This is a genomic window from Streptomyces sp. NPDC041122 (genome assembly GCF_055592445.1).
Genome location: NZ_JBVIYQ010000005.1, coordinates 506,684 through 563,551, shown reverse-complemented (window position 1 = coordinate 563,551; position 56,868 = coordinate 506,684). Strand labels below are relative to the sequence as shown.

Annotated in this window: 47 protein-coding genes and 1 pseudogene (2 of these 48 only partly in view); 26 read left to right on the top strand and 22 right to left on the bottom strand. The window is 71.6% G+C overall.

Annotated elements, in window-relative coordinates:
- Window positions 1-1,767 carry the 3' portion of a preprotein translocase subunit SecA gene (secA, locus tag ACZ6B8_RS21345; RefSeq protein ID WP_471078568.1) on the top strand. Its footprint begins 1,068 nt before the window's first position, so the window shows 1,767 of its 2,835 coding nt (coding positions 1,069-2,835); its start codon lies beyond the left edge, outside the window; the stop codon is at window positions 1,765-1,767.
- Between the two features lie 154 nt (window positions 1,768-1,921).
- Here secA and ACZ6B8_RS21340 read toward each other — a convergent pair whose 3' ends face one another.
- A complete protein-coding gene (locus ACZ6B8_RS21340) occupies window positions 1,922-2,431 on the bottom strand; it encodes an Rv3235 family protein (protein ID WP_471608190.1) in 510 nt (169 codons plus the stop codon).
- A 340-nt stretch (window positions 2,432-2,771) separates the two neighbouring features.
- Between ACZ6B8_RS21340 and ACZ6B8_RS21335 the strand changes: the two genes are divergently transcribed.
- From ACZ6B8_RS21335 to ACZ6B8_RS21325, 3 genes are all read left to right on the top strand, one after another.
- Window positions 2,772-3,278, top strand: a complete 507-nt coding sequence (locus ACZ6B8_RS21335; protein ID WP_471078574.1) for a DUF6912 family protein — start codon at window positions 2,772-2,774, stop codon at window positions 3,276-3,278.
- A 266-nt stretch (window positions 3,279-3,544) separates the two neighbouring features.
- Window positions 3,545-4,210 (top strand): HAD family hydrolase, encoded by a 666-nt coding sequence (locus ACZ6B8_RS21330; protein ID WP_471608170.1) that lies wholly within the window; start codon window positions 3,545-3,547, stop codon window positions 4,208-4,210.
- Window positions 4,211-4,291: 81 nt separating this feature from the next.
- Window positions 4,292-6,601 (top strand): ATP-binding protein, encoded by a 2,310-nt coding sequence (locus ACZ6B8_RS21325; RefSeq protein WP_471608169.1) that lies wholly within the window; start codon window positions 4,292-4,294, stop codon window positions 6,599-6,601.
- Between the two features lie 867 nt (window positions 6,602-7,468).
- Here ACZ6B8_RS21325 and ACZ6B8_RS21320 read toward each other — a convergent pair.
- Complete coding sequence (locus tag ACZ6B8_RS21320; protein WP_471078580.1) at window positions 7,469-8,035, bottom strand: DJ-1/PfpI family protein; 567 nt, start codon at window positions 8,033-8,035, stop codon at window positions 7,469-7,471.
- A gap of 462 nt (window positions 8,036-8,497) precedes the next feature.
- Here ACZ6B8_RS21320 and ACZ6B8_RS21315 point away from each other — a divergent pair, with 462 nt between their 5' ends.
- The 6 genes and pseudogenes from ACZ6B8_RS21315 (at window position 8,498) to ACZ6B8_RS21290 (ending at window position 18,157) form a co-directional block, all read left to right on the top strand.
- Window positions 8,498-13,432: an NAD-glutamate dehydrogenase gene (locus tag ACZ6B8_RS21315; protein WP_471078583.1), complete on the top strand. Its 4,935-nt coding sequence runs from the start codon at window positions 8,498-8,500 to the stop codon at window positions 13,430-13,432.
- 216 nt (window positions 13,433-13,648) lie between these two features.
- Window positions 13,649-14,725, top strand: a pseudogene (gene manB, locus ACZ6B8_RS21310) (mannose-1-phosphate guanylyltransferase); the annotation flags it as partial.
- 191 nt (window positions 14,726-14,916) lie between these two features.
- Entirely contained in the window at window positions 14,917-15,648 is a 732-nt protein-coding gene (locus tag ACZ6B8_RS21305) for a polyprenol monophosphomannose synthase (protein ID WP_471079874.1), read from the top strand.
- Window positions 15,645-16,163, top strand: coding sequence for a GtrA family protein (locus ACZ6B8_RS21300; RefSeq protein WP_471078589.1), 519 nt, complete (start codon window positions 15,645-15,647; stop codon window positions 16,161-16,163). Before ACZ6B8_RS21305 ends, ACZ6B8_RS21300 begins: the two co-directional genes overlap by 4 nt.
- Window positions 16,147-17,646 carry a hypothetical protein gene (locus ACZ6B8_RS21295; protein WP_471608168.1) on the top strand — a complete coding sequence of 500 codons (1,500 nt, stop codon included), beginning with the start codon at window positions 16,147-16,149 and terminating at the stop codon, window positions 17,644-17,646. The genes ACZ6B8_RS21300 and ACZ6B8_RS21295 overlap by 17 nt, the downstream gene beginning before the upstream one ends.
- 214 nt (window positions 17,647-17,860) lie before the next feature.
- Window positions 17,861-18,157: a hypothetical protein gene (locus ACZ6B8_RS21290; RefSeq protein WP_471078595.1), complete on the top strand. Its 297-nt coding sequence runs from the start codon at window positions 17,861-17,863 to the stop codon at window positions 18,155-18,157.
- Between the two features lie 124 nt (window positions 18,158-18,281).
- Here ACZ6B8_RS21290 and ACZ6B8_RS21285 read toward each other — a convergent pair whose 3' ends face one another.
- Together ACZ6B8_RS21285 and ACZ6B8_RS21280 are read right to left on the bottom strand one after the other, a co-directional pair.
- Window positions 18,282-19,058: a GntR family transcriptional regulator gene (locus ACZ6B8_RS21285; protein WP_471608167.1), complete on the bottom strand. Its 777-nt coding sequence runs from the start codon at window positions 19,056-19,058 to the stop codon at window positions 18,282-18,284.
- The gene (locus tag ACZ6B8_RS21280; protein ID WP_471608166.1) at window positions 19,055-19,597 is read right to left on the bottom strand and encodes a GntR family transcriptional regulator; all 543 of its coding nucleotides are present in this window, start codon (window positions 19,595-19,597) and stop codon (window positions 19,055-19,057) included. The genes ACZ6B8_RS21285 and ACZ6B8_RS21280 overlap by 4 nt, the downstream gene beginning before the upstream one ends.
- 155 nt (window positions 19,598-19,752) lie before the next feature.
- On the opposite strand from ACZ6B8_RS21280, the gene ACZ6B8_RS21275 reads away from it, so the two are divergent.
- Window positions 19,753-20,157: an ATP-binding protein gene (locus ACZ6B8_RS21275; RefSeq protein ID WP_471608165.1), complete on the top strand. Its 405-nt coding sequence runs from the start codon at window positions 19,753-19,755 to the stop codon at window positions 20,155-20,157.
- Between the two features lie 137 nt (window positions 20,158-20,294).
- Here the strand turns inward: ACZ6B8_RS21275 and ACZ6B8_RS21270 are convergent, their stop codons facing one another.
- The 5 genes from ACZ6B8_RS21270 to ACZ6B8_RS21250 form a co-directional block, all read right to left on the bottom strand.
- Window positions 20,295-22,001, bottom strand: coding sequence for a glycosyltransferase family 2 protein (locus ACZ6B8_RS21270; RefSeq protein ID WP_471608164.1), 1,707 nt, complete (start codon window positions 21,999-22,001; stop codon window positions 20,295-20,297).
- Window positions 21,998-24,277 (bottom strand): CDP-glycerol glycerophosphotransferase family protein, encoded by a 2,280-nt coding sequence (locus ACZ6B8_RS21265; protein ID WP_471608163.1) that lies wholly within the window; start codon window positions 24,275-24,277, stop codon window positions 21,998-22,000. The genes ACZ6B8_RS21270 and ACZ6B8_RS21265 overlap by 4 nt, the downstream gene beginning before the upstream one ends.
- Window positions 24,274-27,969: a bifunctional glycosyltransferase/CDP-glycerol:glycerophosphate glycerophosphotransferase gene (locus ACZ6B8_RS21260; RefSeq protein ID WP_471608162.1), complete on the bottom strand. Its 3,696-nt coding sequence runs from the start codon at window positions 27,967-27,969 to the stop codon at window positions 24,274-24,276. The genes ACZ6B8_RS21265 and ACZ6B8_RS21260 overlap by 4 nt, the downstream gene beginning before the upstream one ends.
- Window positions 27,970-28,084: 115 nt before the next feature.
- Window positions 28,085-28,909, bottom strand: a complete 825-nt coding sequence (locus ACZ6B8_RS21255; RefSeq protein ID WP_471608189.1) for an ABC transporter ATP-binding protein — start codon at window positions 28,907-28,909, stop codon at window positions 28,085-28,087.
- Between the two features lie 10 nt (window positions 28,910-28,919).
- The gene (locus tag ACZ6B8_RS21250) at window positions 28,920-29,861 is read right to left on the bottom strand and encodes an ABC transporter permease (RefSeq protein WP_471608161.1); all 942 of its coding nucleotides are present in this window, start codon (window positions 29,859-29,861) and stop codon (window positions 28,920-28,922) included.
- 160 nt (window positions 29,862-30,021) lie between these two features.
- Here ACZ6B8_RS21250 and ACZ6B8_RS21245 point away from each other — a divergent pair, with 160 nt between their 5' ends.
- Window positions 30,022-30,642, top strand: coding sequence for a TetR/AcrR family transcriptional regulator (locus ACZ6B8_RS21245; RefSeq protein WP_471078617.1), 621 nt, complete (start codon window positions 30,022-30,024; stop codon window positions 30,640-30,642).
- A 1,501-nt stretch (window positions 30,643-32,143) separates the two neighbouring features.
- Here ACZ6B8_RS21245 and ACZ6B8_RS21240 read toward each other — a convergent pair.
- Window positions 32,144-32,500, bottom strand: a complete 357-nt coding sequence (locus tag ACZ6B8_RS21240) for an LAETG motif-containing sortase-dependent surface protein (RefSeq protein WP_471608160.1) — start codon at window positions 32,498-32,500, stop codon at window positions 32,144-32,146.
- A 110-nt stretch (window positions 32,501-32,610) separates the two neighbouring features.
- Here ACZ6B8_RS21240 and ACZ6B8_RS21235 point away from each other — a divergent pair, with 110 nt between their 5' ends.
- The 4 genes from ACZ6B8_RS21235 to ACZ6B8_RS21220 all read left to right on the top strand — a co-directional run bounded on the left by ACZ6B8_RS21235 (window position 32,611) and on the right by ACZ6B8_RS21220 (window position 38,622).
- Window positions 32,611-32,958, top strand: coding sequence for a hypothetical protein (locus tag ACZ6B8_RS21235; protein ID WP_471078623.1), 348 nt, complete (start codon window positions 32,611-32,613; stop codon window positions 32,956-32,958).
- A 235-nt stretch (window positions 32,959-33,193) separates the two neighbouring features.
- Entirely contained in the window at window positions 33,194-34,459 is a 1,266-nt protein-coding gene (locus ACZ6B8_RS21230) for a L,D-transpeptidase (protein ID WP_471078626.1), read from the top strand.
- A gap of 235 nt (window positions 34,460-34,694) precedes the next feature.
- Window positions 34,695-38,042, top strand: coding sequence for a S8 family peptidase (locus ACZ6B8_RS21225; protein ID WP_471608159.1), 3,348 nt, complete (start codon window positions 34,695-34,697; stop codon window positions 38,040-38,042).
- Window positions 38,043-38,169: 127 nt separating this feature from the next.
- Complete coding sequence (locus ACZ6B8_RS21220; protein ID WP_471078632.1) at window positions 38,170-38,622, top strand: ASCH domain-containing protein; 453 nt, start codon at window positions 38,170-38,172, stop codon at window positions 38,620-38,622.
- On the opposite strand, the gene ACZ6B8_RS21215 is transcribed toward ACZ6B8_RS21220, so the two are convergent.
- The gene (locus tag ACZ6B8_RS21215) at window positions 38,604-38,990 is read right to left on the bottom strand and encodes a VOC family protein (protein ID WP_471078635.1); all 387 of its coding nucleotides are present in this window, start codon (window positions 38,988-38,990) and stop codon (window positions 38,604-38,606) included. The genes ACZ6B8_RS21220 and ACZ6B8_RS21215 overlap by 19 nt on opposite strands.
- A 194-nt stretch (window positions 38,991-39,184) precedes the next feature.
- On the bottom strand, window positions 39,185-40,237 hold the full coding sequence (locus ACZ6B8_RS21210; protein WP_471078638.1) for an NAD(P)-dependent alcohol dehydrogenase: 1,053 nt from the start codon (window positions 40,235-40,237) through the stop codon (window positions 39,185-39,187).
- A 139-nt stretch (window positions 40,238-40,376) separates the two neighbouring features.
- On the opposite strand from ACZ6B8_RS21210, the gene ACZ6B8_RS21205 reads away from it, so the two are divergent.
- Both ACZ6B8_RS21205 and ACZ6B8_RS21200 read left to right on the top strand, forming a co-directional pair.
- The gene (locus ACZ6B8_RS21205; RefSeq protein ID WP_471078641.1) at window positions 40,377-41,276 is read left to right on the top strand and encodes a helix-turn-helix domain-containing protein; all 900 of its coding nucleotides are present in this window, start codon (window positions 40,377-40,379) and stop codon (window positions 41,274-41,276) included.
- A gap of 86 nt (window positions 41,277-41,362) precedes the next feature.
- Window positions 41,363-41,773: a helix-turn-helix domain-containing protein gene (locus tag ACZ6B8_RS21200; protein ID WP_471608158.1), complete on the top strand. Its 411-nt coding sequence runs from the start codon at window positions 41,363-41,365 to the stop codon at window positions 41,771-41,773.
- Between the two features lie 8 nt (window positions 41,774-41,781).
- On the opposite strand, the gene ACZ6B8_RS21195 is transcribed toward ACZ6B8_RS21200, so the two are convergent.
- The 3 genes from ACZ6B8_RS21195 to ACZ6B8_RS21185 form a co-directional block, all read right to left on the bottom strand.
- Window positions 41,782-42,390: a ClpP family protease gene (locus ACZ6B8_RS21195; RefSeq protein ID WP_471079880.1), complete on the bottom strand. Its 609-nt coding sequence runs from the start codon at window positions 42,388-42,390 to the stop codon at window positions 41,782-41,784.
- 28 nt (window positions 42,391-42,418) lie between these two features.
- On the bottom strand, window positions 42,419-43,078 hold the full coding sequence (locus tag ACZ6B8_RS21190) for an ATP-dependent Clp protease proteolytic subunit (RefSeq protein WP_471608157.1): 660 nt from the start codon (window positions 43,076-43,078) through the stop codon (window positions 42,419-42,421).
- Between the two features lie 134 nt (window positions 43,079-43,212).
- Window positions 43,213-43,962 (bottom strand): ANTAR domain-containing protein, encoded by a 750-nt coding sequence (locus ACZ6B8_RS21185; RefSeq protein WP_471078652.1) that lies wholly within the window; start codon window positions 43,960-43,962, stop codon window positions 43,213-43,215.
- A gap of 357 nt (window positions 43,963-44,319) precedes the next feature.
- On the opposite strand from ACZ6B8_RS21185, the gene ACZ6B8_RS21180 reads away from it, so the two are divergent.
- From ACZ6B8_RS21180 to ACZ6B8_RS21170, 3 genes are read left to right on the top strand one after another with little or no spacing between them, the layout of a single operon-like run.
- On the top strand, window positions 44,320-45,054 hold the full coding sequence (locus tag ACZ6B8_RS21180) for a GAF and ANTAR domain-containing protein (RefSeq protein ID WP_471078655.1): 735 nt from the start codon (window positions 44,320-44,322) through the stop codon (window positions 45,052-45,054).
- A 5-nt stretch (window positions 45,055-45,059) separates the two neighbouring features.
- Window positions 45,060-45,788: an ANTAR domain-containing protein gene (locus ACZ6B8_RS21175; protein ID WP_471078658.1), complete on the top strand. Its 729-nt coding sequence runs from the start codon at window positions 45,060-45,062 to the stop codon at window positions 45,786-45,788.
- A 44-nt stretch (window positions 45,789-45,832) separates the two neighbouring features.
- Window positions 45,833-46,516 (top strand): ANTAR domain-containing protein, encoded by a 684-nt coding sequence (locus ACZ6B8_RS21170; RefSeq protein ID WP_471608156.1) that lies wholly within the window; start codon window positions 45,833-45,835, stop codon window positions 46,514-46,516.
- Window positions 46,517-47,013: 497 nt separating this feature from the next.
- On the opposite strand, the gene msrA is transcribed toward ACZ6B8_RS21170, so the two are convergent.
- Entirely contained in the window at window positions 47,014-47,724 is a 711-nt protein-coding gene (gene msrA, locus ACZ6B8_RS21165; protein WP_471078664.1) for a peptide-methionine (S)-S-oxide reductase MsrA, read from the bottom strand.
- Between the two features lie 100 nt (window positions 47,725-47,824).
- Window positions 47,825-48,943 (bottom strand): hypothetical protein, encoded by a 1,119-nt coding sequence (locus ACZ6B8_RS21160; RefSeq protein WP_471608155.1) that lies wholly within the window; start codon window positions 48,941-48,943, stop codon window positions 47,825-47,827.
- Between the two features lie 101 nt (window positions 48,944-49,044).
- Here ACZ6B8_RS21160 and ACZ6B8_RS21155 point away from each other — a divergent pair, with 101 nt between their 5' ends.
- Window positions 49,045-50,199, top strand: coding sequence for a cystathionine gamma-synthase (locus ACZ6B8_RS21155; protein WP_471078670.1), 1,155 nt, complete (start codon window positions 49,045-49,047; stop codon window positions 50,197-50,199).
- A 28-nt stretch (window positions 50,200-50,227) separates the two neighbouring features.
- Here the strand turns inward: ACZ6B8_RS21155 and ACZ6B8_RS21150 are convergent, their stop codons facing one another.
- From ACZ6B8_RS21150 to ACZ6B8_RS21140, 3 genes are all read right to left on the bottom strand, one after another.
- Window positions 50,228-50,479 carry a hypothetical protein gene (locus tag ACZ6B8_RS21150; protein ID WP_471608154.1) on the bottom strand — a complete coding sequence of 84 codons (252 nt, stop codon included), beginning with the start codon at window positions 50,477-50,479 and terminating at the stop codon, window positions 50,228-50,230.
- A complete protein-coding gene (locus ACZ6B8_RS21145; protein WP_471608153.1) occupies window positions 50,476-50,958 on the bottom strand; it encodes a sigma factor-like helix-turn-helix DNA-binding protein in 483 nt (160 codons plus the stop codon). The genes ACZ6B8_RS21150 and ACZ6B8_RS21145 overlap by 4 nt, the downstream gene beginning before the upstream one ends.
- A gap of 63 nt (window positions 50,959-51,021) precedes the next feature.
- Complete coding sequence (locus ACZ6B8_RS21140; RefSeq protein ID WP_471608152.1) at window positions 51,022-51,540, bottom strand: MarR family winged helix-turn-helix transcriptional regulator; 519 nt, start codon at window positions 51,538-51,540, stop codon at window positions 51,022-51,024.
- A gap of 157 nt (window positions 51,541-51,697) precedes the next feature.
- On the opposite strand from ACZ6B8_RS21140, the gene ilvA reads away from it, so the two are divergent.
- From ilvA to ACZ6B8_RS21125, 3 genes are all read left to right on the top strand, one after another.
- Complete coding sequence (gene ilvA / locus ACZ6B8_RS21135; RefSeq protein ID WP_471078682.1) at window positions 51,698-52,927, top strand: threonine ammonia-lyase; 1,230 nt, start codon at window positions 51,698-51,700, stop codon at window positions 52,925-52,927.
- A 165-nt stretch (window positions 52,928-53,092) separates the two neighbouring features.
- Window positions 53,093-54,103 carry an ATP-binding cassette domain-containing protein gene (locus tag ACZ6B8_RS21130; protein WP_471078685.1) on the top strand — a complete coding sequence of 337 codons (1,011 nt, stop codon included), beginning with the start codon at window positions 53,093-53,095 and terminating at the stop codon, window positions 54,101-54,103.
- Window positions 54,100-54,957, top strand: a complete 858-nt coding sequence (locus ACZ6B8_RS21125) for an ABC transporter permease (RefSeq protein ID WP_471078688.1) — start codon at window positions 54,100-54,102, stop codon at window positions 54,955-54,957. The genes ACZ6B8_RS21130 and ACZ6B8_RS21125 overlap by 4 nt, the downstream gene beginning before the upstream one ends.
- Window positions 54,958-55,038: 81 nt before the next feature.
- On the opposite strand, the gene greA is transcribed toward ACZ6B8_RS21125, so the two are convergent.
- Window positions 55,039-55,536, bottom strand: a complete 498-nt coding sequence (greA, locus tag ACZ6B8_RS21120) for a transcription elongation factor GreA (protein ID WP_471078700.1) — start codon at window positions 55,534-55,536, stop codon at window positions 55,039-55,041.
- A 166-nt stretch (window positions 55,537-55,702) separates the two neighbouring features.
- The gene (locus ACZ6B8_RS21115) at window positions 55,703-56,134 is read right to left on the bottom strand and encodes a DUF4307 domain-containing protein (protein ID WP_471078703.1); all 432 of its coding nucleotides are present in this window, start codon (window positions 56,132-56,134) and stop codon (window positions 55,703-55,705) included.
- Between the two features lie 135 nt (window positions 56,135-56,269).
- Between ACZ6B8_RS21115 and mca the strand changes: the two genes are divergently transcribed.
- Window positions 56,270-56,868: the 5' portion of a mycothiol conjugate amidase Mca gene (mca, locus tag ACZ6B8_RS21110; protein ID WP_355804189.1), read on the top strand. Its footprint extends 262 nt past the window's final position; the window shows 599 of its 861 coding nt (coding positions 1-599); the start codon lies at window positions 56,270-56,272; its stop codon lies beyond the right edge, outside the window.

Here is a 56,868-nt window from a genome sequence, read left to right as displayed (position 1 = left end):
ATCAAGGACGAGAACCAGACCCTCGCCACCATCACCCTCCAGAACTTCTTCCGCCTCTACAAGCGCGAGGGCTACGACAGCGGCCTCTCCGGCATGACCGGTACGGCGATGACCGAGGCCGCCGAGTTCCACCAGATCTACAAGCTGGGCGTCGTGCCGATCCCGACGAACCGGCCGATGGTCCGCGCCGACCAGTCCGACCTGATCTACCGCACCGAGGTCGCGAAGTTCGCCGCCGTCGTCGACGACATCGCCGAGAAGCACGAGAAGGGGCAGCCGATCCTGGTCGGCACCACCTCCGTGGAGAAGTCGGAGTACCTCTCGCAGCAGCTGTCGAAGCGCGGCGTGCAGCACGAGGTGCTCAACGCCAAGCAGCACGACCGGGAGGCGACCATCGTCGCCCAGGCCGGCCGCAAGGGCGCCGTCACCGTCGCCACGAACATGGCCGGACGAGGCACCGACATCAAGCTCGGCGGCAACCCCGACGACCTCGCCGAGGCGGAGCTGCGCCAGCGCGGCCTCGACCCGGTCGAGCACGTCGAGGAGTGGGCCGCCGCGCTGCCCGCCGCCCTGGAGAAGGCCGAGCGCTCCGTCAAGGCGGAGTTCGAAGAGGTCAAGGAGCTCGGCGGCCTGTACGTGCTGGGCACCGAGCGGCACGAGTCGCGCCGCATCGACAACCAGCTGCGCGGTCGTTCCGGCCGTCAGGGCGACCCCGGCGAGTCGCGGTTCTACCTCTCGCTCGGCGACGACCTGATGCGGCTGTTCAAGGCGCAGATGGTCGAGCGCGTGATGTCCATGGCCAACGTGCCGGACGACGTGCCGATCGAGAACAAGATGGTCACCCGCGCCATCGCCTCCGCGCAGTCCCAGGTGGAGCAGCAGAACTTCGAGACCCGGAAGAACGTCCTCAAGTACGACGAGGTCCTCAACCGGCAGCGCGAGGTCATCTACGGGGAGCGCCGCCGCGTCCTGGAGGGCGAGGACCTGCAGGAGCAGATCACGCACTTCATGGACGACACCATCGACGCGTACATCGCCGCGGAGACCGCCGAGGGCTTCGCCGAGGAGTGGGACCTGGACCGGCTGTGGGGCGCCTTCAAGCAGCTCTACCCCGTCAAGGTCACCGTCGAGGAGCTGGAGGAGGACGCGGGCGACCGCGCGGGTCTCACCGCCGAGTTCATCTCCGAGTCCATCAAGGACGACATCCACGAGCAGTACGAGGCGCGCGAGGCGCAGCTCGGCTCCGACATCATGCGTGAGCTGGAGCGCCGGGTCGTCCTGTCGGTCCTCGACCGCAAGTGGCGCGAGCACCTCTACGAGATGGACTACCTCCAGGAGGGCATCGGCCTGCGTGCCATGGCGCAGAAGGACCCGCTGGTCGAGTACCAGCGCGAGGGCTTCGACATGTTCAACGCCATGATGGACGGCATCAAGGAGGAGTCCGTCGGCTACCTGTTCAACCTGGAGGTCCAGGTCGAGCAGCAGGTCGAGGAGGTCCCGCTGGAGGACGCGGCGCCCTCGCTCACCAAGGACGGCGCGCAGGACGCGGTGCCGGCGGGTGCGCACTCCCGGCCGGAGATCCACGCGAAGGGCCTGGAGGCCCCGCAGCGGCCCGACCGCCTGCACTTCCAGGCGCCGAACGCCGAGGGCGGTGTCGACGAGGGCGACTTCGCCACGGACGGCGAAGGGGTCCGGTCCGAGTCGGACGGGATGACCCGGGCGGAGCGCCGCAAGGCTCAGAAGGGCGGGCGGCGCCGGAAGAAGTGACGCTGTCGCTGTGACGTGACGGTGGCTTGAGGTGCTGTTCGACCGTCTCTTGAGGGGCTGTTGTACGGCGGCTTGAGGGGCTGTTCGACGGTGGCTTGAGGTGTCGTTCCAAGTGAAGGGGCCGGGCTTTTGTCCGGCCCCTTTGGCGTGGGCTCTACGGAGCGCTCGGGTCCGTTTCCACCGCCGTGCAGCGCCATCTGCGGTCCGGGCCCAGGGCCAGGCGGAACGCCAGCGCGCGCAGGCGGGAGCCCGTCGCCACCCGCGCGAAGACCTCGTACGCCTCGGGGTGCGGCTGGTAGTGGCCGATGCGGTGGATCGTGGGGCGGTGGCCGCCCGCGCAGAGGGGGCGGAGCTCGGCGAGGCGGGCCAGATCGTCGAAGGCCGTGTTGGCGATGTGACGGGCCACCCAGTGCAGCGGGCGCTGGCCGCTGAGGACCAGCACGAGGCGTTCGGTGAACAGCTCCGTGGGGTGCGGGGGTGGCTGGGCGGGGATCGTCCGGAGGGCTTGCGGGGAGCGGGGGGAGCCCGTGGTTCCGGGGGACTGGCCCCGGGCGGGAGTGGCCGGGGTGGGGGACGGCGGCGTGGGGCGGCGGGAGTCTCGGCGGTTCGGGGGGCGGCCCGCGGGGGTGCGGGTCGCGGTCGGGCGTGGGCGGGGCCTCGTCATCACCTTGCGCATGGGCGCCTCCGTCTCGTGCGTCTCGTACGTTTCGTACCGGGGAGTAACTTTCGTTGGGGATCTTGTACGGGGGCGGTGGCGGAGGGCGCAAGCGGTGGCGGGGCGGGCCGGGACGGCGTGCGGGTTCACCTATCAGGGGGACGCGGGGTCCCGTCGGCGCGGTGAACGCCGGGGCGTACCGGGTGAAGGGGCGGAGGCGCGTTGACGGTGTCGGGGGTGGTGGGGGGAGCTCGATGGGGGACTCCGGCCGGGGAGTCCCGCACGTATCCTGAAGGTCATCCACGACCACGAGGTCCGCCCGTGCGGACCCGAACGAAAGCGGTCAGCCATGCGCGTCTACGTTCCTCTGACCCTGCCCCGGCTCGCCGAGGCGTACGAGGCGGGGGAGCTGGGGCCCGGCCCGCTGGTCGCCTACGCCGTGACGCCCGCCCTGCGGGAGTGGTACGTCTCCGACGACATCGAGGAGCTCGAGTACGCGGCGCTGAACCGGGCCGCGCTGGCGTCGCTGCGGCTGATCGCGGTGGACCCGGGGGTGGCGCGGCGACGGGTCGTCCTCGCGGCCGACGTGCCGGACGGTGAGGCCGTGGCCGACCCCGACCGCGGGCTCGATCAGGGGGCGCTCGGGGAGGTGCGGCTCTCCGGCGGGTTGCCGCTCGGGAAGGCCGCGGCGGTGCATGTCGACGCGGCGGACGCGGAGGCGGATGTGGCGGCGGCCGCGGGGGCGCTGGGGGCGGCGGATCAGGGGGACGATGATGCGCGGTTCGTGGTGGACGGGGCCGAGGACCATGAGTTGCTGTGGTTCGCCACGCAGGAGATTCCTGGGCTGATCGCCTAGGGGGTTCCTGGCCGCGGGGGTGTGGGCGTGCGTCTGCGCCTGGGGTTCGTCTTGGGGTGCGGGGCCGTGGGGGTATGTGCGTACTCGCTATCCCTGCGGCGCTGCCTCGCGGACAATGTTGCTATTGCTGGCTCGGTGCTCCGTGCGCACATACCCCCACGTCCCCTCCCGTCTCGTACGCGCGTGCTGGCCGGTGGGCCCCTCGCGTCCCGTGCGAGGGCAGCGGTCGGGTGCTCCGGAGCTGGGTGGGGAGGTAGCGTTTTTGTATGAAGATGCTGCGTGGGGCGCATATCGTGTGGGACTGGAACGGGACGCTGCTGCATGACATCCATGCGGTGATCGACGCCACCAACGCGTCCTTCGCGGAGCTCGGGCTCGAACCGATCACGCTGGAGCGGTACCGCGACCTGTACTGCGTGCCCGTGCCCCGGTTCTACGAGCGGCTGATGGGGCGGCTGCCGAGCGATGCCGAGTGGCAGATCATGGACGCCGTCTTCCACAAGCACTACTGGACGCGGGTGGACACCTGCTCGCTGGCCGAAGGGGCCGCCGAGCTGTTGGCGGGGCGGCGGTCCGGCGGTCGTACGCAGTCGTTGTTGTCGCTGGCTCCGCACGAGCACCTGGTGCCGATCGTGCGCAGGCACGGCATCCACGAGTACTTCGTACGGGTCGACGGGCGGACCGACGCCTCCCACGACGGCAAGGCCGAGCGGATGGTGCGCCACCTCGCCGAGCTGGAGGGGGTGGACGTCGACCGGGTCGTGGTGATCGGGGACGCCCTCGACGACGCCGTCGCCGCCGCGCACGTCGGTGCGCGCGCCGTGCTCTACACCGGCGGGTCGCACAGCCGGGCGAGCCTGGAGCTCGCCGGGGTGCCCGTCGTGGACAGTCTCGCCGAGGCCGTCGACGTGGCGGAGCGGCTCGTCGGCTGAGGGTTGCGGGATTCCGTTCACGCTCCGCGTTGTTCTGCGTACGCTGAGGTGTGCGGGTGACCTGACGGGGGCGGTGACGCGATGGGCTTCGGCTTCGGGCAGCGGCGGGGTGGGCAACTGCCCGCCGAACTGACCTCGTTCGTCGGCCGGGTCGACGAACTGGCGCGGATCCGGGGCGCGTTCTCGTACGCGCGGCTCGTGACGCTGGTCGGGCCGGGTGGCGTGGGCAAGAGCCGTACCGCGCTGCGGGCGGCCGCCGGGCTCGGGGAGCGGTTCCCGGACGGGGTGTGGCTGGCCGAGCTGTCCGCCCTGCACGACCCGGAGTTGATCCCCGCCATGCTCGCCGCCGTCCTCGAGCTGCCGGAGCAGTCGGGGATGGCGCCGCTCGACGCGGTCGTCGCGCATCTGCAGGGGCGGCAGCTGCTCATCGTCCTCGACACCTGCGAGCATCTGGTCGACGCCTGCGCGATGCTCTCCGACATCCTGCTGCGCGAGGCCGCGGACGTGTGCGTCCTCGCCACCAGCCGGCAGCCGCTGGACGTGCCGGGTGAGCACTGCTGTTCCGTCGCGCCGCTCGGCGTGGAGGACGCGGTCGAGCTCTTCGCGCAGCGTGCGGCCGGTGTGGTGCCCGGGTTCGCGGTGGGGGAGGCGAACCGGGAGCCGCTGACGGCGCTGGTGCGTCGGCTCGACGGCATTCCGCTCGCCCTCGAACTCGCCGCCGTCCGGCTGCGGGCGGTGTCCGTGGAGGAGCTGGCCGCGCGGCTCGACGACCGGTTCCAGGTGCTCACCGGAGGGCGGCGGACCGCTCTCTCGCGGCATCAGACGCTGCGTACGGCCGTCGACTGGTCGCACGAACTGTGCACCCCCGCCGAGCAGTTGCTGTGGGCCCGGCTGTCGGTGTTCGCCGGGTCGTTCGAGCTGGCCGCCGCCGAACAGGTCTGTGGGGACGCGGAGTTGCCCGTGGGGGAGGTGCTCGGGCAGCTGATCGGGCTCGTCGACAAGTCCGTGGTGCAGCGGCTCGGTGAGACGGGCAACCGCTACCGGCTGCTCGACACGCTCCGCGAGTACGGGGCGGAGCGTGTCGCGGAGGTGGAGGACGACGGGGGCGCCGCGCTGCGGGCACGGCACTTCGCGTACTACCGGGATCTGGGCCGGCGCTTCGAGGAGGGCTTCCTGACCGCCGCGCAGCCCGAGCTGCACCGGGCCGTACGGGCGGAGATCGCGGATGTGCGGGCCGCTCTCGACCACGCGTACGGGGAGGAGGGGCGGGCCCGGGAGGGGCTGCGCCTCGCGGCCCGGCTGTGGCCGCACTGGCGGGCCTCCGGGACGCTCTCCGAGGGCGGCTACTGGATCGAGAAGGGGCTGGAACGGGTTCCGGAGGACTGCACGGCGCGGGCCTGGGGGCTGCTCGCGACCGGTGCGTTCGGGGTGTGGACGGGGGATCTGGGCACGGCCGTCGAGCGGATGGCGCTGGCGCGGGAGTGCGCGGAGCGGGCGGGCGAGGGCGAGGTCGCGCAGTTCGCCGAGGCGTACGCGCACGGGCTCGCCGCGCTCTGCGGCGACGAGGGCGGGCTCGCGCGGCTCGCCGATGTGCGGCGGCGGATGGTCGAGAGCGACAACCTGCTGGGGGTCGTGGTCATGAACAGCGAGGGGGCGCTGCTCCGTGCGGTCATCGGGGACACGGAGGGGGCGCTGGAGCTGTGCGCGCAGGGCATCGAGCTGCTGGAGGGCACGGGGGAGCGGCAGATCTACGGGGCGACGCTGACGACGCAGGGGCTGGTGCGGTGGCTCACGGGGGAGCGGGAGGCGGGGGTCGCCTCGCTGTGCCGGGGGCTGGAGGCGGCGAGTGACGTGGACGAGGTGCTGGTCGCCGCGATGTGCTGTCACGGGCTGGCGTGGGCGGCGGCGGGGGAGGGGCGGGCGGTGCGGGCGGCGTGGCTGTTCGGGTACGCGGAGACCGCGCGGCGGCTCGGCGGGGATCCGATCGGGATGCTCCCGTCGCTTCTGGAGCGGCAGGAGGCGGCGCGGGGGGTGGTACGGGAGGCGCTCGGGGAGCGGCAGTTCGGGCGGTGGCATGCGGTGGGGGCGCGGTTGTCGGGGCGGCAGGTGCTGGAGGCGGTTCGGGGTGGGGCGGATACGCCGGGGCGGGTTGGGGTTGGGGTTGGGGTGGGGGTGGGGTCGGGTTCGGGGTCGGGTGGTGGTGCTGGTGCGGGGGATGTGTTGACTCGGCGGGAGCGGGAGGTGGCTGTGCTGGTTGCGCAGGGGCTGTCCAATCGGGAGATCGCTGAGCGGCTGGTCATCTCGAAGCGGACTGCGGATGCGCATGTGGAGCACATTCTGGCGAAGTTGGGGGTGGGGTCGCGGAGGGAGGTTTCGGGGGTGATTGCTTAGGGGGTGGGTGCGGGGGCGGGTGCGGGTGTGCTTTGGGCTGGGGTCTGCGCCTTGGGCCCGTCTGTGGGTGCGGGGCCGCGGGGGTATGTGCGTACTCGCCATCCCTGCGCCACTGCCTCGCGGACAATGTTGCTAGAGCGGGCTCGGTGCTCCGTGCGCACATACCCCCACGTCCCCTCGCGTCTCGTACGCGCGTGCCGGCCGGTGGGGGCTGCCCCCTTGCTTGCTTGCTCCTGCTTCGGGCGTACGTTGCGCGGCGAGCGCCCTGCCCCCACTCCCGCCGCCCTGCGGCGCGGGGCGAACGTCCGCCGACCGGCTTTGCTCGCGCAGGGCGTCGCAGGGTGAACGCCTGACCCCCGCCATGCGGCGCAGGTAATACGCCCGCCGACCGGCCCTACCCGCGCAGGGCGAACGCCCCTCGCCGCCCTCGTGGGTGGACGACTGCTCGCTCGCCCCTACCCTCGCCGGACGGCGCGGGGCAAACGCCCCGCCCCTGCTCCCGCCCTGCGTCGCGGGGCGAACGGGTGGGTGGGCGGGAGGGATCCGCCGCGGAGCGGCGGCTTGGCTTCTGGGGGGGGGGCTTGGCGGTGCGGGGTGGGATCGGTTCGCCCGGAGGGCAGATACGTGCGGGGTGACCGATGACCGTCCCGCCCGGAGGGCATACCTGCCGGGTGACCGAGGGCCGTCCCACCCCGGGAGGGGGCCCGCCCTCGCCGACAAGGGCAGGCCCGTGGCCGCTGAGGGGCGGCCCGGGCTTGAGTCTGGGGGGGTGTCCGCCTCGCCCGCATCGGTATGCGGGGGCGCCTGCATACCGAAGAGGAGTGCCCCGCATACCGAGATGCGAGGCCACGGCACCGCTCCGTATACCTAGCGCACCGGCGCCTTCGCCCGCAGCACCGTGAGGAACTCCCGCATCCAGCCCGAGTGGTCCGGCCACGCGCGGGCCGAGACCAGCGTGCCGTCCACCACCGCCTCCGCGTCCTGGAACGTCGCCCCGGCTGCCTGCATGTCCATCTCCAGCGCCGGGTACGCCGTCACCCTGCGCCCGCTCAGGCCGCCGATCGCCGCCGTGAGCAGCGGGCCGTGGCAGATCTGCGCCACCGGCTTGTCCGCGTCGAAGAAGGACTTGAGGATCTTGCGGAGCTCCGGGTCGTTGCGCAGGTACTCGGGGGCCCGGCCGCCCGGGATCACCAGCGCCACGTACTGGCCGGGATCCACCTCCGCGAAGGCCAGGTCGGCCGGCCAGGTGTAGCCCGGCTTCTCCGTGTATGTGTCGAAACCCGGCTCGAAGTCGTGCACCACGAACCGGAGCGTCTTGCGGGCGGGGGCGGCCATGTGGACCTCGTACCCCTCCTCGCGCAGCCGCTGGTACGGGTAGAGGACCTCCAGGGACTCCGCCGCGTCCCCGGTCACCAGCAGGATCTTCGCCGCCATGTCGCGCTCCCCTCGGACGGGCACCGCCTCCGTCGGGCCGGCACCCACCCGGCCAACGTGCCCGTGCGGCGGCCCTTTGCCAAGAGGGCGGGCGCACTGTGCAGACTGTCGAAGTTCCACCCGTGGTTTTGTACACATGCGGCTCATGACGGCTTCCCGGTGCGGGGCGATAGCCTTGTCCCGTGATCAGCGCGATATCCCGCGGGGGCATGGACGCCCCCGCCCTGCGCCCGGCGAACACGGACCACCGTGCCCGGGCCCTCGCTGACGCTTCTTCGCGGTGCGGCCGACCGGGCCGGGCGAGCCATCGGTCAGTGGAACCGCTGAAAATGGCGGAAAGCTGTCCGCTCTCCCATCACCGCGGCATAACGTCGAACTCGGCCGGAGACCCCGTGCCGCGGCGTTACGGCACATCACTTCCTTCTACGTCACGCAACGGCGCGCGACAGGAGTCAGAGGACAATGCAGACCAAGCTGGACGAAGCCAAGGCCGAGCTGCTCGCACGGGCTGCCCGGGTAGCTGAGAACAGCCCGGCCGGGGGACACCTCCCGACCGGGACGACGAGCGAGGCCACGCCGGACCAGGACATGGCTCTCGCGTTCCTCCAGCGCTACTACCTGCACACCGCCCCCGAGGACCTGGCCGACCGCGACCCGGTCGACGTCTTCGGAGCCGCCTTCTCCCACTACCGGCTCGCCGAGAACCGCCCCCAGGGGACGGCCAACGTGCGGGTCCACACCCCGACGGTCGAGGAGAACGGCTGGACCTGCAGCCACTCCGTCGTCGAGGTGGTCACCGACGACATGCCCTTCCTCGTCGACTCCGTCACCAACGAGCTGTCCCGGCAAGGCCGCGGCATCCACGTCGTGATCCACCCGCAGGTCGTCGTCCGCCGTGACCTGACCGGCAAGCTCCTGGAGGTGCTGCCCTCCGAGGCCGGCGCCGAGCTGCCGCACGACGCGCTCGTCGAGTCGTGGATCCACGTCGAGATGGACCGCGAGACGGACCGCGCCGACCTGAAGCAGATCACCGCCGATCTGCTGCGGATCCTCTCCGACGTCCGCGAGACCGTCGAGGACTGGGAGAAGATGCGCGACGCCGCGCTGCGCATCGCCGACGAGCTGCCCGCCGAGCCCACCGCCGGCGACCTGCCCGACCAGGAGGTCGAGGAGGCCCGCGAGCTGCTGCGCTGGCTCGCCGACAACCACTTCACCTTCCTGGGCTTCCGCGAGTACGACCTCACGGACGACGACTCGCTCTCCGCCGTCCCCGGCACCGGCCTCGGCATCCTGCGCGCCGACCCCCAGCACGACGGCGACGACCACCACCCGGTGAGCCCGTCCTTCAACCGGCTGCCCGCCGACGCCCGCGCCAAGGCCCGCGAGCACCGCCTCCTCGTCCTGACCAAGGCCAACAGCCGGGCCACCGTCCACCGGCCCAGCTACCTCGACTACGTCGGCGTGAAGAAGTTCGACGCCGAGGGCAACGTCGTCGGTGAGCGGCGCTTCCTCGGGCTCTTCTCGTCCGCCGCGTACACCGAGTCCGTGCGCCGCGTGCCCGTCATCCGCCGCAAGGTCGCCGAGGTGCTCAAGGGCGCCGGCTTCTCCGCCAACAGCCACGACGGGCGCGACCTGCTCCAGATCCTGGAGACCTACCCGCGCGACGAGCTCTTCCAGACCCCGGCGGACGAGCTGCGGTCCATCGTCACCAGCGTCCTGTACCTCCAGGAGCGGCGCCGGCTCCGCCTCTACCTGCGCAAGGACGAGTACGGGCGCTACTACTCGGCGCTCGTCTACCTGCCGCGCGACCGCTACACCACCGGCGTCCGGCTGCGGCTCATCGACATCCTCAAGGAGGAGCTGAACGGCGCCAGCGTCGACTTCACCGCCTGGAACACCGAGTCGATCCTCTCCCGCATCCACTTCGTCGTCCGCGTGCCCAAGGGCGGCGAGGTCCCCGACCTCTCCGACGCCGACGTCGAGCGCATCGAGGGCCGGCTGGTCGACGCCGCCCGCTCCTGGGCCGACGGCTTCGCCGAGGCGCTCACCGCCGAGTGCGGCGAGGAGCGCGCCGCCGAGATGATCCGCCGGTACGGCCACGCCTTCCCCGAGGGCTACAAGGCCGACCACACGCCGCGCGCGGCCGTCGCCGACCTCCAGCACCTGGAGCAGCTCAACCAGGGCGAGCACGACTTCGCGCTCTCCCTGTACGAGCCGGTGGGCGCCGTCCCCGGCGAGCGCCGCTTCAAGATCTACCGCACCGGCGCGCAGGTCTCCCTCTCCGCCGTGCTGCCCGTGCTCCAGCGCCTCGGCGTCGAGGTCACCGACGAGCGTCCGTACGAGCTGCGCTGCGCGGACCGTACGCACGCGTGGATCTACGACTTCGGGCTGCGCCTGCCCAAGTCCCCGAGCGGCAACGGCGACCACCTCGGCGACGACGGCCGCGAGCGCTTCCAGGAGGCCTTCGCCGCCGCCTGGACCGGCGCCGCCGAGGTCGACGGGTTCAACTCCCTGGTGCTGAGCGCCGGCCTCAACTGGCGCCAGGCGATGGTGCTGCGCGCCTACGCCAAGTACATGCGCCAGGCCGGCTCCACGTTCAGCCAGGACTACATGGAGGACACCCTCCGCAACAACGTCCACACGACCCGGCTGCTCGTCTCGCTCTTCGAGGCGCGGATGTCGCCGGGCCGCCAGCGCGCCGGCACCGAGCTGACCGACGGGCTCCTGGAGGAGCTCGACGGCGCGCTCGACCAGGTCGCCTCGCTGGACGAGGACCGCATCCTGCGCTCCTTCCTCACCGTCATCAAGGCGACCCTGCGGACCAACTTCTTCCAGAAGACGGAGAGCGGCAAGCCGCACAACTACGTCTCCATGAAGTTCGACCCGCAGGCCATCCCCGACCTGCCGGCGCCCCGCCCCGCGTACGAGATCTGGGTGTACTCGCCCCGCGTCGAGGGCGTCCACCTGCGCTTCGGCAAGGTCGCGCGCGGCGGTCTGCGCTGGTCCGACCGGCGCGAGGACTTCCGCACCGAGATCCTCGGCCTGGTCAAGGCGCAGATGGTGAAGAACACCGTCATCGTGCCGGTCGGCGCCAAGGGCGGCTTCGTCGCCAAGCAGCTCCCGGACCCCGCCGTGGACCGCGACGCGTGGCTGGCGGAAGGCGTCGCCTGCTACAAGACGTTCATCTCGGCGCTGCTCGACATCACCGACAACCTGGTGGCCGGCGAGGTCGTGCCGCCCGCGGACGTCGTGCGCCACGACGAGGACGACACCTATCTGGTGGTCGCGGCCGACAAGGGCACCGCGACGTTCTCCGACATCGCCAACCAGGTCGCCGAGTCCTACGACTTCTGGCTCGGCGACGCCTTCGCCTCCGGCGGCTCGGCCGGCTACGACCACAAGGGCATGGGCATCACCGCCCGCGGCGCCTGGGAGTCCGTCAAGCGGCACTTCAGGGAGCTCGGCACCGACACCCAGTCCGAGGACTTCACGGTCGTCGGCGTCGGCGACATGAGCGGCGACGTGTTCGGCAACGGCATGCTGCTCAGCGAGCACATCCGCCTCGTCGCCGCCTTCGACCACCGGCACATCTTCATCGACCCGAGGCCGGACGCCGCCACCTCGTACGCCGAGCGCCGCCGCCTCTTCGAGCTGCCGCGCTCCTCCTGGGCCGACTACGACAAGGAGCTGCTCTCCGCGGGCGGCGGCATCTTCCCGCGCAGCGCCAAGGCGATCCAGCTCAACGCGCACATCCGCGACGCCCTCGGCATCGAGGCCAAGGTCGGCAAGATGACCCCGGCCGACCTGATGAAGGCGATCCTGCAGGCGCCGGTCGACCTGCTGTGGAACGGCGGCATCGGTACGTACGTGAAGTCGTCGGCCGAGTCCAACGCGGACGTCGGCGACAAGGCCAACGACGCGATCCGCGTGGACGGCCAGGACCTGCGCGTGAAGGTCGTCGGCGAGGGCGGCAACCTCGGTCTGACCCAGCTGGGCCGCATCGAGTTCGCCCGCGCGGGCGGCCGGATCAACACCGACGCCATCGACAACAGCGCGGGCGTGGACACCTCCGACCACGAGGTGAACATCAAGATCCTGCTCAACGCGGTCGTCACGGACGGCGACATGACCGTCAAGCAGCGCAACAAGCTGCTCGCCGAGATGACCGACGAGGTCGGCCGGCTGGTGCTGCGCAACAACTACGCGCAGAACACCGCGCTGGCCAACGCCGTCGCCCAGTCGCCGTCCCTGCTCCACGCCCACCAGCGCTTCATGCGCCGGCTCGGCAAGCAGGGCCACCTCGACCGGGGCCTGGAGTTCCTGCCGAACGACCGGCAGATCCGCGAGCTGCTCAACTCCTCGCGCGGCCTGTCGCAGCCGGAGCTCGCCGTACTCCTCGCGTACACGAAGATCACGGCGGCGGACGAGCTGATCCACACGACGCTGCCCGACGACCCGTACCTGCAGCGGCTGTTGCACGCGTACTTCCCGAAGGCGCTGCGCGAGCGGTTCCCCGAGCAGGTCGACGGGCACGCGCTGCGCCGCGAGATCGTCACCACCGTCCTCGTCAACGACACGGTGAACAGCGGCGGTTCCACCTTCCTGCACCGGCTGCGGGAGGAGACGGGCGCCTCGCTGGAGGAGATCGTGCGGGCCCAGACGGCCGCCCGTGAGATCTTCGGCCTCAGCGAGGTCTGGGACGCGGTCGAGGCGCTCGACAATGTCGTCGCCGCGGACGTCCAGACCCGGATCCGGCTGCACTCGCGCCGGCTGGTGGAGCGCGGTGCGCGCTGGCTGCTCAACAACCGGCCGCAGCCGCTCCAGCTCGCCGAGACGATCGACTTCTTCAGCGAGGGCGTCGCCGAGGTCTGGTCCGAGCTGCCGCGGCTGCTCCGCGGCTCCGACCAGGAGTGGTACCAGGGCATCCGCGACGAGCTGACCGGTGCGGGCGTCCCCGACGAACTCGCCCAGCGGGTCGCCGGGTTCTCGTCGGCCTTCCCGGCGCTCGACATCGTCGCGGTGGCCGAGCGGACCGGCAAGGAGCCGATGGCCGTCGCCGAGGTCTACTACGACCTCGCCGACCGGCTTGCCATCACCCAGCTCATGGACCGCATCATCGAGCTGCCGCGGGCCGACCGCTGGCAGTCCATGGCCCGCGCCTCCATCCGCGAGGACCTGTACGCGGCGCACGCCGCGCTCACGGCGGACATCCTCGCGGCGGGCGACGGCGCCTCCACGCCGGAGGAGCGGTTCAAGGCGTGGGAGGAGAAGAACGCGCCGATCCTGAGCCGCGCGCGGACGACGCTGGAGGAGATCCAGAGTTCGGACGCGTTCGACCTGGCGAACCTGTCGGTGGCGATGCGGACGATGCGGACGCTGCTGCGCACGCACTCCTGATCTCTGCTAGGACGACAAGGGGGCGCCCCGGGCGAAAGGCCCGGGGCGCCCCCTTGTCGTCCCTGAGTCGTCGGCGGGCGGATGGGTTGCCTCCGCGGCGCGGAACGGGTGATGAGATTCGCCATACCCCATCAAATCAGACATTTGGGCTAAGGTGGGTGAGATTGTCTGACGGCGATACGAGATCCGGAACGCAGGGAAGGTCGCGACAGGGCGATGACGGAAGCCATTCTGCTGGTCGGCGGGCAGGGCACCCGGCTGCGGCCGGTCACGGTCCACACGCCGAAGCCGATGGTCCCCGCGGCCGGGGTCCCCTTCCTCGCGCACCAGCTCGCGCGCCTGAAGGCCGCCGGCGTCGACCACGTGGTGATGGCCACCTGCTACCTCGCCGAGGTCTTCGCACCCCACTTCGGCGACGGATCCGCGTACGGCCTGCGCCTGGAGTACGTCGTCGAGGACGAGCCCCTCGGCACCGGCGGCGCCCTCCGGAACGCGGCCGGGCGCCTCACCTGCGGGAGCGACGAGCCCGTCCTCGTCCTCAACGGCGACATCCTCAGCGGCGTCGACATCCGGAGCCTCGTCGAGGGCCACGTGCGGCGGGACGCCGACGTCACGCTGCATCTGACGCGCGTCGACGACCCCCGCGCCTTCGGACTCGTGCCGACCGACGCGCGCGGGCGCGTCCTCGCCTTCACCGAGAAGCCGCAGAGCCCCGAGGAGATCGTCACCGACCAGATCAACGCGGGCGCGTACGTCTTCCGGCGCTCCGTCATCGACACGATCCCGCGCGGCCGTGCCGTCTCCGTGGAACGGGAGACCTTCCCCGCGCTGCTCGCCTCCGGCGCGTATCTGCACGGGCAGGTGGAGGACGCGTACTGGCTGGACCTCGGCCGCCCCGAGGCGCTCGTCCAGGCCTCCGCCGACCTCGTGCGCGGCGTCATCACCTCACCCGCACTGCCCGGGGAACACGGTGAGTCGCTGGTCCTGCCGGGCGCGCAGGTCGCCCCGGACGCCCGGCTCGCCGCCGGCACCGTGGTGGGCGCGGGCTCCCGCATCGGCGCGGGCGCGGTCGTGCACGGCTCGGTCGTGCTCGGCGGCGCGGAGGTCGCGGCCGGCGCCGAGGTCCGCCGGAGCCTGATCGGCGCGAGGGCCCGCATCGGGCGCCGCACCGTCCTCGACGGCGCGGTCGTCGGGGACGGCGCGCGGGTGGGGGCCGACAACGAACTGCGGACCGGGGCGCGGGTGTGGTGCGCGGCGGTCCTGCCGGACGCGGCGCTCCGCTTCTCGCCGGACGTCGTGCCGGACGTGTCACCGGACGTACCCACGCCATCTCCGACCATCGAAGGGCTTGAGCTGTGACCGTGAACCTCCCCAAGGACGCGTCGGAGAACCTCCCCGGGAGCGCGGAGAATCTCCCCGGGACCGCGGAGGGCCTCGCCGCCCGGCTCCCCGAGGCCTGGGCCGCGACCCCGCTGACCGTCGTCATGCCCACCTACAACGAGGCGGGCAGCCTGCCGGGCATGGCGGAGGCCCTCATGGCGCTCCCGCTGCCCGGCCTGCGCCTCCTCGTCGTCGACGACTCCAGCCCGGACGGCACCGGGCAGATCGCCGAACGCTTCGCCGAGAGATACGGCAGTGCCCGCATGAGCGTCCTGCACCGCACCGAGAAGGACGGCCTCGGCCGGGCCTACGCGGCCGGCATGGCGCGGGCCGTCGCCGAGGGCGCGCACTACGTCCTGCAGATGGACGCCGACGGCAGCCACCCCGTGGCGAAGGCCGCCGAGCTGCTCGGCGTCGCCCTCGCCACCGACGCGGGCGTCGTCGTCGGCAGCCGCTACGTGCAGGGCGGCACGCTCTCCGACGCGTGGGGCGCCCACCGCAAACTGCTCTCCCGCTGGGCCAACGCGTACGCGGGCACCATTCTCGGCACCCGCGTCCGCGACATCACCGGCGGCTTCAACCTGTGGCGCGCCGACACGCTGCGCGCCATCGACCTGGCGTCGGTGGACAGCGCGGGCTACAGCTTCCAGGTCGAGATGAAGTACCGGGCGGTGCGCCGCGGCTTCGGCGTCATGGAGGTGCCGATCCACTTCGAGGACCGCACGGTCGGCGAGTCCAAGATGAATCTGATGGTGCAGCTGGAGTCGATCGTCATGCCGTGGAAGCTGCGGCTCGGCGCGAGAGCCGGCCACCGCGGCGCGGAGGCACGCCGATGACGCCCCCCACCCTGCAGGAGACGCGGCCCGCGCCGCCCGCGCCCGCCACCGCTCCGCCCGCCGCCCCCGCGGCGGCCCCCGCGCCCCGGTCCGCCCTCGCGCGGCTGCGCGCGCTCTGCGTCGAGCTCGTGAAGTTCGGCCTGGTCGGCGGCAGCGGCGTCGCCGTGAACCTGGTCGTCTTCAACCTCCTCCTGCACGGCCTCGCCTCCGGCCCGATGACGGCGACGGTGCTGGCCAGCTGCGTCGCCATGGGCACCAACTACCTCGGCTTCCGCTTCTTCGCGTACCGGGACCGCGCCTCGCGCACCAAGCGGCAGATCGCGCTCTTCTTCGTCTTCAGCGGGATCGGCGTGGTGATGGAGAGCGTGCTGTTCTACGCGGCGTACCGCGGCGCGGGCATGGACGGGCCACTCGGCTCGAACATCGCCAAGGCGCTCTCGATCGTCCTGGCCTCGGCGTTCCGTTTCCTGGTCTACCGGACGTGGGTCTTCCAGCACGATGCGCGTCGCCACTAACGCGGTCATACGGCCGCACGCGCGGGCCACCGCCCTGTCCCTCCCGGCTCTCCTCCTCGTCGTCCTGCTCGTCCTGGTGATCGTCCGCCTGCCCTGGGCGGGCGACCTGGGCATCCACGCGGCGACGATCGAGCGGCTGCGCCACGACCTCGTCGACCCGGGCAACCCCCTGGTCGACGCCGACACCCCCAGCCCGTACTACTCGCCCTGGATGCTGCTGCTCGGCTGCCTCGCCAAGGTCACCGGCCTGTCCGCCTTCGCGGTGCTGCGGGTGGCGGCGGTCGCGGGTCTGGCGCTGCTGGTGAGCGGGGTGTGGCACTTCGTGCGCACCTTCGGCGCCCGGCGCGGGGCGCCGCCGCTCGCCCTGCTCTGCCTGCTGCTCCTCTGGGGCCCGGGCCTCTTCACCTGGAGCGGTTTCCCCGGCCTCAACTCGCTGGCCCTGACGGCCTCGTACCCGAGCACGTTCGCGCTCGGCCTCTCCTTCCACTTCTGGGCCCTGCTGCGCGGGGCCCTGCGGGGCGCGGGGTGGCCCGCCTTCCTCGCCCTCGGGGCGCTGTGGTCGGTCATCCTCCTGAGCCACCAGTTCACCGGCGTGGTCGCGTCGTTCGGGGGCCTCGCGATGGTGCTGGGGGCACGGCCGTGGCCCGCGCGGGCGGTGCTGCTCCGGCTCGCCGGGGGGCTGGCGCTGGGGCTCGCCGTCCTGGCGGCCTGGCCGTACTACTCCTTCTTCGGCCTGCTCGGCGTGGGAGACCTGGAGGAGATCCACCGGTCCCTCTACCGGCATCTGCCGGCGCACTTCGGCCTGGCCCTGCTGCTGGGCGTCCCCGCGCTGGCGTTGCGATGGCGCCGGGACCGCAGGGACCCGCTGGTCCTCTTCTCCCTGCTCGGCGCCGCGATGTTCGCGGCGGGCGGCCTGACCGGCCACTACTCATGGGGCCGGGTACTGCCGGCGGCGCTGATCCCCGCGCAGCTGGCGGTGGCGCTGGAGGTCTTCGAGGCGGGGCGGGCGGGGGTACGGCGGGCGTTCGCCGGGGTCCTGGGCGCTGCCCTGCTCCTCGGCGCGTGGACGCAGGCGGGCACGCTGGGTTATGTGCTGCCGCGCGAGGACCTCCCGTCTCCGGTCGCCGCCAAGTACCGCCCGCCGTGGCCGGGTTACCGCTGGATCACCCCGCAGGTGCGGTACGGCGACGTGGTCCTGGCCAAGACGTTCCCGTCCCGCCAGATCCCCGCGTACGGCCCCTACACGGTGGCCCCCGGCTACCCGGACTTCTTCCTCCCCGACCAGGAGGAGCGGATGGCGGCGGTACGGGACTACTTCGCGCCGTCGACCTCGCGCGCCGGTCGCCTGGACATCCTGCGCAGGTACGGGGTGCGGTGGATCGTGGCGTACCCCGGCGGCGGGGGGCTGGGCGCGGACGACCCGGCGCTGCGGCGGGCGGGGGTGGGGCCGAGGGGGCAGGTTCTGTACCAGGTGCGGGGGTGATCTCGCGCTGAGCGCGCTTACCTCGGCGCGACGCCCTTGCGGAGGACTTGGGTGACGCGGAGCAGGCCGCGATCGTCGAATCGACGTTGTCGTGGATCTATCTGCGCAGCGCGAAGGTCCCCGTGCGACGCGGTCGCGGAGCGTGCGGCTCTCCGGATCGAGCCGTCGTTCAGCAAGGCCACCAACCCCCCAACTGCGCGGTTACGGGCGGCTGATGATCCCCGCGGCCGTGGCGGCGTCGCGCAGCGGAGACGCCGCCACGGCGGACGACTACCTCTCGCAGGCGCATGCGGCAGCGGCGCGCATCGGGCACGATGTGGCGCTGCACGGCACGCACTTCGGGCCGACCTCGGCGAACACCGAAGCCGTGGGGATCGCAGTGGCTCTGGGAAACCACGGCAAAGCGTTGACTCTGGCCTCGCGCACCCAACTGCCGGGCTCCATGCCCAAACTCGCCCGTAACCGCCACAAGCTCGACGTCGCCCTCACCCAGTGCACCGTCGAGGGGTGACGTTCCATCCGGTGCCGCGCGTATCCGTGGCGCGATGCGTGGCTGCTCGTCGCGCAGACCGACGACGGCAATGCGTAGGTGGTCGGGGCCTGTTGGCTGGACGGCCGACGCGTTCGGAGTGGCCTCAGCCCGGTGTGAACTCGTACTGCAGCTCGTAGAGGTGGCCGGCCTTGACCATGACGGTGGCCTCGATGGGACGGTCGTCGTCGCTGTAGACGACGCGCAGGGTGCGCAGGACGGGGAGGTCGCTGGGCAGGTTCAGAGCCCGGAACTGTTCCTGCGTGGGGATTCTCGCGGACACCCGGTCCACGCTCAGGCGGGGCGGGAAACCGAGTTCGGTGAGCAGGGCCGGAGTGCCGCCCTTGATCTTCCGTCCGCCCATGATCGCGGTCCCTTCGGCGATCCCCAAGGGGTAGTAGGACTTGACCAGTTCGGCTGGCTCGTCGTCGATGACGAGGATCTGATGTCGCAGGAGAGCAGCCTCGCCCTCGGTGAGTCCCAGGGCAGCCGCGACGTCGTCAGGAGGTCGGACCTTCGCCACTTCCAGCAGTGTGCTGCGGGGCCGGGCGCCGACCTTCGTGGCTTCGGTGAGCCAGCGGTAGGGCGCTCCCGTCGGCGCCGGTGCCATGTACGAGGCGGGGCGCATGGTCCGCTGCCGGTGTTCGCGCACCGTGACGGCGGCTCCGGCCCGTCCGATGACGAGTTGTTCGTCCTTGAGGAGCTGAAGCGCCTTCTGGATGGTCGCGTTGGAGGCGTCGAACCGCTCCTTCAACTGGATCGTGGAGGGCAGCTTCGCGCTCGGCGCGAGGTCGCCGCTCATGATCTCGTCCCGGAGATCGGCGGCGATGCGTTCGTGGAGAGACCGGCGGTCCGCTCCGCTGTCGTTGGAGGGCACGGTCATCCGATCCTGAGTTCGTAGCGCAGCTGCTGCAGTTGCGCGGGCATGACCATCATGTCGGCCTGGATCGGCCGCTCCTCGCTGTTCAGCGTCACCCTGTTCAGCCGAAGAACCGGCTGGTCCCGGCCCAGCCGCAGGACCTCGCGTTCGTCGTCCTCGGGCAGGCGGGCGGTCACGTCCTCGCGGACTCGCACGCCGACGTGGCCGAGACCGGCGAGGCAGGTCACCGCCCCGCCGCGAATCCTGCCCGTCTCGGCCAGCGGCGTGCCGCGGGCGATGTCGGCCGGGTAATACGAGTCCGTCAACTCGCAGGGCTTTCCGTCGAGTTCGATGACGCGACGGCGTACGACGACCGGTTCTCCGGCGCGGATGCCGAGCAGGTCCGCTACGGCGGTCGGTGCGGGGACCACCCCGGCGTGGGTGATGCGCTGGGTGCCCTTGCCGCCTCGGGCCGCGGCCTCTTCGCCCCAGGCGTCGGTCCGCCCCTTCTCGCGGGGCACCAGGTACGGCATCGAGGTGCTGACCCACATGTTGTCGCTCACGACTCTCCTCCTGCGTGGCCGACAGCGGCGACTTTGCCGCTTTACACGTTAAGCGAATCACATGAGGGGAAGGTCTTGGCCTTACCTTGCTGCTTTTCGCGAATGCCAGTATGGTCCCTGCATCGTGCAGCCCAGGAACAAGGCGGTGGTTCACCGTGTCTCTGTCACGGCAACGGCGGTTTCCTCGCGCTCGCAGTTCGGTGAGCGCCGCGCGTACCTTCGCCGTCGAGACCCTCATCGGGTGGGGGCTCGTCGATCGGCTGGACGACATACGGGTCTGCGTCTCCGAACTCGCCACCAACGCGGTGCTGCACGGTGTTCCGCCGGGACGTGAGTTCTGCCTGCGGCTGGTCGTCGAGGGGGCGCTGGTCCGTATCGAGGTGCGGGACAGCGGTGGGGGGTGCCCGGAGGTGCCCCCGCAGAGTGTCCATGAACTGGGTGGGCGCGGGCTCTTCCTTGCGACGGCGCTGGGGGACGACTTCGGGGTGATCGCGCACACTCCCGGTAAGACCGTGTGGCTGACCTTCAAGGTCGCAAGCGCCGCCCCGGAGGCGCGGTAGGGATCGGGACGGGTGGGTGGGGCGGACGGGTGGGGCGGGCTGCCGGTGCCACGTGCACCACGGGTGGGTGGGGGTGGTGGGTGGGGAGGAGGCGGCTCGCTGCAGTGTGGCTTTCAGGTGGCCGCCGCCCCCCCGCGTCAGCGGGCCAGGCTCGCCGCCAGGCGGGCCGCCCTGCGGACCCGGGAGCCCGCCTTCGCTCCCGCCCTGCGGGCCAGCGGGCGTATCACGCGGGACGTCACGCCCACCGGGGTCCAGCGGAGCTGGAGGCGGCCCGAGGCGCGGCCCTCCGGTTCCACCGTGACCTCGTGCGGGAGCGCGCCGCCCCGGTAGTCCACCCGGGCCCGCATCGTGGGGAAGGTGAGGGGTGCCAACAGCAGCGCTGTGTTGCGGAGTTGGCCCGACGTCAGCTGGAGGACCGGGTGGCGCGTGCCCGCGAAGCCGTTCAGGGGGAGCTGCGCCGCCGCCAGGTCCAGGCGGACCGAGCCCTCGAAGACGCCGGGACGCACCGGGTCCAGACGGAACGGCGTCTTCATGCGGTGCCGCCCCGGTGCGATGAGGACCGTGGCCACCTGCGGGCCCACCGGCAGGCGCAGGCCCGGGTCGTACGTCCGTACCGTCAGGTCGACCGAGGCGCCCGGGCCCCGCTCCACGCGCGTGATCTCGTGACGGAACTGCGCGCTCGGGAACGGGCGCGAGTCCAGCCCCTGGTCGGTGAGGTCCAGTTCCGTGCGGGCCGCCGCCGACGCGGGGACCTCGGGGCCCCAGTACACGCGCCCCTCGGAGTCCACCGACGTCTCGCGGGGCGCGACCCCGTGCCCCAGGCCCCGCGCCGCCAGCTGAGCCTCGGCCAGGCGGCCGTCGCGGACCAGCCGGAGCACGACCCGCTCGGCGCGGGGCAGGCGCGCGTACGCGCCGGGGGCGAGCCCGGCCAGGTACGGGTTCACGGTCTCTGCGAAGCCGGTCATCCACTCCTCGTCGCGGAACGGCAGGTCACCCGCGTACATCCGGAAGTCGTGCTTGAGGAACTTGTAGTCCTTGGCCTCCCGCACGCCCCCGTGCCCGCTCGACGCCAGGAAGTCGTCGATCAGCCGTTGCACGTGGATGCGGTCGCGGACGTTCGTCAGCTTGTGGCGCTGGTTGGAGATCGACGCCGACTCCGCCGCCTCGTAGGGGGCTATGTACCAGCGGTAGACGGGATCCGGGATGATCGTGAAGGCCCGCGCCAGGCAGTACGCCTGGGCCGAGAAGAGCTGGTCCTCGTAGTGGATGCCCTCCGGGAAGCGCAGGTCGTTACGGTCGAGGAAGGCGCGCCGGTACATCTTGCTCGTCGACAAGTGCTCGAAGAACAGGGCCGGTTCCGCCTCGATGCCCTCCACCGTGCGGCGCTCGGCGACCAGGTGCGGCATCCAGGTGGAGGTGCGGCCCGTGTCGACACGGACCCGTTCCACCGCGCCCATCACGAAGTCCACCTCCCGCTCCCGGTGCGCCGCGAGCAGCAACTCCACCGCCCGCTCGGGCAGTTCGTCGTCGCTGTCCAGGAACATCAGGTACGGGGCGCGGGCCACGTCGATCGCGCGGTTGCGCGGCGCGCTGCAGCCGCCGCTGTTCTCCGGCAGGCGGAGGTAGCTGACGCGGTCGTCCTCCGCCGCCAACCGCCGGGCCACCTCGGGGGTGTCGTCCGTCGAGTGGTCGTCGCTGATGATGATCTCGATGTCGGCGTGCGTCTGGCGGCGCAGTGAGGCGACCGCGCGCGGCAGCCGCTCCGCGTCGTTGTAGACGATGACGGTCACGGTGACATCAGGAACCGTGACATCAGGGACGGTGGCATCAGGGAGAGTAGTCATCGCTTCGCCGCCTCCTCGGGCGTCGGTGCCGGGGTCCGCTCGTCGACCGGGATCACGGGCGGCAGGGAGTCCTCGCTCTCGCCGAGGAACACACGGCGCACGACGCGTTCGGCGGCGCGCCCGTCGTCGTACTCGCAGAAGCGCCGGCGGAACGTCTGCCGCGCCTTGGCCGCCGTGTCGTCGCGCCACGCGTCGGAGGTGAGCAGCTCCGTCAGCTCCTCCTGGGTGCGCGCCACCTTGCCCGGCGCCTGCTCCATCAGGTCGAAGTAGACGCCGCGCGTCTTCGCGTACGTCTCCCAGTCGTCGGCGTAGACGACGATCGGGCGGTCCAGGTTGGCGTAGTCGAACATGATCGACGAGTAGTCCGTGATCAGCGCGTCCGCCGCGAGCGACAGCTCCTCCACCGGGTCGTACGAGGACACGTCGATGACCCGTCCGCTGCGGCGCAGACCGGCCAGCGGTGACGCCGTACCGCCGTAGAAGTAGTGGCCGCGCACCAGCAGCACGGTGTCCTCGCCGAGCCGGTCGGCGAGGGTCGCCAGGTCCAGGCGCGGGGTCCAGGCCGCCTCGTAGTCGCGGTGGGTGGGCGCGTAGAGGATCGCCCGCTTGCCCGGCGCGATGCCGAGCCGCTCGCGGACCGCGCGGACGTCGGCGGCGCTCGCGCCGTAGAAGACGTCGTTGCGCGGGTAGCCGTAGTCCAGCGACGTGTAGTGCGAGGGGTAGGCGCGCTCCCACATCCGGGTGGAGTGGCCGTTCGCGGAGACGCTGTAGTCCCACTTGTCGACGCGGGCCAGCAGACTGTGGAAGTTGAGGCCCTTGGACGCCGCCGGGTAGTCCAGCTGGTCCAGACCCATGCGCTTGAGCGGCGTGCCGTGGTGGGTCTGGAGGTGGACGGCGTCGGGCCGCTTCACCACCGCGTTGGGGAAGTTGACGTTGTTGACCAAGTACTTGGCGCGCGCCAGCACCTCCCAGTAGCGGGGCGTGCCGGGCACGATGTGGTCGGTGCCGGGCGGCAGCAGCGGCACGTTGGCCGCCGAGACGACCCACACCGGGTGGATGTGCGGGGCGAGTTCGGCGAGCTTCGCCGCGATGGCCGCCGGGTTGCACGCCACCCCCCGGTCCCAGTACGCCGTGAAGACCGCGAGATCGGGGTCGACGGGACGCTCCAGGGCCCGGCGGTAGCGCAGGTCGCGCACCTTCACGCCCACCTTGTGCTTGCGCGAGACGAGAGCCGAACGCAGCTTGCGCCGCTGCTGGTTGGCCGTCTGGAAGGTGCGGTACTTGGTGTACGCGTCCTCTTCGAGGAGCCGGCGCCGCACGCCTTCCAGGCCGCCGGGGCGCTGATGGCCCTCCGGACGCCAGGCGACGGCAGCCTTCGACGCGCGGCGGAAGAACTCCCTGCGCACCGCGTCGGGCAGCTTCTCGCGGGCGACGACGCGCAGGCAGTCGCCGACCATCACGTCGTAGAGCGCGGCCCGCGGCGGCGCCGGCAGACCGCGGTCGGCGGCGAGCGCCAGCAGCGACGCGTAGCGGTCGATGACGCCGTACCGGTCCTCGGGGGCGCGCGGCGGCAGGCTCTCCGCGCGCAACTCCCGTACGTTCAGGGCGACCTGGTCGAGCGCGGCGAGCCGGTCGGCGAGGAGCAGCGCGGCGTACGCGGCGAACGTCTGGTCGTCGACGGCGAGCCGGCCGGCGTGCGCCCGCCAGAACTCCGCCCGCAGCACCCGGTTGCCGAGCAGCGGGGTGACCTTCAGCAGGTTCGGGCAGTCGGCGAGCGGCAGGTCGCGGCGGCCCTGCTTGGCCAGGTGCTTGCCGTCCGGACCCGGCATCCCCTGGTGCCGCCACGTGGAGCGGACGTGGTCGACGACGAGGACGTCCACGCCGTCCGGGAGCTCGGCCACCCGGTCGGCGACGGCGCGCGGCGCGCCGGTCGGCACGGTGTCCTTGCTCTGCACGAAGTGCAGCCACCGGCCGGCCGCCCGCTCGGCGCCCGCGGCGCGCGCCGCCCCGTCGCCGGTGCCCTCGGGCAGCGGGACGACGATGACGCCCTGCCGGCCGGCGGCGGCGTCCTGCGCGGCGGCCCCCACCGCGGCGACGATCACCTCGACGCCGGGCGAGGCCTGCGCGGCCAGGGCGTCCAGGCAGGCGCCCAGGTGGCCCTGGACGTTCCGGCCGTGGACGACGACGCTCAGCTCGGGTCCGGCGCCCGCGTCCGGCCCGGGTGCGGCGCTCTCACTCTGCTCGGGCACGGTGGCGCCCCCCTCTCGTGTGCTCATGCGGTGGCCGTCCCTCGGTGGGCGAGCATCCGGTCGACGACGCGGCGCGCGGCCCCGCCGTCGTCCAGGTCGCAGAACTCGGCACGGAACTCCTCGTACGCACGCGCGTACGGCTCGCTCGCCGTGTCGATGTCCCGCAGCGCGCGGATCAGGTCGTCGGAGGTCGGGACCAGCGGGCCCGGCGCGCGCTTCTCGAAGTCGAAGTAGAAGCCGCGCAGCCGGTCGCGGTAGTGCTCCAGGTCGTACGTGAAGAACAGCATCGGACGGCCGGTCACGGCGAAGTCGAACATCACCGAGGAGTAGTCGGTGACCAGGACGTCGGCGATCAGGAGCAGGTCCATGATGTCCGGGTAGCCCGCCACGTCCCACACGAAGCCGTCGCCGGCGCCCGGCACCGGCTCCACGATGTGCGCGTGCGGCCGGACCAGCAGGACGTGGTCCTCGCCCAGTTCGTGCCGCGCCTTCTCCAGGTCGACGCGCAGGTCGAGCAGGAAGCCGCCGCGGTGGCGCTGCTTGTCCTCGCGCCAGGTCGGCGCGTACAGCACGACCTTCTTGCCCTCGGGCAGGCCGAGCGTCCTGCGCACCTCCTCGGCGCGCTTGGCGCGGTCGGGGGCGAGCAGCACGTCGTTGCGGGGGTAGCCGGCCTCCAGGAGCTCGCCGTCGACGTCGCCGCCGAACCGGAAGGCGCTGCGCATGATCGGCGTGCTGAACCGGTTGGGGGAGAGCAGCATCGTCCACTGGTGGCGCTCGCGGTCCAGGTCCATCAGGTACTGGGTGCTCGCGAAGTGGTCGTTGTCGAAGTCGAAGCCGATGCGCTTGAGCGGGGTGCCGTGCCAGGTCTGGACGATCTGCTGGCCCTCGCGCCGCTCCAGCCAGCGCGGGAAGTGCGTGTTGCCGACGAGGTAGCGGGAGCGGGCCATCGCCTCGTAGTACTCGGGGCTGTGCACGCGGACCGCCCGCGCGGTGGCCGGCACGTCGCACTGGCCGTCCTTGACGACCCACAGGTGCTCGACGGGCAGGTTGCGGCGGACCATCTCCTCGTGGACGGCGCGCGGCGAGTCGCCGTACATGCGGCCGCCGAACACGTCGTACAGGACGGCCTCGCGCAGCGGCTCGTGCCGGGCGGCCGGGTAGGCCTCGGTGCGCAGCCGGGTCTGGCGGTAGCGGCTGCGCTCCTCGGGGCGCAGCTCGGAGTGGGCCATCAGGGCGAGCTGGTCGTACTGGCGGGCCTGCAGCTCGACGCGCTTGCCGTGCGCGGTCACCTCCAGGGGGAGGTCGGCGTGGGCCGGCGGGGCGAGCTGGACGGCGGTGCGGGAGCCGTCCGGCTTCTGGACGGAGGGCCACCAGAACCCCGCCCGCAGGGGTGTGGCGCCCGCGTGGGCGTGGGTGGGGGCGGGCACGAAGCGTGCCTCGAACCGGCCGTCCGACGCCGTCGCCGGGAAGGTGTACTCGTGCCCGGACCAGGTCTGGCGGAGCACGAGGGCGAGGTCGTGGCTGCCCTTGGCCGGGTAGCTGCCGGTGAGGGTGACGGTGCCGTCGGGATCCGCGCGGACGCGGTCGACGAGGGGCTGGACGGGCTGGTCGCAGAGCTGGAGGTAGCCGCCGGGGCTGCGCCGGGCGTAGACGGTGCGGGCGGTGTCCGCCTGTGCGAACTGGGCGCCGGAGAAGCCTTCGCGGTCGTCCAGGATCAGGGCCAAGCGGGTCGATTTGGTGGGCGCCTCGGTCTCGTCGCCCTGCACCGTGGGCTGTGCCCACCCGTGCCGCCCCGCGGCACGATTGCCCACAGCGGGAGCGGTTCCGGCGGTCCCGGTGTTCGTGGCGGGACCGGGCTCGACCACCTCCACCGACATGTCCCACCGCGCGATGGAGCGTTCCGCCTGGGTCGGGCGGAGGCGTTCGTGGTTCTCGCGGACCTCCGTCAGCGCCGCCGTGTCCACCTGGGCCGTGAACGGGATCCGGCCCTCCCGCGCGGCGCCGAGGTCCAGCGGGACCGTGCGGACCGTGCCGGACTCGCGGTGCCGCATACGCAGCCGGGGCTCACCCTCGGGGGCGGTGCGCAGGATGCCGCGTACGAGGAGCCGGGAGCCCTCCGCGCGGACCTCCAGGGCGCGGGCGTGCGCCGTCTCCACGCGGACGGCCAGCTCGCCGTCCTGGATCTGCGGCGCCACCCGGACGTCCTCGGTCACCCAGTGCGCGGGCGGCGTCTGGCCGGAGCCCGTGCCCGCGCCGTACAGCGGCCCGCGCCGGGGCGTGGAGCCGGTGCCGGCCACGGCGATCCGCACGTACCACAGGCCGTCGGCCCACTTCCCGCGGTGCCGCAGCCGCGCGGGGTTCAGCAGGGCGCCGAAGCCCGCCCAGTCCGCGTGCCGGAACTCCGCGCCGGAGGCCACCGTCGCCTCGGCGTCGAGGCGGCTGCGGGCGGGCACGACGACCCGGCGACGGCTGCCCTTCTCCTTCAGGATCAGCGTCTTCAGCGCCTTGCTCCGCGACTCGGCGCCGAGCTGGCGCGGGAACGCCCAGCCGGACAGCCACAGCTTGCCGTCGTGCCAGGCGGCCTCGTCGAGCCGGCTGCGCAGCCGCAGCTCCTGGTCGAGGCGCAGGACCGCGTCCGGAACCGGGTCGGTCGGGTCGAGGAAGGGGTAGTCGGCCTTCGGGTGCAGGGTGCCGGAGACGGGGATCGAGCCGGGGTGCTCCTTCTCGAACTCCAGCTGCCCGATCAGCTCCTCCAGGCGCCGGTGCACGGTCAGGTACAGCTTCAGCTTGTGCGGTACGTGCAGCGCGCGCACCGCGTCCTGGCCGATCTCGCGGACGAGCCGGCCCACGTGCTCCAGGAACGCCTCCTGGTAGGCGGCGTCCGAGCCGGGCAGCACCTTCCAGAAGAGGGGGATCTCCTCGGCGAGCGCGTTGTGGTCGTAGACCTTCAGGTGCTCCGCGTACATCGGGTCGCCGCCGACCCGGGCGAGCATGAACTCGCGGACCATCCGGATCGACCTCACGCGGTCGATCAGGCCCTGCGGGTTGGTGCGGTTCTGCGTGATGGAACGCTCGCCGATCTCGCGCTCGCGCCAGTTGTAGACCGGCTCGCTCAGTACATCGACGGAGTCGGCGAGGTAGTGCGCGGGGACGCTGACGGGCGCGTCCTCGTAGAGCATGGCCTCGGGGTACGCGAGAGCGTGCTTCTCCCAGAAGGAGCGGCGGTAGACCTTGTTCCACGCGGTGCGGTCGGTGAGCAGCGGCCGGAACTTCGACACGTGCGTCCGCAGCCGGTTCGCCGCGAAGGGCACCCGGTGCACCGGCGACTGGACGTGCCCGGCCGAGCGGAAGCGGGTCACGTTGCCCGCCGCGAAGTCCGAGCCCGTCCCGTCGAGCGTCTCGATCATCAGCGCGTACGCCGTGGCGGGCAGCGTGTCGTCGCTGTCCACGAACGCGAGGTACTCGCTGTGCGGCGACATCTCCCGCACGCCCGTGTTGCGCGCCGCGCCCAGCCCCTTGTTCTCCTGGGATATCAGCCGGAACCGCGGGTCGGCCGCCGCGAAGGCCTTCGCGAGGAGCGCGCTGCCGTCCGTCGACCCGTCGTCGACCATGAGCACTTCAAAGTCCGTGAACGTCTGGGCGGCCAGGGACTCCAGGCACTCGTCGAGGTAGAGCTCGACGTTGTAGACGGGGACGACAACACTCAGCCGTGGCTGCACGCGTACTCCTTCTGTTGCTAAACGCTCCCATAGTGTAAGGATCTGCGTATTGATGCGACAAAAGGGATAGGCCCGACGGCTCGGGGCACGGGACCGGGTTGCGCGGGTGGCGGCCCTAGCCCTTGCCGCCGCCCGTGAACCGCTCGTACTCCTTCAGCACGTCGTCCGTGGGGCCGTCCATCCGCAGCTCGCCGCGCTCCAGCCACAGCACGCGGTCGCAGGTGTCGCGGATCGACTTGTTGTTGTGGCTGACCAGGAAGACCGTTCCGGCGCTCTTGCGCAGCTCGCGGATGCGGGCCTCGGAGCGCTTCTGGAAGGAGCGGTCGCCGGTGGCCAGGGCCTCGTCGATGAGGAGCACGTCGTGGTCCTTGGCGGAGCCGATGGAGAAGCGCAGCCGGGCCGACATGCCCGAGGAGTACGTCCGCATGGGCAGCGTGATGAAGTCGCCCTTCTCGTTGATGCCGGAGAAGTCGACGATCTCCTGGTAGCGCTCCTGGATCTGCTCGCGGGACATGCCCATCGCCAGGCCGCCGAGGAGGACGTTGCGCTCGCCGGTGAGGTCGTTCATCAGGGCGGCGTTCACGCCGAGCAGGGAGGGCTGGCCGTCGGTGAAGATCCGGCCGCGCTCCACGGGGAGCAGTCCGGCGACCGCCTTCAGGAGCGTCGACTTGCCCGAGCCGTTGGTGCCGATGAGCCCGATGGCCTCGCCCTTGTGCGCGGTGAACGACACGTTCTTGACCGCGTGCACGGTACGCACCCCCGCCCGCGCCTCGGCCTTGCCGCGGCCCCCGATGATGCGGTTGAGGGCGGCGGTGGCGCTGCCGCGGCCCGCGCCGGTGCCGTGCACGCGGTAGACGATGTCGACCTGGTCGACGATGACGGTGGGGGCGGGGGTGCTCTCGTTCCCGGTCGCCGTCGCCCCGGTCGCCGTCCCGCTCACTTCTCGCGTCTCAGCCACGGCCGTACGTCTCCTCTGCCTTCCAGAAGTAGATGAACCCGCCGATCCCGGCGAGCAGCGCCCAGCCCAGCGCCCAGGCCCACACGTGGTGGGGCAGCTGGCCGCGCTGGAAGGTGTCGATCAGCGCGAACCGCATGAGGTCGATGTAGACGGCGGCCGGGTTGGCCTCCAGGACGAGCGTGACGGCGTGCGGCAGGTTCTGGTCCTTGAGGACCGCGCCGATGGACCACATCACCCCGGACACGTACATCCAGGTGCGCAGCACGAACGGCATCAGCTGCGCGATGTCCGGCGTCTTGCTGCCGAGCCGCGCCATGACGAGCGCCAGGCCGGTGTTGAAGGTGAACTGCAGCGCGAGGACCGGGACCACCAGGAGCCAGGACAGCGTGGGCGGGACGCCGAAGGCGAGCAGGATCACCAACAGCGCGCACATGGAGAAGAGCAGCTGCTGGAGCTGTTGCAGGCAGTACGAGATCGGCAGCGCGGCCCGCGGGAAGTGCAGGGCGCGGACCAGGCCGAGGCTGCCGGAGATCGCGCGGGTCCCCGCCATCACGGACTGCTGCGTGAAGGTGAAGATGAAGACGCCGGTGACCAGGAACGGGACGTAGTCCTGCACGTCGTGCTTGGTGTTCATCAGCACGCCGAAGATGAAGTAGTAGACCGCCGCGTTCAGGAGCGGCGTCATCACCTGCCAGACCTGACCGAGCTTGGCCTGGCTGTACTGGGCCGTCAGCTTGGCCGTGGCGAACGCGGTGATGAAGTGGCGGCGCTGCCACAGCTGCCGGACGTAGCCGGGCAGGGAGGGGCGGGCCCCGCTGACGGTCAGGCCGTACTGGGCGGCCAGCTCGGCGGGGGAGGGTGCGGGGGCGGGGCCGCCCTGGGCGGGGACGGTGGGGGTCGCCGGGGACGGCGGCGTGTCGAGGACCTGACTCACATCCGCTGCTTTCGCTCGGGGAGGCGGGGACGCGCACGGTGGGCGCGCGACGTCTGACGTCACAGTACGTCGGGACGGGCCCGTATCGTCGCAACGCCGAGCGTAGGGTGTCGATACGTCGGAACGCAACCGTATCGTCGTAACGCTTTATGATGGCCGCATGACGACGAGCAGGCCACAGGGTGAACAGCCGCGCCGCAGGGCTCCCGCCGGGGCCGCCGTGCTCCGCGAGGACAAGACCGAGGCCATCCGGGCGGCCGTCTTCGAAGAGCTCGCCGCCGTGGGCTACGCGCGGATGTCGATCGAGGGCATCGCGCGCCGCGCGGGCGTCGGCAAGACCGCGGTCTACCGCCGCTGGCGCTCCAAGCTCCACCTCGTGCTCGACCTGGTCTCGGCCATAGCGGTCCAGGGGCTGCCGGCCCCCGACACCGGCTCCCTGGAGGGCGACCTGCGTCTGCTCTACGAGGTGACGTCACGCGCCCTGCGCCACCCGGTCGCCTCCCAGGTCATCCCCGACCTCCAGGCGGAGGCCGCCCGCAACCCCGACATCGCGGAGGCGCTGCAGAAGGCGCTGCGCGAGGGGCAGCAGGGGGCGGCGAGCGGCATCGTGCGGGCGGCGGTGGAGCGCGGCGAGATGCGGGCGTCCGCGGACGAGGACCTGGCGCTGGACCTGGTCTCGGGCCCCCTGTACTGGCGGTCTGTGGTGGTGCGCGCGGAGCTGTCCAAGGGGTACGTGGGCAGGCTTGCCGCGGTTACGGCGGCGGGGTTGCGGGCGTTGTGAGGGGGCGGTGTCTTCGGTGGGGCGGGGCCTTTATCGGTGGCCGTTTGGGGCGGGGACTTCGGTGGGCCGGGGACGTTGACGGTGACAGGGGCCGCCCGGGTGTGTGCGGAGTGTGGCGGTTCCGGGCCGGCAGTAAAGGGCGCTCCGCTGCGCTACGCGTCGGCTTCGCCGATTCCGCTGCGCTCCACCCTTGACTCCCGTCCCTCCACCGCAGCGAAACGTCCGACCCGGCCGGCCAGGGGATGGCGGCGGACCTAGCCGGTCGGGTCATCACCTTTCGCGGCCGGGTGCGGACCGGCCCATCGTGAGCCAATGCCACGGTGCGTGCTCGGCCAGCCACGCGGCCCGGCTGGTCGGGTCATCGGCTCGCGCTGCCGGGTGCGGACCGGGCCATCGTGGGCCGACGTCCCGGTCGTCGCGGGGGCGGCTGCGCGGGCCGGGGTCTCGGCGTCGGGCACCTACTTTGGGAAAGTTGCGAATCGAGACGCTGCGCACCCCCTGCCATCACGCGAATGCGCCCCGGGGCGTGACCCCGCCCTCTGGCCTCAGTGGAGGGTTGGGGTTTGGTTCGCCATCCGCTTTCGCTGCCGGGTGCGGGGTGGTTCATCGTGGGCGGGTGTCAGGGGCGGAGTGCGGGGTGGGCCGGAGATGCGGCCGTCTGCTCTGGGGTCGGGCCACCTACTTTGGGAAAGTTGCGAAGCATTGCCCTGCGCGCCCCCCTTCCCGTGCCTTGTGCGCCGCCGGGCGGGTGGGGCGGTCGCAGGATCCCACCGCCTACGCGAGCCCAGCAGCCCCACTCAACTCCCTCGTCTCGCAGGCCTCATGCGCCATGAGATTCCGCCCGTCCCAGGATTCCCGTGTCCCGCAGAGGACCTGTCCGCCCCATCCCTCACGGCGGATTAGCTGGTTCCGGGGGCGCTTGGGTTGTGGCAGGGGGGCGCGCGGCTTCCTGATTCGCAACTTTCCCGAAGTAGGTGCCAGACCCCCTCGGCGGGCAGTCCATCGAAGGTGGCATCCGCCGACGATGAGCCGGTCCGCACCCGGCACCGCGAGCCGATGACCCGCCCAGACCGGCCGTGGGCCGAGCACGCACCGTGGCGTCGCCTCACGATGGGCCGGTCCGCACTCGGCGACGAAAGTGGATGGCCCGAGCGGCGTGGCCGGGCGGCTGGCCGAGCGCGCACCGAGGCGTCCGCCCACGATGGGCCGGACCGCACCCGGCGACGAAAGCCGATGACCCGACCGGCTAAGTCCGCCGCCATCCCCTGGCCGGCCGGGTCGGACATGTCACTGCGGTGGAGGGACGGGAGTCAAGGGTGGAGCGCAGCGGAATCGGCGAAGCCGACGCCCGAAGGGCGCCCTTTACTGCCGGCCCGGAGGCGCCACACTCCGCTCTCACCCGGGCGGCCCCGGTCACCGACAAAGGCGCCGGGCCACCGAAGACTCCCCCGGCCACCGGCAAAGGCGCCGCCCCACCGCAGGCACCCCCCGGGACGACGTATCAGTACGCCGCGCTTCCCCCGCCCCCACGCTCCCTCCGTACCGAAAAGACCACGAACCCCGCACCCAGGCCCAGGAACGCCGTCCCACCGATCACGTACGGCGTGGAGTCGAAGCCCCCGGTCTCCGCGAGGCGGCCCGAGGCCGCGGTGGTCCGGTGGTCCGGCGCGGCGGAAGTCGTGAAGCGGTCGTCGCGGGACTCGTGCGACGCCGACGCCGACGCCGACGCCGACGCCGATGTCGATGTCGACGCAGACGGGTCGGCCGGCGCCGTCGCGTTCGCGGAGGGGACGAAGCACAGGGCGCCGAGAAGGGCTCCCGCTGCGGCGGTGGTCAGCAGCGATCGACGTGCGGACACGGAATCGGATCCCCCTTGTGGAGCTGGCGAATTGGCCGTGTGGGGCGATGCTAATGAAAGGGGCGGGTCGCGGGAAAGTCGCGAGGGGAGAGGGCCGTACGCTCCGTCCCATGAGTGGAGACGAGACATCACGGTATGTGCGACTGCGGGTCGAAATGGTCGTCGCGGTGGATGACGCCGAGAAGCTGACCGGAGCCGCCCTCGGACACATCGCCGAGGACGAGCAGATGCCCGCCGAGGAGCGCGCGCACGCCGAGGCCGCCGTCCAGGAGGACGTCGCCGAGGCGCTCGCCTACCTCGTGGACCCCTTCGACCTGGTCAGCCAGGTCCCCGGGACCGAGCTCACACAGGCCTCGTGGAGCAGCGAAATGATCGACTACGACCCCGATTCGCCGGACTGGGAGACGGACGAGGATGATGACGACGAAGATGACGTGAACGAGGACGACGTGCTGTAGCCCGGATTGAAGAATCCGGAAACGGGAACCCCGGGCAGCAACCGCCGCCCGGGGTTCTGTCGTCCCACCGAGCACGATGGTCGACACGAGCCCGGTCCAGTACCGCGAACGTGGTGTTCCCCACATTCGTCGCGGTAGTGGAACGGGACGAACCGGGCAGGACGTTATGCGGGCGGGGAAACGGGGACTCTCGGGGGTTGGTCCTGGGGATTCGGCAACTATGGAGATGCGTGTGATGACGGACAGTAGGCGTCGTGGTTTCGGGCGCCGGCGCAAGAGCGTCGCGGCCGTGTCCGCCCTCGTGGGCGGTGTGCTCGTGCTCTCGGCGTGCAGCGGTGACGACGGCGACAAGGCTTCGGGCGGCAAGGAGTCGCAGAACCAGGTCGACGAGGCGGCCGCCAAGAAGTCCTCAGTCGCCCAGATCAAGATCGCGCCGAAGAACGGCTCCGACAACGCGAGCATCAACAGTGCGGCCAAGGTCACCGTCAGCGACGGCACCCTCACGGACGTGACGATGAAGCCGGCCGACGGCGGCGCCGCCGTGCAGGGGCAGATAGCCGCGGACAAGAAGAGCTGGAAGCCGAGCGGCCAGCTCGAGCGCGCCACCAAGTACAAGATCTCGGTCACCGCCCAGGACTCCGAGGGCCGCAAGGCGCACGAGAACTCGGCATTCACGACGGTCTCGAAGGCCAACAGCTTCATCGCGAACTTCACGCCGGAGAACGGCTCCACCGTCGGCGTCGGTATGCCCGTGTCGCTCAACTTCGACAAGGGGATCACCAACAAGAAGGACGTCCAGTCCGCGATCAAGGTGTCGTCCACCAGCGGCCAGGAGGTCGTCGGTCACTGGTTCGGGAACAACCGCCTGGACTTCCGCCCCGAGCAGTACTGGAAGGGCAACTCCACCGTCACGCTGAAGCTGAACCTCGACGGCGTCGAGGGCGCCGACGGCGTGACCGGCGTGCAGCAGAAGACCGTGCAGTTCAAGATCGGGCGCAACCAGGTCTCCGTCGTCGACGCCAAGACGAAGCAGATGAAGGTGATGCGGGACGGCAAGGTCGTCAAGACCATTCCGATCTCCGCGGGCTCGCCCGAGAACAAGACGTACAACGGCAAGATGGTGATCTCCGAGAAGTTCAAGGAGACCCGCATGGACGGCGCCACCGTCGGCTTCAAGGACGGTGACGGCAAGGGCGAGTACGACATCAAGGACGTGCCGCACGCCATGCGCCTGTCGAACTCCGGCACCTTCATCCACGGCAACTACTGGGGCTCGCCGTCCATCTTCGGCGGCGCCAACACCAGCCACGGCTGCATCGGCCTGCAGGACGCCAAGGGTGCGGGCGACAAGAGCACGCCGGGTTCCTGGTTCTACGAGAACTCCATCACCGGTGACGTCGTCGACGTACGCAACACCGGCGACAAGGTCGTCGCCCCGGACAACGGCCTCAACGGCTGGAACATGGACTGGGCGCAGTGGAAGGCCGGCTCCGCCGTCTGACCCACCGCCGCGGCCGTGGCAACGGTCGGCCGTGTACGACGGTCGGTCGCGTACGACGGTCGCACGACGAAGGCCCGCACCCGGAAATGTCCGGATGCGGGCCTTCGCCTGTGACGGAGCGATGAATTCTGGCCGCCTCAACTCCGTACTTCTGTATCACTGTTGAGCAGGTGTTCGCCCCTCGGCATACTTCGACATCCGAGGGGCGCGAGCCCCTTTACCTCCAGGGGGAGACTTGCACAGACAAGTGAAGAGAGCGTGCGGGGTCGGTACGGCCGCGGCGGTCGCCGTGGCCCTCGCGGCGGGCATGACCAGCCCCGCGGCCGCGGACCCCGCCACCGGTCCGGCCATCGCGGCGGGGGGCACGGCCAGCGGGGGCGTCGGCACGACCCACGTCACCCTGATCACCGGCGACCGGGCCGTCGTCGACGCCAAGGGCCGGGTGATCGGGCTGGACCGCGCCGCGGGGCGGGAGCACATCCCCGTCCAGGTGCGGCGCAGCGCCGGGCACACACTCCTGATACCCGCGGACGCCCGGCGGCTGATAGCCGACGGCAAGGTGGACCAACGCCTGTTCGACATCACCGAGTTGAACACCAGGCGCAACCGCGCGGCCCAGCGGAAGGGCCTGCGCGTCATCGTCGGCTACAAGGGTGCCGCGAGCGGCGCCAAGGCCGAGGTGCGCGCGGCCGGTGACACCACGGTGCGCCGGAGCCTGACCTCGCTGAACGCCGACGCCGTCACCACGCCGAAGCGCGACGCGGCCGACCTGTGGGCCGCGCTCACCAGCGGCAAGGACGGGGCCCGCACGGCCGCGTCCGGCATCGGCCACGTGTGGCTCGACGGCGTCCGCAAGGCGAGCCTCGACAAGAGCGTCAAGCAGATCGGTGCCGACAAGGCCTGGGCCGCCGGGTACGACGGCAAGGGCGTCAAGATCGCCGTCCTCGACACCGGTGTCGACACCACCCACCCGGACCTCAAGGACCAGGTGGTGGCCGAGAAGAACTTCTCGCAGTCGGCCGACGTCAAGGACCACTACGGCCACGGCACCCACGTCGCGTCCATCGCGGCCGGTACGGGAGCCAAGTCCGGCGGCAAGTTCAAGGGCGTCGCACCCGGCGCCAAGCTGCTCAACGGCAAGGTCCTCGGCGACGACGGCTACGGCGAGGACTCCGGCATCATCGCCGCCATGGACTGGGCGGCGGCCGAGGGCGCCGACGTCGTCAACCTCAGCCTCGGCGGCCCCGACAGTCCCGGCGTCGACCCGCTCGAGGCCCAGGTCGACAAGCTCTCCGCGGAGAAGGGCATCCTCTTCGCGATCGCCGCGGGCAACGACGGCGAGCCCGGCACGATCGGCTCGCCCGGCAGCGCGGACGCCGCCCTCACCGTCGGCGCGGTCGACGACGACGACAAGCTGGCGGACTTCTCCAGCCAGGGCCCGCGGATCGGCGACGGTGCGATCAAGCCCGACGTCACCGCGCCCGGCGTGGACATCACGGCCGCCGCGGCGCCGGGCAGCGTCATCGAGAAGGAGGTCGGCCAGAACCCCGAGGGCTATCTGACGATCTCCGGTACGTCGATGGCGACCCCGCACGTCGCGGGCGCCGCCGCCCTGCTCAAGCAGCAGCACCCCGACTGGAAGCAGGCCGAGCTCAAGGGCGCCCTCACCGGCTCCACCAAGCCCGGCGCGTACACGCCGTTCCAGCAGGGGTCCGGCCGTATCGCCGTCGACCGGGCCATCGAGCAGACCGTCGTCGCCGACCCGGTGTCGGTGAGCTTCGGCACGCAGCAGTGGCCGCACGCCGACGACAAGCCGGTCACCGAGAAGGTCACCTACCGCAACCTCGGCAAGGACGAGGTCACCCTCGACCTGACGGTGTCCGCAACCGACCCGAAGGGCCGCCCGGCCCCGGCCGGCTTCTTCACCCTCGGCGCGAAGAAGGTCACCGTCCCCGCCGGCGGCACTGCCTCCGTCGACCTGACGGCGGACACCAAGCTGGGCGGCACCGTCGACGGCGCGTACTCCGCGTACGTCGTCGCGGCCGGCGCCCGCCAGAGCGTGCGCACCGCCGTCGCGGTCGACCGCGAGGTGGAGTCGTACGACCTCACCCTGAAGTACCTCGGGCGTGACGGGCAGCCGACGAAGAACTTCGACGTCTCCCTGCTCGGTCTCACCGGCGGGGCCAAGGGCGTCGACCTGTCGCCCTACGACGCCTCCGGAACCGTCAAGGTGCGGGTTCCCAAGGGCGGTTACGTCCTGAACTCCAACATCGTGGCCGACCCGGCGGACTTCTCCAAGGGCGTCGACTGGCTGGCCCAGCCGAAGCTCGACATCACCAAGGACACGACGGTGACGGTCGACGCGCGGACCGCGAAGCCGGTCGACATCACCGTGCCGGACACCGGTGTCACGGGTGTGCTGGCCGCGCCCGAGTACACGGTCGGGACCGCGGACTTCAACGCCGGCTTCGGCTGGCTCCTGGACGAGTACAAGAACTTCCGCACCGGCTCGGTCGGCGCCGCCCCGAGCGGGGTCACGATCGACGAGCAGTGGTCGGCCGTCTGGACCAAGGGGGACAACACCGAGTACAACACCCTCGCCGGCGGCCCGGTGAAGCAGTTCTCCACCGGCTACACCAAGCACTACAAGGCGAGCGAGCTGGCCACCGTCAAGGCCGGACTCGGCGCCTCCGTGCGCGGCAAGACGGGTTCGCTGCGTGCGTACGGCGAGCTGCCGACCTCCGACAGCGGCTGGTCCGTGGGCGTCCGGACGAAGCTGCCCACCACCCGCACGCTCCTCGTGTCCACCGGGGACAAGGTGAAGTGGGGCCTGGACTTCGAGCAGAACGGTCCGGCCGACGAGGACGGCTTCCCGACGACCGAGGTGGGCTACTCGCTGGGTACCCCGCAGACGTTCAGCGCGGGCAAGAGCTACGAGAAGACGTTCAACACGGCCGTCTTCGGCCCGCGCATCGGCGGCGTGTACGGCGTCTTCCGGGACGCCGACGAGATCTCCGGGTACCTCCCGCTGTACGCGGACGGCAAGACGCACGCCGGCTACTCGCTGTACTCGTCGGTGAAGACCACGCTGTACCGCAACGGCACCAAGGTCGCCGAGAACGACGATCCGCTGGTCGGCGAGAAGCCGTTCAAGGTGCCCTCGGGCGACGCGGCGTACAAGCTGACGACATCGGTGAAGCGCAGCGTCAAGATCGGCGCGGCCACCACGCGCGTCGACGCGAGCTTCTCGTTCCGCTCCAAGAAGGCGGACCACGCGAAGCTGCCGGTCTCCACGGCGCGGTTCAGCCCGGCGGTCGACCTGTGGAGCAGGGCGAAGGCGGGCGAGAAGCAGTCGGTGCCGGTGACGGTCCTCGGCTCGGCGGCGGGCGCCAACCTCAAGTCCTTGGCCGTGTACGTCTCCTACGACTACGGCCAGACCTGGAAGAAGGCCACGGTCACCGGTGGCAAGATCTCCGTGAAGAACCCCGCGAAGGACAAGGGGATCTCGTTCCACGCCAAGATCGCGGACAAGAAGGGCAACAAGTCGACGCTGTCGGTCTACAACGCGTACTACGGCAAGTGAGTCCGCCGCACTGACGTCCCGTCAGTGAGGTGAACGGGCGCGGCGCCGACGGAGCAGACGACCGTCGGCGCCGCGTCGCGTCGAAACGCGGAGGCGGGACGGGCCCCGCCGTCGCTACTGTGCCCCCATGACGAAGATCCCCCCGACCGCGCACGAGGACCTGCCCAAGGCCGAGTTCGCCTTCCCGGGCCCCCTGCGCGACCGGCTGGTGGCCGCCATTCTCGACGGGTCCAAGACCTCGACGACGGGACTGCTCGCGGGCTACGAACGCGACGGAGAACCGCTGCCCGTCGTGGGGGCGCGCTCCGTCCTCGTCGACTCCGACGACCGGCCGGTGGGCGTCATCGAGATCACCGGCGTCCGCGTCGCACCGCTCGCCGAGGTGGACCTCGCGCACGCCATGGACGAGGGCGAGGGCTACACGTCCGTCGCCCAGTGGCGCACGGGACATGAGAGCTTCTGGCACAGCGAGGCGATGCGCGCCGCCCTCGACGACCCCGGCTTCACCGTGGACGACACGACCGAACTCGTCCTGGAGCGCTTCCGGCTGGTGAGCGGCGCTCAGGCGCCGCTGCCGTAGGGCCGGGTGAGGATCTCCAGGTTGTGGCCGTCGGGGTCCTCCCAGTAGACGCCGCGACCGCCGTCGTTGGTGTTGATCTCGTCGGGCCGTTTGTGGTGCGGGTCGGCCCAGTGGGCGAGGCCCCGGCTCCTGATGCGGCCGAAGATCGCGTCGAAGTCGTCCTCGGAGACGAGGAAGGCGTAGTGCTGCGGCGAGCGCGGGGCGCCGTCCCCGTCGTAGAAGTCCAGGGTCACGCCGTTGGGGATCTCCACCGGGACGAAGGGCCCGTACCGCGGGCCCACCTCCAGCCCCAGGATGTCCGCGAGGAAGCGGGCGGACGCTTGCTTGTCCGAGGCGGCGACGATGGTGTGGTTCAGCTCGATCGACATGATGTGACCTCCTGCTGTCCGTCAGCTGTCCGTCTGCGGTCCGTCGCTGACGGGGACAACGGTAGGTCCGGGTGCCCGGTCGCCGTATCGGTCGGGGGAACGAAACGGTGCGCCATGAGGCCTAGGCCCCATGACGCACCGGATTCAGGCCACGTCCCTGACGCGGGCCACGCCCCTCACGAGGGCCGGACCGCTCAGATCGTCGCCGTGTCGATCACGAAGCGGTACCGCACGTCGCTGGCGAGCACCCGCTCGTACGCCTCGTTGATCTGGTCGGCGCGGATCAGCTCGATCTCCGAGCCGAGACCGTGCTCGGCGCAGAAGTCCAGCATCTCCTGCGTCTCCTGGATGCCGCCGATCATCGACCCGGCGAGGGTCTTGCCGCCACCGATCACCGAGAAGAGGTTGAGCGAGACCGGCTCCTCCGGGGCGCCGACGTTCACGAAGGCGCCCTCCGAGCGCAGCAGGCCCAGGTACTTGTCCAGCGGCAGCGGCGCCGAGACCGTCGACAGGATCATGTCGAAGGAGCCCGCGAGCTGCTCAAACGTGGCCTCGTCGCTGGTCGCGTAATAGTGCTCGGCGCCGAGCCGCAGCCCGTCGTCCTTCTTGCGCAGCGACTGCGAAAGGACGGTCACCTCGGCGCCCATGGCGTGCGCGATCTTGACGGCCATGTGGCCGAGACCGCCGAGACCCACCACGGCGACCTTCTTGCCGGGGCCCGCGTTCCAGCGGTGCAGCGGGGAGTACGTGGTGATGCCGGCGCACAGCAGCGGCGCGGCCACGTCCAGCGAGATCCCCTCGGGGATGCGGACGGTGAACGCCTCGTCCACGACGATGTGCGTGGAGTAACCGCCGTAGGTCGGCTCGCCGTCCTTGCCGAGGCCGTTGTACGTCGGGACGTTGCCCTTGACGCAGTACTGCTCCAGGCCCGCCTTGCAGTTCTCGCACTCGCGGCAGGAGTCGACCATGCAGCCGACGCCCACGCGGTCACCGACGGTGAACTTGGTGACGCCGGGACCGACCTCGGTGACGACACCGGCGATCTCGTGGCCGGGCACCATCGGGTAGATGCCTTCGCCCCAGCCGTCGCGGGCCTGGTGGATGTCCGAGTGGCAGATCCCGGCGTACTTGATGTCGATCAGGACGTCGTGCTCGCCGACGGCGCGGCGCGGCACGGTGGTCCGCTCCAGGGGCGCCTCGGGGGCGGGAGCGGCGTAGGCGGAAACGGTGGTGATCTGCTCAGTCATGCCTCCGAGGCTGCCACTGACCTGCGGTGTCACCCAGGCCTCCACGCTGCCTACGACCACTGTGCCTACCACTGGCAAGGTCAGGCTCCCGGTCGTACGACCCCTGGCTGCCGGGTCCCGACCCTGGATACTGGAGTTCATGGACGACAACCCCACGGCCCCGGCGGGCCGCCCGCTGGACGGCAGGGCCGAGCTGAGCGAGTTCCTGCGCACCCGCAGGGCGCGGCTGCAGCCGCAGGACGTCGGCCTGCCGGACTTCGGGCGGCACCGCAGGGTGCCGGGCCTGCGCCGCGAGGAGCTCGCGCAGCTCGCCGGCGTCTCCGTGGCGTACTACACCCGGCTCGAACAGGGCAACGGCCGCAACGTCTCGGCCGAGGTCCTGGACGCCATCGCGCGCGCCCTGCGCCTCACCGACGCCGAGCACGCCCATCTGACGCACCTCGCGAAGCCGAAGGCGCACAAGAAGAAGAAGGCGGTGCGCCCGCAGCACATGCGGCCCGCGCTGCAGCAGCTCCTGGACTCCGTCACGGGCGTGCCCGCGTACGTGGTGGGCCGCCGCACCGACATCCTCGGCTGGAACGCGATGGCCGCGGCGCTCTTCGGCGACTGGGGCGAGCTGTCGCCGAAGGAGCGCAACTGGGCGCGCATCTGCTTCCTCGACCCGCGCTCGCGCGAGCTCTTCACCGACTGGGAGCAGAAGGCGTCCGACATCGTCAGCTACCTCCGCATGGACGCGGGCTGCTACCCCAACGACCCCGGGCTCTCCTCGCTGGTCGGCGAACTCTCCGTGAAGAGCGAGGAGTTCCGGGGGCTGTGGGCCACGCACGACGTCCGCGAGAAGGGCCACGGCGTCAAGCAGATGCGGCACCCCCTGGTGGGCGAGCTGACGCTCTCGTACGAGACGCTGCGGCTGCCGGACGACGGCGACCAGCAGATGGTGATGTACCACGCGGAGCCGGACTCGGCGTCGGCGCAGGGCCTGAGGCTGCTGGCCAGCTGGGGACGCGACGCGTCGTCGGTGGGCACGGCGGCGAAGTAGCCGGGACCCGGCGGCGGGCCGGGATTTCGCGGGTGGCGGAACGCCGCGTGCTGCCCCGGTGGCGGTCCCGCTCCTAGGCTGAGGGAGTGAGCAGCCACGAGGTACGACAGCCGCAGAACGCGCCGAAGCGTCAGCCGAATCCGTACGGGGCGCGTGTCGTCCCCCTGCGCCCCGCGGGTGAGGCGGCGAAGGAGGCCGGGGAGGCCAAGGAGCCCCTCTGGCGGGACGTCGTCGGCGATGTCCTGCGCCGCGAACGCCTGGCCCAGGAACGCACCCTCAAGGACGTGGCGGACGCCGCCCGGATCTCCATGCCCTACCTCTCCGAGCTGGAGCGGGGCCGCAAGGAGGCCTCGTCCGAGGTCCTCGCGGCCGCCGCCCGCGCGCTCGGTCTGGGCCTGCCCGACCTGCTGTCGCTGGCCCAGACGCGGCTGGCCGGCCTTCCCCGCGTGAGGCCGGCCAGGGCGTCGTACCAGGCCGAGGTCCGCCTGGCGGCCTGACTCCGGGCTCAGGCGGCGACCGGCATGGCCCGCCTGCTGAGCACCTGGTCGGCGAGCCCGTACGCCACCGCCTCCTGCGCCGTGAAGACCTTGTCGCGGTCCATGTCGGCGCGCAGGGTCGCCACGTCGTGGTGCGTGTGGTGGGCCAGGACCTCCTCGACCTGCGAGCGGATCCGCAGCATCTCCTTGGCCTGGAGGCTGAGGTCGGACACGGTGCCCTGCTGCCCCCGGCTCGCGGGCTGGCCGAGCAGCACGCGCGCGTGGTCGAGGACGAACCGCCGCCCCGGGTCGCCGCCGGCGAGCAGCACGGCGGCCGTGGAGGCGGCCTGGCCGACGCAGAACGTCGAGATCGGCGCGCTGATGAAGCTCATGGTGTCGTAGATCGCCATGAGTGAAGTGAAGGAGCCCCCGGGCGAGTTGATGTAGACGGCGACCTCGCGCTCCGGGGCGGACGACTCCAGGTGGAGCAGTTGCGCGATGACGACGTTGGCGACGCCGTCGTCGATCTCCGTGCCGAGGAAGATGATGCGCTCGGAGAGCAGCCGGCTGTAGATGTCGTACGCGCGCTCGCCCTGCGGAGTGCGCTCGACGACGGTGGGAATGGTGTACTGACTCATCGTGTGCTGATTCATCGCTGACAGCCCCTCAGATCCCGAGCCCGATACGGCGCTTCGACCCCGCGGGCCGCACGTCCTCCATGGCGGCGACGACGTGGTCGACCATCCCGTACTCCTTGGCCTGCTCGGCGGTGAACCAGCGGTCGCGGTCGCCGTCCCGCGAGATCGTCTCCTCGCTCTGGCCGGTGTGCTCGGCGGTGATCCGCTCGATGGCCCGCTTGGTGAACTCCAGGTTCTCCGCCTGGATGGCGATGTCCGCGGTGGTGCCGCCGATGCCCGCCGACGGCTGGTGCATCATGATCCGCGCGTTGGGCAGCGCGAACCGCTTGCCGGGGGTGCCCACGCTCAGCAGGAACTGCCCCATGCTCGCGGCGAATCCCATGGCGAGGGTGGACACGTCGTTGGGGATGAGCCGCATCGTGTCGTAGATGGCGAGCCCGGCGGTGACGGAGCCGCCGGGGCTGTTGATGTACAGACTGATGTCGGTCTTCGCGTCCTCCGCCGACAGCAGCAGCATCTGCGCGCAGACGCGGTTGGCCGACACCTCGTCGACCTGTGTCCCGAGGAACACGATCCGCTGGTTGAGCAACTGTGCGGCCAGATGGTCGTCGAACCGCGACGGAGCGGTCTCCCCGTCCTCGGCCCGCGGCCGCGCCGCCGCGTTCCAGCCGCTGTCGAGTCCTGTCATGGCGCCTCCCTGAAGTCCTGGCGGCGGCTCTCAACGCCGCGCCACGACTTCACTGTTGACCCGGAGGGAGCCCGATGACAGGGATCTCTGCCCTCGGCAGATTCGCCGACGGCAGAGGCGCCGGGAGCCGGCCGTCAGGGGCCGGCGGGGTCCGGCGCGGCCGGGGGCGGTGGCGGCGGCGGGAGGTGCAGGCCGTGGTGGACGATGGCGTCGGCCAGGGTGACGAGATCCGTCTGGCGGGTGTGGGCGTGGGCGCGCAGGAGGGCCAGCGCCTGGGCGGCGGTGAGCGAGTGGCGGTAGCTGATCACGCCGGTGGCCTGGTGGACGACGGCGTCGGCCGGCAGGAGCCAGGCGTCCGCGGCCTCGTCCGCGCCGGGGGCGGGCACGGTCAGGAGGATGAGTTCGGCCGCGTGCAGATGGGTGCGGGCCGTCACCAGATCCGCCTCCGGCAGCTCGCCGCGCCGGTCGCGGTAGAGGGACAGGACGAGCCCCGGCCGAGGGCTCGTAGAGCTGGAGTGGGCGACGGGGAACGCGAAGACCGACCGGATGCCGTACGCGCGGCCCTGCTCGGCGTAGACGGGCCAGCCCTTGGTGGTGTCGGGGTCGTCGAGATCGGGGACGAGCACCGTCCGCAGAGCGCTGAGCGCCTCGACGCACGGCCCTTCCCCCAGATTGATCTGCAGGGCCTCGCCCCGGCCCGCCAGCGGGCCGACGGCGGCCAGGGAGACGCGCTGGGCCAGCGCGGCGTCCGTCGCCAGGGTCAGGCCGACCGAACAGGCCAGGCTCAGCCCGGCCCGGCAGGAACGCACCAGGCTGTCCGACGGATCGGGACGCTCCACGTGCAGGGCGGCCAGCTCGACGGCTGCCGCCCGCGCGGTGGTCACGGGAGACGGACGGACGGGACGGGCGACGAACGGGTGCCCAGGGAGGTACGCATGACCATGCTTCCGATCTTTGGCACTCACCGCCGATGCTGCCCATGATCGGAAGCCAATGTCAGGGTTACCGTACGAGACGAAACCGGCTGTGGGGGCGCGGGCAGCCTGTATGTCCACCGTACGCTCCCGCGGGGCCCGGCGTACCCCATGCCCGCGAGGAGTCCGCGCCCGTGGCGGGTTCGTGCCCCATGACGCGTCCGCGCCCCGCGAAGCGCCGCTACGGCCCTCATGGGGACCGCTCACCGGCATAGACTGGGCGGGCCGGATCCCGAATGAGTTCCGTCAGGCAGGGGGTGGCGAGACGTGGTCGACGGTGACCTTGCCGCCGTACTGCAGAGTCTGCGTCCGGCCCCCGGCAGCGGAGGCCTGGTCGGCGCGGACGCGGAGCGCTGCGCGCGTGCCCTGGGGGTCGACGGGGTGGCCGTGTCCGTGATGTTCGGCGGCGTGCTCACCGAACTGCTGTGGGCCACGCCGGGAACCAGCACCCAGCTGGAAGACCTTCAGTACACCCTGGGCCAGGGACCGGGTCCGGAGGTCGCCGCCTCCGGTCGGCCCCTCTCCGTCCCCGATCTGTCGCGCGAACCGTCGGGCCGGTGGCCCGCGCTGCTGCCCGAGGCCCTCGATCTGGGCATCGGGGCGGTGTTCTGTTTCCCGCTGCGTGTCGGCGGCGCCTGCCTTGGTGCCATGACCCTGCAGCGTGCGGAGCCAGGCGGACTGGGGGAGACGGCGCTGACCGAGGCCTGGATCGTGACGCACGCGCTGACCGCCGCACTCGTCGAGGACGGGGAGTCGTGGGAGGCCTTCGCGGACGCGGAGGACAGTTCGAACTTCTACCGGGCCGCCGTGCACCAGGCCGCCGGGATGATCAGCGTGCAGGCGGGGGTGTCCCTGGCCGAGGCGCTGGTCAGGCTGCGGGCGCACGCCTTCCGCCAGGGGCTGCCGCTGGCCGAGGTCGCCGAGGACGTGGTGGCCCGCCGGGTGCACTTTCGCGAAGACGACGAAGACGAGCCGGGCGCGCGTGGCCGGCGGAGGGACTGAGGGCCATGACACGAGAAGAACGCCTGCTGGCAGCCGTCATCGACGCGGTCGACACGCTCGTCGACGACTTCGACCTGATCGACTTCCTGCACACCCTGTGCGACCGCAGCGTCGAGCTGCTCGACGTGTCCGCCGTGGGCGTCATGCTGGAGGACCCGGGGGGAACCCTGCAGCTGATCGCCGCCTCGGACGAGCACGCCCGCCTGCTGGAGCTCTTCGCTCTCCAGCACGAACAAGGGCCGTGCGTGGAGTGCCGCAGGAGCGGCCGGGCCCGGCTGAACATCGATCTCTGCTCGCCCGTGCAGACCGCCCCCTTCCCGGTCTTCGCGAGCCGGGCCCGTGACGCCGGTTTCCGCGTCACGCACGCCCTGCCGATGCGGCTGCGCGAGGACGTCATCGGCGCGATGAACCTCTTCGACACCCGTACGCAGGATCTGTCGGCGACCGACGCGCGGGTCGCGCAGTCGCTCGCGGACGTGGCGACCATCGCCATCCTGCAGCACCGCACCATCGCCCACGCCAACCAGCAGCGCGCCCAGATGCACGCGGCCCTGACCAGCCGCATCGTCATCGAGCAGGCGAAGGGCATCCTCGCCGAGCGCTGGGGCGTCGGCGTCGACGAGGCGTTCGACGCGCTGCGCCGCTACGCCCGGTCCCGTCAGCTCGGCCTGTCCCTGCTGTGCCGTCAGCTCATCGACGGACAGCTGGACACGGAGGTCATCCGGCATCCCTGACGGCCCCCTCGTGCCGAGGCACCCCGATCGTCGAGAGGCACTCGATGGACGACGTCGACCACGCCGCCGCGTGGCACCGGATCAACGCCGAAGGCAGCGTCTCCCTCGCCGCGGCCGCCCGGGCCTGCGCGGGCGACCTGGAGGTCGACTGCCTCGGCGTGAGCCTGGTCGTCGCCGGTGAACTGCGTCTCCTCGGCCACGCCAGCGACGAGCGTGCCCGCCGTCTGGAGGACGCCCAGCTCACCACCGGAGAGGGCCCCTGCACCGACGCGTACGTAGGACGCACCCTGATCGAAGTGGCGGACCTGCATCAGGCGTTCGGCCGATGGCCCGCGTACACCCAGGCCGCCGCCGGACAGCAGGTGCGCTCCGTGACGGCCGTGCCGCTGGCCGTCGGCCACCTCTGTCTCGGTGCCATGGATTTCTACCGGATCGAGCCCGGCCTCCTCCGCGCCCCGCAGAAGGCCCGCGGCCGGGCCTACGCCCGCATCCTCGCGCTGCTCGCCCTCGACGAGCATCCCCACCTGCTGACGGGCGCGCACCGACCCACCCGGCCGGGACCGCAGGGCTACCCGCCCAGCGTCCACATGGCCGCCGGTGTGCTCGCCGAGAAGTACCGGCTGGCCCCGGACGACGCCCTGGCCCGCATGCGGGCCCACGCCTTCCGGCACGACCAGCCGCTCCACCAGACCGCGGAACACGTCCTGACCCACCACACCCTGGACTGACACCCGCCGGACCCCGCGACCGCGCGAGGACGGCCCGGACGGCGCTCCGCCGGGGCCGCCCTTTTCGGACAGATGTGCAGGGAAGCGCCCGGGTGCCATTCCCACCGGGAGCACGCGCGCTCTACCCTGCTGGACAGAGGAGCGTCCGGCCCGCGAACGTGCGGCCCGCCGCTCCGGCCATCGACTCCCAGCCCCCGGGTCGTGCGTCACCGCACCACATGAGGCCCGCTGGAGCCGTATCGCCGACGCCACGGCTCCAGCCGCTGTCCTCCATGCCGCCCGGTCAGGGAAATCCCGCGTCCTGGTCGAGCCGGGAGGACACCCGCGCGAGGTGGCGTCGGAGGGGAGCCGGCCACTTCGCGCACTGACGGTCGCCGCCACTCATGATGTCGGCGGCGGCCGTCTCCCAGGGCGCCGGCACCGCTCAGCGAAATGCCGGCCGCCTCGCCTTCGAGCGTACTCGCAGTCGGGCCGGTTGCCGCGTGCCGCGATCGCGATTACTGCTGCGCCGTCTCCGGGGCCGGCGCGATCCCGGTCGGGCAGGCCACGCCCCAGTTGGTCTCGAACGGGTCACCCAGCTTCACGCCGGTTCCGCCGATGCCGCAGTAGCCGTCGGGGTTCTTGTCCAGGTACTGCTGGTGGTACGGCTCGGCCGGCCAGAGCGGGCGGGGCTCGGCGGGCAGGACCGTCGTCGTGATCGTGCCGTGGCCCGCCGCCGTCAGGACCTGCTGGTACGCCTCCAGGGACGCGGCCGCCACCTCCGCCTGGGCGGGGGAGTGGGTGTAGACCGCCGAGCGGTACTGCGTGCCGACGTCGTTGCCCTGGCGGAAGCCCTGTGTGGGGTTGTGGGACTCCCAGAAGAGCTTCAGGAGCTCCGCGTACGAGACGCGGGCCGGGTCGAAGACCACGCGGACCACTTCCGTGTGACCCGTCAGGCCCGAGCAGACCTCCTCGTACGAGGGGTTCTCGGTGAAGCCGCCCTGGTAGCCGACGTACGTCGTCCAGACGCCGTCCGTCTGCCAGAACTTGCGCTCCGCGCCCCAGAAGCAGCCCAGGCCGAAGTCGGCGACCTCCAGGCCGTCGGGGTAGGGGCCGAGCAGCGGGTTGCCGAGGACCGTGTGGCGCGAGGGGACCTCGAATTCCGGGGTCGCCCGGCCCTTCAGGGCCTGCTCGGGGGTGGGGAGCTCGGGCGTGCGGCCGAAGATCATGGGGTCTCTCCTCGTGCGGGGCAGGGGTCTACCTCGTCAACACGGCGACACCGCGTCGCATTCCGGCCGCCGCGGCGCCGGCGAACGGTCCGCGCGGGCGTCAGTGCGGCAGCGTCGCCGGGCTGCCGCCGTTCGCCTCGTACCCGGCGACGGCCAGCGCGCGGTACACCGCGTAGCCCCCGGCGGGGTCCCCGGAGAGCGTCCAGGGCAGCGCCCCGACGTGGCCGTCCACGTGCACCAGCTGGTTCATCGCCTCGCCCCAGCGCTCGCAGTGCACCAGGAAGAAGACGAGGAGGTGCCGCACGTGCGCCAGCATCGGGTCGTCGGCGCGCGCGGAGTGCACCGCGAAGAGGGCGCCCTCGACGGCCTTGGTGACGATCTCGCTCTGGTAGAAGCCGCGGACCAGGTTGACCTCGGGCAGGTGTTCGTAGACCGCGAAGAGGGGGAGCGCGGCGAGCAGCGAGCCGCGCGGCGCGCGGGACGCGGCCGCCTCGGCGAAGCTGTACGCGAGGTCGCGCGAGCCGTGCCACTTCTCGCACCAGTAGTGCAGCGCCGCCAGGTGCGCGCCCATGTGCGCGGGCGCGCGGTCCAGGATCTTCAGCCAGAGCTGCTCGAACTCCTCGCGGGGGTAGGCGAGTCCGCGCGCGATGGAGAGCTCGACGATGTACGGGACGGGGTCACCGGGAGCGAGCAGCGCCGCCTGCGCGCACGCCTCCTTGGCCTCTTCCAGGATGATCCGGAACTCGTCCGTCCCCTGCGTCGCCGTCCGCCAGGCCTGCTGGACCAGGAACTCCGCGTGCACCGCCGCGCCGCCCGCGTCCTTGGGCGCCTCGGCACGCCACACCCGCAGCCACTGCCCGCCGGGGCTGTCGCTGACCCCGCCCGGCCGGTGCTGCAACTCCAGGGAGGCCGCGCCCGCGAACGCCTGCACGCGCTGCCAGCGCCGCTCGCCGTGCGTTTCCGTGCCCGCGAGGAGCTGCGAGGCCGCCTTCCACTCCTGGGTGCGCTGCACCAGGTCGAGGACCTCCAGGAGATCGGTGTCCGGCCCCGGCATGCGGATGTCCAGCTCCTCCTGGCGCAGGAAGCCGTAGTTCTCCGGGTCCGCGGCGTCCGGCGAGCCGGGGGCGACCTGCCGGATCCCGCCCCGCCTGCGCAGCAGTACGGGTCCGAGGACCGCACCGATCATGATCACCGCGAACAGGACCCAGAGAATCTCCATGACACAAGCGAACCAGAAGCGTCCGGCAATTGGCGAACCTGGCGGGACGTACCCGGACCGACCCGGCACGCGGGCCCGCGCGCGCACTACGCTCAGGCCACATGAGTGACTCGCACAGCACGCAGAGCTTCGAGACCGTGGCGATCCACGCGGGCAACACCGCCGACCCCCTCACCGGCGCCGTGGTCCCGCCCATCTACCAGGTCTCGACCTACAAGCAGGACGGCGTCGGGGGCCTGCGCGGCGGCTATGAGTACAGCCGCAGCGCCAACCCGACGAGGACCGCCCTCGAAGAGAACCTGGCCGCCCTGGAGGGCGGCAGCCGCGGACTCGCCTTCGCGTCCGGACTGGCGGCCGAGGACTGCCTGCTCCGCGCGCTGCTCTCGCCCGGCGACCACGTCGTCATCCCCGACGACGCCTACGGCGGCACCTTCCGGCTCTTCGCCAAGGTCGTCTCGCGGTGGGGCGTGGACTGGTCGGTGGCCGACACCTCCGACCCGGAGGCCGTGCGGGGCGCGCTGACCGACCGTACGAAGGCGATCTGGGTGGAGACCCCCTCCAACCCGCTGCTCGGCATCACCGACATCGCCGCCGTCGCGCAGATCGCCCGCGAGGCCGGCGTCCGCCTCGTCGTCGACAACACCTTCGCGAGCCCCTACCTCCAGCAGCCGCTGGCGCTCGGCGCGGACGTCGTCGTGCACTCCATGACGAAGTACATGGGCGGCCACTCGGACGTCGTCGGCGGCGCGCTCGTCGTCAACGACGCGGCGCTGGGCGAGGAGCTGGCGTACCACCAGAACGCGATGGGTGCCGTCGCGGGCCCGTTCGACGCCTGGCTGGTGCTGCGCGGCATCAAGACCCTCGCGGTGCGCATGGACCGGCACAGCGAGAACGCCACGAAGGTCACCGAGATGCTGACCCGGCACCCGCGCGTGACGCAGGTCCTCTACCCGGGCCTCCCGGAGCACCCCGGTCACGAGGTCGCCGCCAAGCAGATGAAGTCGTTCGGCGGGATGGTCTCCTTCCGCGTCGACGGCGGCGAGGAGGCGGCCGTCGCGGTCTGCGACCGCGCCAGGCTGTTCACGCTGGGCGAGTCCCTCGGCGGCGTCGAGTCGCTGATCGAGCACCCGGGCCGGATGACGCACGCCTCGGTGGTGGGCTCGGCCCTGGAGGTCCCCGCGGACCTGGTGCGCCTGTCCGTGGGCATCGAGTCGGCGGACGACCTGCTGGCCGACCTGCAGCAGGCGCTCGGCTAGGACCCGGTCGCCCCCCGGGACCCCGCCGTCACCAGCGGGTCAGGGGTGGGGTCGTGTCCGACGGCGGCTCCACCCACGGCCGGGCGAGGGACGCCCACACGACGAACGCCACCGCGGCGGCGAACAGCAGCACCCAGAAGAACCGCCGCACCGCCGTGCGGCGCCGCAGCATCCGGCTGCCGCGCCGCACCGCGTCGCCGCAGAGGTCGGGCGGCACCGGGGCCGGCGCGCTCTCCAGGAGACGCCGGATCGCCGCTTCCTTGCGCTCGTACTGGCTCATGAGGGCGCCGTCCCGGTCAGCGTGCGGGCCGGGGCCGGGCCGCACGGCGGGTGCAGGGCTGTCGCCGTCGCGCGGGCGCAGATCGCCGCGACCCGGTCGGCGGGCAGCCCGAGGAGCGCCGCCGTCTGCTCCTCGGCCACGCCCTCGTACATCCGCAGGACGAGAATCAGCCGCTCCTGGGGGCTGAGCCGGTCCAGGACCCCGCCGTGGCCGCGGTGGCGGCGCCAGGCGTCCCGGGCGAAGCGGACGGCGACCTGCTGGCGGGTGCGGTCGTAGGGGTCCTCGCCGCGCAGCCGGTCCCACGTCGCGTACGTGTGCGCGAGGGCCGCGGTCAGCAGCGCACGCGCGCGCGGGTTGTCGTCGGGAAGCTCGGCGGTGAGCAGCGTGGCGGCATGCAGCAGCCGCCCTGCCGCGCCCGCGACGAACGCCTCGAACTCCCGGGCACGGCGGGCGCTCTGGAGCGCCTGCCGTTCTCGCACCACGCCTCCCGGCCGGAAGGAAGGGGGATCCCGGTCTCATCCGATGCCAGAAGCGGGCCGGGGTCAAGACTCCGGAGTGGCCGGAACCTCTCCCGTCGGTGCCGCGTGGGACGTCTGTCGCGCCGAGAGGGCGGAATTGAAGCGTGTGAGGAGCGCGCAGAAGCTCTCGCGCTCCTCCGCGTCCCAGTCGTGCGTCAGCTCGGCCATGAGCTCGCGGCGCGAGGAGCGCACCTCGTCGAGCCTGGCCTGGCCGCGCGGGGACAGCTGGAGCACCACGGCCCGGCCGTCCTCGGGGTGCGAGGTGCGCTTGACGAGCCCGGTGTCGACCAGCGGGGCGACCTGGCGGGTGACCGTCGAGGAGTCGATGCCCATGCTCGCGGCGAGCGCCTTGACGCCCATGGGGCCTTCCTTGTCGAGACGGTTGAGCAGCAGGTACGCGGCGCGGTCCATCGAGTTGCGGACCTGGCCTACGCCGCCGAGGCGGGTCTGCTCGGCTCGGCGGGCGAAGACGGCCACCTGGTGCTGGAGGCTGTCCAGGAGGCCGGGGTCGCTGGCGGTCGTCATGTCCGGAGTTGTGGGCATGGCCGGGGGCTCACTTCATGCGAGGGCGATGGGTTGGGGGACAGGGTACGCGGCTGCGGGGCGTACCGTACCTGCGCTGCGTAAACCTACGGGGAGAACGGTCTCGTCCCTTGGTCACCCGAGGAGGACTCAGGCAGTGGCTGCAAGACTTGCCGACATGAGCTATCGCACGCCTGACTCCTTGCCGACGGTGACGCTCGACGACGTCCGCGGCGCGCAGAAGATGCTCTCCGGAGTGGCCCGTACGACGGCGCTGGAGGGCAGCAGGCACCTGTCCGGGCTCGTCGGCGCCCCGGTGCACCTGAAGTGCGAGAACCTCCAGCGGACCGGTTCCTTCAAGCTGCGCGGCGCGTACGTGCGGATCGCGGGCCTGCTGCCCGAGGAGCGGGCCGCCGGGGTCGTCGCCGCCAGCGCGGGCAACCACGCGCAGGGCGTGGCCCTGGCCTCCTCGCTGCTCGGCGTGCGCTCCACGGTCTTCATGCCCGCCGGGGCGCCGCTGCCCAAGGTCGCGGCGACCCGGGAGTACGGCGCGGAGGTGCGGCTGCACGGCCAGGTGGTCGATGAGACGCTGGCCGCCGCGCAGGAGTACGCGCGCGGCACGGGCGCCGTCTTCATCCACCCCTTCGACCACCCGGACATCATCGCGGGGCAGGGCACGGTGGGCCTGGAGATCCTGGAGCAGTGCCCGGAGGTGCGCACCATCGTGGTGGGCGTCGGGGGCGGCGGTCTCGCCGCGGGCATCGCGGTCGCGGTCAAGGCGCTGCGCCCGGACGTACGGGTGGTCGGCGTGCAGGCGGCGGGCTCCGCGGCGTACCCGCCCTCGCTGGCGGCCGGGCACCCGGTGTCGATCCGCAACCCCGCGACGATGGCCGACGGCATCAAGGTCGGCCGCCCCGGTGACGTGCCGTTCCAGCTGGTCGAGGAGCTGGTCGACGAGGTGGTCACGGTCTCCGAGGACGAGCTCTCCAGCGCGCTGCTGCTGTGCCTGGAGCGCGCCAAGATGGTGGTGGAACCGGCCGGGGCCAGCCCGGTCGCCGCGCTCCTGAGCGACCCGAAGAGGTTCGAGGGGCCGGTGGTGGCGCTGCTGTCCGGCGGCAATGTCGACCCGCTCCTGATGCAGCGGATCCTGCGGCACGGCATGTCGGCGGCGGGCCGCTACCTGTCGCTGCGCCTGCGCCTGACCGATCGCCCCGGCGCCCTGGCCACGCTCCTCACCATCCTCTCCGGGATGGACGCGAACGTCCTGGACGTGAGCCACGTCCGCACGGACCCCCGCCTCGGCCTCACGGAGGTCGAGGTCGAACTCCACCTGGAGACGAAGGGCCCGGTCCACTGCGGCGAGGTGGGCGCGGCCCTGGAGGCGGCGGGCTACACGGTCATCGCCTGAGCCGAGCCGGCCGGCGGCACCCCGCGCGACGGTCTTGGGAAAACAGCTGAGCCGACGCGATGTATCGCGTTATGGTGTGTTCCGCGTCACCGGTCGCCGGGCGTGTGCGGTCCGGCAAATCTAAGCTCATCCGTAGGAAGTCACCCACACCAGGGGAGAACCCACATGCCAGGCGCCATCTACGCCGAAGGTCTGGTGAAGACCTTCGGGGACGTACGGGCTCTGGACGGCGTCGATCTGGATGTCCCGGAGGGAACCGTGCTCGGTCTGCTCGGGCCGAACGGCGCCGGGAAGACCACCGCGGTCCGCTGCCTGACGACCCTGCTCACGCCGGACAGCGGCAAGGCGGTCGTCGCGGGCATCGACGTCCTGAAGAACCCCAACGAGGTCCGGCGCTCGATCGGACTGTCCGGCCAATTCGCCGCTGTCGACGAATATCTGACGGGCCGTGAGAACCTCCAGATGGTCGGCCAGCTCTATCAGATGCGCGCCAAGGAGGCCAAGGTCAGGGCGGCCGAGCTGCTCGACCGGTTCCACCTCGCCGACGCCGCCGACCGCCCCTCCAAGACGTACTCCGGAGGCATGCGCCGCCGGCTCGACCTCGCCGCCGCGCTCGTCGTCTCGCCGCCCGTGATGTTCATGGACGAGCCGACCACCGGCCTCGACCCGCGCAACCGCCAGCAGTTGTGGGAAGTCATCCAGGAACTCGTCGCGGGCGGCACCACGTTGCTCCTGACCACCCAGTACCTCGAAGAGGCCGACCACCTGGCGCACGACATCTGCGTCGTCGACCACGGCCGCGTCATCGCCCGCGGCACCTCCGACCAGCTCAAGGCGCAGACCGGCGGCGAGCGCGTCGAGGTCGTGGTGCACGACGGCGGCCACATCGCCACCGCCGTCGAGGTGCTGCGCGGCTTCGGCAAGGGCGAGGTCGCCGTCGCCGAGCACACCCGCAAGCTGACCGTCCCCGTCACCGGCGGCGCCAAGCTCCTCGCCGAGGTCATCCGCGAGCTGGACGCCCGCGGCATCGAGATCGACGACATCGGCCTGCGCCGCCCCACCCTCGACGACGTCTTCATCTCCCTCACCGGTCACGTCGCCGCGGAGGCGGACGAGAACGCCGGCGGCGAAGACGCCCCCGCCAGGTCCGAGCGCAAGAAGGAGGCCGACAAGTGAGCACCGTCTCCGACACCGTGCGCACGGCGGGGCCCCGCCCCGCCGGCGGCATCGGCCAGTCCGTCAGGGACTCCCTGGTCATGGCCCGGCGGAACCTGATCCGCATGAGTCGGATCCCCGAGATGGTCATCTTCGGACTGCTCCAGCCGATCATGTTCGTGGTCCTGTTCACGTATGTCTTCGGCGGATCCATCCAGGTCGGCGGCTCGCTGTCCTCCCAGGACTACCGCGAGTTCCTCATGGCCGGCATCTTCGCCCAGACCGTCACGTTCGCCACGGCGGGCGCCGGCGCGGGCATCGCCGACGACATGCACAAGGGCCTCATCGACCGCTTCAGGTCGCTGCCCATGGCGCGCGGCGCGGTGCTCACCGGCCGCACCATCGCCGACCTCGCGCAGACCGCGCTGACCCTGGTCGTGCTCGCCCTGGTCGCCCTCCTCATCGGCTGGCGCGCGCACGAGAACGTCGCGAAGGTCCTCGCCGGCTTCGGCCTGCTGCTCCTGCTCGGGTACGCGTTCTCCTGGATCGGCGCCCTCATCGGCCTCTCCGTGCGCACCCCGGAGGCGGCCACCTCCGGCGGGCTCATCTGGCTCTTCCCGCTGACGTTCATCTCGAACGCCTTCGTGGACTCCAACAACCTGCCGACGTTCTTCCGGCACATCGCCGAGTGGAACCCCTTCAGCACCACGGTGCAGGCCTGCCGCGAGCTGTTCGGCAACCTGCCGCCCGGCTTCCGGACCCCGGACGCCTGGCCGATGCAGCACCCAGTCATCGCGTCCGTCCTGTGGTCGGTGCTGATCCTGGTCGTCTTCCGCACCCTCGCGGTCCGCAAGTACCGCTCGGCGACCGCCTGACCCGCCCCGGCGCGAGAACGACCGGGCCCCCGGCACTCACGGTGCCGGGGGCCCGGTCGTCGACGGAGCCCGGAGAGAGCGCTAGGCCTTGTACGGCTTCGCCTCGAGGATCTTGACGGAGGCGAACTTGCCGTTCGGCAGTTCGTACTCCGCGTTCTCGCCGATCTTCTTGCCGTTCACGCCCGTGCCCAGCGGGGACTGCGGCGAGTACGTCTCGATGTCGCCGCTCGCGTACTCACGGGAGGCGAGCAGGAAGGTGAGGGTGTCGTCCTCGTCGCCGTCGAAGGCGATGGTGACGACCATGCCGGGCTCCACCACACCGTCGTCGGCCGGCGCCTCGCCGACCCGCGCGCTCTCCAGGAGCTGGGTCAGCTGGCGGACTCGGAGCTCCTGCTTGCCCTGCTCCTCCTTGGCCGCGTGGTACCCGCCGTTCTCGCGCAGGTCGCCCTCCTCACGCGCTGCCGCGATCTTCGCCGCGATCTCGGTGCGCGCGGGACCAGACAGGTACTCCAGCTCGGCCTTGAGCTGGTTGTACGCCTCCTGGGTCAGCCAGGTGACGTTTTCGCTGGTCTGGGTCACAGGTGCTCCTCGTAGGTACTGGGAATACAAAGCATCGCCCTACCCAGAAGGATGTTCCTTCCCGGGTGGGCGAAACCACGAGCCTAACAATTCAGGCGCCCAAAGGGCAGGACATAAGCCGCCACATTTGCGTCCCCGCAGGTGAGTGCGGCAAAGCCCGGCGGCGTCAGTCGGAGTGGCAGCCGAGCAGCTCGACGTTGGTGGCCTTCGACGTCGTACGCAGCGTGACGACCTTGTCGATACGGTCCTTGTGCTGGTCGAAGCGGAAGTCGGCGCGGCCCACCTCGTTGCCGGACTCGGCCTGCGAGCGCAGGGTGCAGTACCCCCGTGCGCCGGCGTCCTTGCGCACTTCCAGATGGGCCTCGACGGAGTGCTCGGAGACGACGTCGAACTTGATGACCTCGCCGCTGATCTTCGTACCGGCGATGTAGTCGTAGCCGAACCAGCCGACGACACCCAGCAGGAGCACGCCGAGCACCGAGCCGATGATCTTCAGCTTGCGGTCGGCGGCCTCGTCGGCCGTGCGCGAGCGGCCGTACCGGCCCTCGGGGAGGTCCCCGGGACGCCCCTCGGGGAGCTGCGAGCCCACCGCCGCCATGATCGTCCTCCAGAAACAGGGGATGCCGGAATTTTCCGCCCCCCGGTTCCGTCACTATAGAAGCCGCCCGTTGCGCCGGATGAACGAGGGCGCCCACAACCTGAGGATCGAGTCTTGACTGAGCAGCTGCGACTGATGGCCGTTCACGCCCACCCCGACGACGAGTCGAGCAAGGGCGCGGCCACCATGGCCAAGTACGTGTCCGAGGGGGTGGACGTACACGTCGTGACCTGCACGGGCGGCGAGCGCGGCGACATCCTCAACCCCAAGCTCCAGGGTGACGCCTACATCCAGGAGAACATCCACGAGGTGCGCAGGAAGGAGATGGACGAGGCGCGCGAGATCCTGGGCGTCAAGCAGGACTGGCTCGGCTTCGTCGACTCCGGCCTGCCCGAGGGCGACCCGCTGCCGCCGCTTCCCGAGGGCTGCTTCGCGCTGCAGGACGTCGACAAGGCGGCCGGTGAGCTGGTCCGGCAGATCCGCTCGTTCCGTCCGCAGGTCATCACGACGTACGACGAGAACGGCGGGTACCCGCACCCCGACCACATCATGACCCACAAGATCTCGATGGTGGCCTTCGACGGCGCGGCGGACGCCGAGAAGTACCCCGAGTCGGAGTTCGGCCCGGTCTTCCAGCCGCAGAAGCTCTACTACAACCAGGGCTTCAACCGGCCGCGCACCGAGGCGCTGCACCACGCCATGATCGACCGGGGTCTGGAGTCGCCCTACGGGGA

Coding starts and splice junctions, on each gene's coding strand:
- ACZ6B8_RS21340 (WP_471608190.1), bottom strand. CDS start 2,431: ATGACGAGGCCCCGCCCACGCCCGACCGCGACCCGCACCCCCGCGGGC.
- ACZ6B8_RS21150 (WP_471608154.1), bottom strand. CDS start 50,479: ATGAGCCAGTACGAGCGCAAGGAAGCGGCGATCCGGCGTCTCCTGGAG.
- ACZ6B8_RS21230 (WP_471078626.1), top strand. CDS start 33,194: ATGACGGACAGTAGGCGTCGTGGTTTCGGGCGCCGGCGCAAGAGCGTC.
- ACZ6B8_RS21270 (WP_471608164.1), bottom strand. CDS start 22,001: ATGACTACTCTCCCTGATGCCACCGTCCCTGATGTCACGGTTCCTGAT.
- ACZ6B8_RS21295 (WP_471608168.1), top strand. CDS start 16,147: ATGCGCGTCGCCACTAACGCGGTCATACGGCCGCACGCGCGGGCCACC.
- ACZ6B8_RS21335 (WP_471078574.1), top strand. CDS start 2,772: ATGCGCGTCTACGTTCCTCTGACCCTGCCCCGGCTCGCCGAGGCGTAC.
- ACZ6B8_RS21205 (WP_471078641.1), top strand. CDS start 40,377: ATGGACGACAACCCCACGGCCCCGGCGGGCCGCCCGCTGGACGGCAGG.
- ACZ6B8_RS21155 (WP_471078670.1), top strand. CDS start 49,045: ATGAGTGACTCGCACAGCACGCAGAGCTTCGAGACCGTGGCGATCCAC.
- ACZ6B8_RS21300 (WP_471078589.1), top strand. CDS start 15,645: ATGACGCCCCCCACCCTGCAGGAGACGCGGCCCGCGCCGCCCGCGCCC.
- ACZ6B8_RS21320 (WP_471078580.1), bottom strand. CDS start 8,035: ATGGCGGCGAAGATCCTGCTGGTGACCGGGGACGCGGCGGAGTCCCTG.
- ACZ6B8_RS21175 (WP_471078658.1), top strand. CDS start 45,060: ATGACACGAGAAGAACGCCTGCTGGCAGCCGTCATCGACGCGGTCGAC.
- msrA (WP_471078664.1), bottom strand. CDS start 47,724: ATGATCTTCGGCCGCACGCCCGAGCTCCCCACCCCCGAGCAGGCCCTG.
- ACZ6B8_RS21285 (WP_471608167.1), bottom strand. CDS start 19,058: ATGACCGTGCCCTCCAACGACAGCGGAGCGGACCGCCGGTCTCTCCAC.
- ilvA (WP_471078682.1), top strand. CDS start 51,698: ATGAGCTATCGCACGCCTGACTCCTTGCCGACGGTGACGCTCGACGAC.
- ACZ6B8_RS21265 (WP_471608163.1), bottom strand. CDS start 24,277: ATGAGCACACGAGAGGGGGGCGCCACCGTGCCCGAGCAGAGTGAGAGC.
- ACZ6B8_RS21170 (WP_471608156.1), top strand. CDS start 45,833: ATGGACGACGTCGACCACGCCGCCGCGTGGCACCGGATCAACGCCGAA.
- ACZ6B8_RS21245 (WP_471078617.1), top strand. CDS start 30,022: ATGACGACGAGCAGGCCACAGGGTGAACAGCCGCGCCGCAGGGCTCCC.
- ACZ6B8_RS21190 (WP_471608157.1), bottom strand. CDS start 43,078: ATGACAGGACTCGACAGCGGCTGGAACGCGGCGGCGCGGCCGCGGGCC.
- ACZ6B8_RS21315 (WP_471078583.1), top strand. CDS start 8,498: ATGCAGACCAAGCTGGACGAAGCCAAGGCCGAGCTGCTCGCACGGGCT.
- ACZ6B8_RS21195 (WP_471079880.1), bottom strand. CDS start 42,390: ATGAGTCAGTACACCATTCCCACCGTCGTCGAGCGCACTCCGCAGGGC.
- ACZ6B8_RS21330 (WP_471608170.1), top strand. CDS start 3,545: ATGAAGATGCTGCGTGGGGCGCATATCGTGTGGGACTGGAACGGGACG.
- ACZ6B8_RS21210 (WP_471078638.1), bottom strand. CDS start 40,237: ATGACTGAGCAGATCACCACCGTTTCCGCCTACGCCGCTCCCGCCCCC.
- ACZ6B8_RS21160 (WP_471608155.1), bottom strand. CDS start 48,943: ATGGAGATTCTCTGGGTCCTGTTCGCGGTGATCATGATCGGTGCGGTC.
- ACZ6B8_RS21325 (WP_471608169.1), top strand. CDS start 4,292: ATGGGCTTCGGCTTCGGGCAGCGGCGGGGTGGGCAACTGCCCGCCGAA.
- ACZ6B8_RS21115 (WP_471078703.1), bottom strand. CDS start 56,134: ATGGCGGCGGTGGGCTCGCAGCTCCCCGAGGGGCGTCCCGGGGACCTC.
- ACZ6B8_RS21235 (WP_471078623.1), top strand. CDS start 32,611: ATGAGTGGAGACGAGACATCACGGTATGTGCGACTGCGGGTCGAAATG.
- ACZ6B8_RS21140 (WP_471608152.1), bottom strand. CDS start 51,540: ATGCCCACAACTCCGGACATGACGACCGCCAGCGACCCCGGCCTCCTG.
- ACZ6B8_RS21305 (WP_471079874.1), top strand. CDS start 14,917: ATGCCCACCTACAACGAGGCGGGCAGCCTGCCGGGCATGGCGGAGGCC.
- ACZ6B8_RS21220 (WP_471078632.1), top strand. CDS start 38,170: ATGACGAAGATCCCCCCGACCGCGCACGAGGACCTGCCCAAGGCCGAG.
- ACZ6B8_RS21290 (WP_471078595.1), top strand. CDS start 17,861: ATGATCCCCGCGGCCGTGGCGGCGTCGCGCAGCGGAGACGCCGCCACG.
- ACZ6B8_RS21215 (WP_471078635.1), bottom strand. CDS start 38,990: ATGTCGATCGAGCTGAACCACACCATCGTCGCCGCCTCGGACAAGCAA.
- ACZ6B8_RS21130 (WP_471078685.1), top strand. CDS start 53,093: ATGCCAGGCGCCATCTACGCCGAAGGTCTGGTGAAGACCTTCGGGGAC.